The following is a 56,664-nucleotide window of genomic DNA, read 5'->3' as shown; positions in this document are numbered from 1 at the left end:
GCAGGACATCACCACCGACGCGACGGGCTTCTACACCGCCAACGAGGGCACCGGCGGGGGTGTGTTCGACGGCCGGATCGCGCTGAACCTCGACGACTTCGCCCAGCGCTGGCGGGACACCTGCCTGGGGGCGACGCAGGCCGTGCTCGTCCACGAGGGAGTGCTGTACAGCGGGAGTCACGCCCACGACTGCGCCAGCATGGGCGGGTTCCCGGACCAGCCGCGCAGACATCTGCTGGCCCAGTCCGTGAACGACCCGAAGCTGCTGCCCTGGTTCCCGGACACCAATGACGGCATCGGGGAGCCGGTCGGGCCGCGGGTCATGGCGCAGACCGACAAGGACGGCCACCACTACCTGTGGGTGGGCGGCGAGTTCACCACCGTCAACGGGGTCCGCCAGCAGGGCCTGACCCGGTTCGCCGACGGCCCGGACACCGGGGCGCCGTGGGTGCCCAACGTCAGCCTGTCCACGGTCGCCCCGGGGAAGATCGAGGTCAACTGGCAGACGAGCTTCGACGCCGACGACGGGGAGCTCACCTACCGGATCTACAAGGACGGCGCCGCCACCCCGGTGCACACCACGACGGGGTACTCGCTGTTCTGGGACCGCCCGCAACTGAGGTGGACCGACACGGACGTGGCCCCCGGCGAGACGCACTCCTACCGGATCAGCGCGAGCGACGGCACCAACACCAGCGCCAAGTCGCCGGCCCTGTCGGCGACCGTGACCGCCACCGCCCAGAAGTACCCCGCCAGGGTCCTGTCCGACGGCGCGTCGCTGTACTGGCGCTACGACGAGGGCACGTCGACCTTCGCCGCCGACACCGGCTCCGGGCGGAACAACGGCTTCCTGCGCAACTCCCCCGCCTATTGGCAGACGCCCGCCGCGGTCGCCGGACCCTCGACCGCGATCGGCTTCAACGGAACGAACCAGTACGCGTACAGCAACAAGCGCCACGCCCACCCGGCCAGGTTCTCGGTCGAGACCTGGATCAGGACGACGACCGCCAAGGGCGGGAGGATCATCGGCTTCGGCAATGTGACCATGCAGAACAGCACCCAGTTCGACAAGCACGTGTACATGCGCGACGACGGCCGCCTCGTCTTCGGCGTCTACAACGGCGGGGCCAAAACCATCACCACGCCCGCCGCCTACAACAACGGCGCCTGGCACCACGTCGTCGCCACCCAGGGGACCGGCGGCATGGCCCTGTACGTGGACGGCAAGCTCCGCGCCTCCAACACCTCCTACACCGTCAACCAGAACTACAGCGGCTACTGGCGCGTGGGCGGCGACAACCTGAACAACTGGCCGGGCAGACCGACGAGCAACTTCTTCGCCGGGCAGGTCGACGAGACCGCCGTCTACCCGACCGCGCTGAGCGCCTCGACGGTCGGTGCCCACTACGCGCTGAGGACGGGCTGATGGCGCATCCGTTCCGCGCCGGCGCCGCCGTCGTCGTCCTGGCGGCGGCGCTGGCCGCCTGCGGCTCGCCCTCCTCCGGACGGGACACGGCGGGCACCCCCGCACCGCCGGTGTCACGGCCCCCCGTCACCGCCCCGTCGGCCGGCCCCGCCGCCACCGCGGCCCCCGTTCCGCGGGCGGCGCCGGACGAGGAGCAGCCCAAGCTGCCCGCCGTCGAACTCACCCCGGTCACCGGTTCGTTCACCGAGAAGGAGAAGGAGTACCTGACCGACCGGGTGCCCCGGGGCATGGACCCGGCGGCCGTGCTGCAGACCGGCCAGGAGACCTGCGACCGGCTGACGTTCCTGGTGAAGGCCGACCGGGACACCGCCGTCGGCGCCATCGTGACCGGCGAGATCGCCGACGCCGAACCGGCCGTCGAGCACCTGTGCGTCCGCCACCGCGATCTGCTGCGGGAGGCCGGGCGCGGATACGCGGACGGCACGTACGAGGGCCGGCAGGTCCGGCCGGGCCGCTACCGGGGCGTCTCCCCCACCGACGCCTGCACCTGGCAGCTCACCGGCGACGACGGCAGGGCCCTGGCTTCGGGCTCCACCACCGCCGGGAAGCCGGCCCGGATCACCGTCCCGGCGGCGGCCCGAGCCTTCGTCTCCACCGGCTGCTACGCCTGGCTGCCCGAAGGAGGGGCCGGATGACGAAGCTGCCGATCGCCGTGGCGATCCCGACGAAGAACGAGGCGCTGAACGTCGCCGAGGCCGTGCGGTCGGTCATCGACCACTTCGAGGCGGTCGTCGTCGTCGACTCGCACAGCACCGACGACACGGGGAAGATCGCCGCCGGGAGCGGCGCCGAGGTGATCACGTACACCTGGGACGGCGGCCATCCGCGCAAGAAGCAGTGGTGCCTGGACCACGTCCGCACGGACCTCGACTGGATCCTGCTGCTCGACGGCGACGAGCGGATCAGCCCCGGTCTGCTGGCCGAACTGCGGCGGGAGTTCGCCGACCCGGGCGCGTCGAGACCGGCGGCGTACGACATCCCGTTGGGCTACTGGTTCTCCGGGAAGCGCCTGCGGCACGGCTACACCATCCGCAAACGCTCGCTGACCGACCGCACCCGCTGCCACTACCCGGAGGTCGGGGATCTCGACGCGCCGGGCATCGGCGAGGTGGAGGGCCACTACCAGCCGGTCGCCGAATCGGTCCGGGCGCTGCGCCATCCGATCGAGCACCAGGATCTCGACCCCGTCACCGCCTGGTTCGAGCGGCACAACCGATACTCCGACTGGGAGGCGTGGCTGGAGCACCACCCCGACGTCAAGGAGCAGGTGCGCAGGGTGAAGTCGCGCCAGGGTCAGCTGTTCCACAAGGCACCGTTCAAGCCGCTGGTGTCGTTCGCGTACATGTACGTCTACCGGCGGGGGTTCCTGGACGGGCGGGCGGGGTTCGACTTCGCGCTGGCGATGAGCTTCTACCGCTGGCAGATCGGGCTCAAGTCCCGTGAGGGGAAGGTGGTCTGACTACGTGTGCCCTCCGGCGGACCACGTCCTCGTAGGTCCGCCGGAGGGCACGGGTCACCGCCTCGATGGTGAAGTGCTCCTCGACCAGTCGCCGGGCGGCCCGGCCTGCCCGTTCGCCGGTCCCGGGTTCGAGGAGTTCCAGGATCGCGCCGGCGACCTTCGACGCGTTCTCCGCGTCCTCGCCGACCCGGCTGTCGATCACGCGGCCGGCCCCGGCTCGTGCCACGTCGGGGGCGAGGCCGCAGGTGCGGGTGATGACGACGGGGGTGCCCACCGACATCGCCTCCAGGACGGAGACCCCCAACGGCTCCTCGATCGACGGCAGTACGTAGACGTCGGCCCGCCGGTCCGCCGCCAGGACCTCCTCGTGGTCGAGCGGCCCGACGTGGTCGAGGGAGCCCGTCACCCCGAGTTCGCGGGCGAGTTCGAGGGTCTCGGGCAGTGCACCGGTGTCGGGCCCGGCCAGCACGAACCGGGCGTCCGGATGGACGGCCAGGACCTCCGGCATGGCGGCGACGAAGTCCCGCGGCCGTTTGCGCTGCTGGATCCGCGCCAGGAACAGGACCGTCGGCGGGCTGCCCGGCTCGCGGGCGGGCTTGTGCTCCTGCGGCCGGACGCCGTTGACCAGCCGCACGCTCCGGGCGGGCGGCACGGGCGCGGCCACCGCGTTCACGTCGAGGCGTTCCGCCTCGGTGAGATGGAGCACCGCGTCCGCCCGGCGCAGCACCCTGCGCACCCCCAGCAGGTCGGTCAGCCGGGCGACCCGGTTCTCGGTCGGGTCGACCATGCCGTGCGTCTGGACGACCAGGGGCGTGCCGGACGCGAGGGCGAGCAGGGCGACGGGCAGGGTCACCAGGTCACGCATCAGATGCACGTGGACGAGATCGGCGCCGCGCATCATGCGTCGGGCGGCGAGCAGCAGCGCACCGGAGGTGATCCCGCTGACCTCGTACCTCGGCAGCACGTGGCGGGCCCGGAAGAGGTGGACCGGCACGCCCTCGACCTCGCGCGGCAGGCGGCCCGTGAAGCCGTCGCCCAGGGCCATGACGCGGGCGTCGTCCCCCCGGGCCCGCTGGGTCTTCGAGAGGTTGAGCGCCACCCTGGTCGGCCCTCCGAAGGCGTGGTCCGGGGTGTGCAGCGTGACGACGTGCAGGATCCTCAACAGGGCCCCCAAGACCTCGGCCGACCCGTCACAGGTTAGTCGCCAGGACTTCCCAAGTGGGTTGATTCGTTAGAGTGTTCACAGGTCGGTGGAACGGGGAGCCCATGACGTCGGTGCGCGGGACGACGCCGTCGGCACCCGTGCCGGGGAGCGGTCCCCGGAACCGGCCTCGGGCGAGTCCCATGTCGTGGGCGATGCTGTCGCGCGCCCTGGCCGTCCCGCTCGTCCTCGCCCTGGTGTGCTTCCTGCCGGCGGTGGTCGCCGCCCAGCCGGGCAGCGGTGTCCGGGACACCGCGTACTGGTTGCAGCTCGTGCTGACGTGTTACGCGGGCACCCGGCTCGCCACCATGATCCTGTCCACCCGGCGGCGGCTGCTGCAGGGCGTGTTCTGGATGTTCGTGTACATCGCGATGGGGGTGGCACCGTTCGCGCAGGCGGTCATCGGGCAGACCCCCACGCCGCTGGTCGGCCCGCGCTCCGATCTGGTGACGGCCGTCGCCCTGGTCCTGGTCGGCTGTGCCGCGTTCGACCTCGGGGCACTGCTGGCGTCCCGGCGTCCGCTGCGCGAGCGGGCCCCGGGCCGTCCCGGCCGGGGCCCGTCCTCCCCGCACCGGGCGCGGCTCGGACTGCTGGTGCTGCTGGCCTTCGCGGCGAGCGGGTACTACGTCGTGAAGCTGGGCGGGCCCGCGATTTTCTTCACCAGCCGGCAGGAGATCAGCGCGTCGGTCGCGGTCAGCGGCGTCGGGTCCGAGGGATCCAACGTGGGTTCGGCGTTCCTCAAGGGCTTCGGCACGGTGCCCGCGCTGCTCGCGCTGCTCCTGTACACCCGTCGCCTGGTGACCTCGCGCCGGGCCCGGCGCACCCCGTCGACGGTACTGGTGTGGGGGGCGCTGGCGGCTCTCAACGTGATCGTCAACAACCCCGTGTCCAATGCCCGTTACTGGTTCCTGACCGTGCTGGTCTCACTGTTGTTCACCGCGTTCCCGAGGAGCGCCGCGATGTACCGGACGGTGCTGGCGCTGGGGGTGGCCGGGGCGCTGGTGCTGTTCCCGTACGCGGACCGGTTCCGCTACGAGGGCGCGGGGTACCGGCCGGTCGAGTCGTCGTCGGTGTTCGAGCCGCTGGCGACGAAGGACTACGACCAGACGGTGATGGTCGCCAACACCGTCACCTGGGTCGGTACCCGGGGCCACACCTACGGGCGGCAACTGGCGGGCTCCGCACTGTTCTTCGTGCCCCGATCGGTCTGGAGCGGCAAGCCCGAGGACACCGGGGTGCGGGTCGGTCAGTGGATGGGGATGAACATGACCAACCTGTCGGCGCCGCTCTGGGCCGAGCTCTGGGTCGATTTCGGCGCCCCGGGCATGGCCGGGGCGTTCGCGCTGATCGGGTACGCCGCGGCGCGCACCGACCGGCGATACGCGCGCGCGGTCTCCCGGGCCGGGCCCGGCAGTGTGACGGCCGTCGTCGTGCCGCTGGTCGCCGGGTACACGTTCATCCTGTTGCGCGGCCCGCTGCTGCAGGCCATGGGCAAACCGGCGATCGCGGTGCTCTGTCTGCTGCTGGTCACCGCCCTCGGTGGCCCGGCCGGGCGGCGTCCGCACTGAGGGTCACCGGGGGCGCGGCGGCACGGCGGCGCAGGCGCGCCACCCCGGTCCAGGTGGCCGTCGCCTTGCAGACGGATCCCAGGCACAGGCCCCAGGCCGCGCCCGGTGTCCCGCCGAGCGCGTAGCCGACGGCGAGGAGCACGACGGAGACGAGCGAGAACACCACCTGGACGGGGAGCGTGGTGCGGGGGTCGAGCGTCCGCAGGGCCAGCAGCCCGCAGGTGCCGACGGCCATCGCCGCGTACTGGCTGCCGGTCGCCGGGAGCAGCGCGGCCGCCGTGGGCCAGGTGTCGCCGAGCAGCGAGCGGCCTGCCCCTTCGGGCAGCAGGGCGAGCCCGGCGGCCCAGAGCGCGGCCGTCGCGGCGAGCACGGCGGCGAGCGTCGCCGTGGCGCGGACCCGGTGGCGCGCGGAGGGGAGCCGCCCGAGGAGGGGCGGGCCGAAACCGGTGGCGGAGGTGAACAGCACGTTCAACGGTCCGAAGAGGGTGGTGGCGCCGCGCAGGGCGCCGACGACCAGCGGGTCGCCGACCGCGCCGAGTCCGAGCACGGACAGCTGGCTCGTGGCGTTGCCCACCCCGAACTCCACCACGAAGCGCCGTCCTAGGTGGCCGCGCCGCAGCAGGTCGCCCGGGTGCAGCGGCGTTCCGGCCGTCGCGCGGTGCAGCAGCGCGGCCGAGAGCAGCAGGGCGGGCAGTGCGGACAGGCCCCAGACCAGGACGAGCCGACCGGCCGGGGTGCCGGGCGGCTGTACGGCCAGCGCGCCGAGCACCCCGGCCAGTCGGAGGGCGTCGCCGGCGAGCGCGAGATGTGGCAGGTGCAGGGTGGAGAAGGCGTAGCGCGTGGCGTCCTGTCCGAGCACCACCGGCAGGACCAGCCCCAGCACCGCCAGGGCCCGGGGGGTGGCGCCCGGCAGCGCCAGGCAGACGGCGGCGAGCGGAAGACCGAGCGCGGCGGCGGCGAGCAGGGTGAAGGCGACGGCCGACCGGCACGCGCCGCGCACCTCGTCGCCCTCGCCGCGCCGCAGCACCAGCGGCTGTCCGGTGTGGGCGCCGGACACGCCGAGCAGCACCGTGAAGACGAGGTAGACCGCCGAGAAGCGGGCGAACTCGGCGGCGGCGGAGAGCCGGGCGGCCGCGACCAGTACCAGGATGTTGGTGAGTGCCGCCACGCCCTGGTCCGCGACCGAGCAGACGATCGCGGTGCGTGCTTTCATCCCCGTCCCGCGGTGGGGTCGACGGCGCGCAGTCCGAGCGTCTCGGCCGGGTCGCCGGTGTGCTCGGGGCCGCCGCGGCCGTGGGGCTCGCCCCGGCCCGGTGAGGTGCCGTACCGTTCGCCCGTCGTGCGGCGCCGGGCGGCCTTCTCACGGGTCCGGCGTTCGCGGCGGCCCCGGGCGGGGTGCAGCAGGGCTCCGAGGACGGTTCCGCCGGCCGCTTCGACGATCTCGCGGATCCGTTCCAGGTCGCTGCGGTGGACCTCCCGCGCGTCGCAGACCGCCAGGACGCCCGGCACCCGGTCGATCAGGGCGACGGCGTCGGCGTACGACAGCACGGGCGGGGCCGACACGATGACGACGGCGCCCGGCCGGTCCGCCTCGTCGGCGATCCGGCCCACCGGCACGGAGGTCAGGGCGCGCGCCACATTGTCCGTGCGTCGGCCCGCCACCAGGGTGAAGGCGCCCGACCCCGGCACGTCCACGTTCATCCGGCTGTCCGACGGCCAGGGCAGCGGGCCCCGCGTCATCCGGCCGCCGCCCGATCCCCGCACGGCCGGTCCCAGGGCCGCGGCCAGGGAGGGGGTGCGCAGATCGGCTTCGAGCAGGATGACGTCCCGGCCCATCTCGGCGAAGGCGGCCGCCAGGTTGGCCGCGGCGGCCGCCGCCGCGCCGCCGTCCCCGCGCGGTGCCGTGACCAGGAGCCTGCGGCGCTGGGCGAACGAGGGGTCGTAGGCGAGCCGGAAGGCGACCGCCCGGTACTCCTCGGCGAGCCGGCTCCCGCCGCTGCCGATGGCGAGCAGGGTGCCCGACGAGGTCCGTTCCCTGGGCAGGGTGCCGAGCAGGGGGGCACCGAGGGAGCGGACGAGTTCCCGGGTGGAGCGCACGGCCGGGTCGAAGACCAGGCGCACCCAGGACAGCAGCAGTCCGAGGGCGAGCCCGACGACACCGCCGAGTCCGAGCAGCAGGGGCAGCCCGGCACCGCTGGGCCCGGTGGGCTCGGCGGGCTTCTTCGTCAGATAGCCGGGGGTGGTGTCCAGGGCGCGCAACTCGGAGATCTTCCGGTTGAGTTCGGAGATCGTCACCAGGAGGCCGGCCCGGGCGTTGGCCGCCTCGCCGCTGCCGCCGGCCTGCCCGGCGAGCTGGTCGCGCTGTTCGGTGAGCGGTTCGAGCTGGGCGCGGTAGCCGTCGACCATGTTGGCGATGCTGTTCTCGGTGCGCTGTCGGCGGATCTCCAGATAGGCGTCGGCGAGCGCCTGGGCCCGTGCCCGGGCCAGGGCGGGAGTGCGGCCGGTGTAGGCGAAGCGGAGCACGAGGGTGTTCGGCGGGTTGGTGACCTGGAGGCCCTTCAGCAGCGGCCCGACCTCGACCGGGTCGCCGCTCCGGGCGAGGGTCTTGGCGGCCAGGGTGCCCACGGTGTCGCTGACCGCGGTCTGCCGTTCGGAGCCGATGTTGATCCCCTTGTCGGCGGAGGCACCCGCCGCGAAGGGGTCCGAGGTGGCGGAGCGCACGACCACCTCGCCGGTCGAGGTGTAGCTCTTCTCGCCGCTCAGGGCGAGCCATCCGCCGCCGAGCAGTCCGGCGGCCACCCCGGTGGCCAGCAGTGCCCGGTAGCGCAGGAGCTGGCGGAACTGGTCCCTCAGCAGCGCGGGTTCGTCCTGGTCCTCCAGGGCGCGGATCGGATGGGTCATCGGTGCGGTCTCCCTTGTGCGTCCGCGAGGGCCTCGGTGAGCAGGGCGTCGAAGCGGGCCAGGGCGGCCTCCCGGCCCAGGTGCCGGGCGACGTACCGCGGCCCGTTCGCGCCGAGGGCGGCGGCCTCGGCGGGCGCCTCGACGAGTTTGCGTACGGCCGAGAGCAGCGCGCCGGGGTCCTCGGGGGCGACGAGGACGCCCGCGCCCGACCGCTGGATCTCCTGCGCGGTGCCTCCCCCGTCGGCCACCGAGGCGACGACCGGGCGACCGGAGACGAAGTAGGAGGTGAGCTTGGACGGGACGCTCATGTCGAGCACGGACGCCCGCTGGGTCACGGCGAGGACGTCGGCGGCGGCGAGGACGTCGGTGAACTCGCGGGCGTCGGCGGGCGGCAGGAAGTCGATGTTGCGCAGGCCCGCCGCGCGCCGTCGCAGCGCCTCGCGCCTGCTCCCGTCGCCCACGAGGACGACGCGGACGTCCGGGGCGATGCGCGCCGCGTCGACGAGGACCTCCAGGCCCTGTTTGAGCCCCATGTTGCCGGAGTGCAGGACGACGGGGGTGCCCTCGTCCCAGCCGAGCCGCGCCCGGGTGGCCCGGCGCTCGGCCGTGGGCACCGGTACGTGCGACCAGTTGGGGACGACGCGGATGCGTCCGGTGTCGACGCCGTACCCGGCGACGCGCGGGACGAAGCTCTCGTGGATGACCCCGACAAGGGCGGCGCGGCGCAGCGCGTGGCGTTCGGCCGCCGAGGCGACGGCCGCGGCCCGCCCCCCGCCCCTGATCCCGCTCTGTTCGGCCGCGGCCCCCATCAGGTCCTGCACGACCGGCAGGTACGGGACGCGGTGGCGGCGGGCCAGCCGGGCCCCGAGGACGCCGCCCGCGAGGCTGGGCATCTGGGAGACCACCGCGTCCGGCGGGCGCGGGACGGACGGCGGCAGCAGGCCGTGGACCAGCACCGACGCCTCGAAAGCACCTCTGCGCAGGGCGGTCTGACGGGGCGGCACATAGTGTCTGCGCCGATGGACGACGACCCCGGCCCGCCGCTCGGTGACCCGCCACACGCCGCGGTAGTCCTCCTCGGTCCGCCACGACGGATAGTGCGGCATCCCGGTCAGCACATGGGTCTCGGCGCCGGACGCGGCCCAGTGCTCGGCGAGCTGCGCGGCGTAGGGACCGATGCCCGTCACCTCCGGCGCGTAGTTCGTCGAGACGACCAACAGGGTGCGGCCCTCGAACGGATGGTGACGGCCGGCTTCGGACATGGTGGTTCGCCTCCCCCCGGGGAACAGTCCCCTGCGGAACAGCCCCAAAAGCGAGCTTATCCGTTCACGGGATGAGCAACTTGTCCTCGCAGTAAGGTCGTTGCACCATCAGCACCGACCGCCGGAGTCCCGTGGCACCGGACGCCTCGTCCGGACGACCACCGCGGGAACGGGGGATCACGTTCACCGTGGGGGGAGAGAACGGATGGTGTACAGGGTCGGCTACGCGCCGGGGGTCTACGACCTCTTCCACATAGGGCACCTCAACATCCTGCGGCACGCCCGCGACCGCTGCGACTACCTCGTCGCGGGCGTCGTCTCGGACGAGATGGCCGCGCTGGCCAAGGGCCACGCGCCGGTGATCCCGCTGCCGGAGCGGCTGGAGATCGTGCGCAGTGTCCGCTACGTGGACGCCGCGTTCGTCGAGACCGTGCCCGACAAGGTCGAGACCTGGCAGCAGGTCAGGTTCGACGTCATCTTCAAGGGGGACGACTGGCGGGACACGGAGCGGGGCAGACGGCTGGAGCGGGACTTCGCCGAGGTCGGCGTCGACGTCGTCTACTTCCCGTACACCGTGCACACGTCCAGCACCCAGCTGCGCCGGGTGCTGGACACGCTGGTCAGTCCGGAGTCCGGAACGCTCTCAGCTCCCTGAACCACTTGACGAGGAACAGCACCAGGAACAGCGCGTGCACGGCGGCGAGCGCCGCGTAGCCGAGACGGAACGCGGTCGGGTCGCCCAGCAGCAGGAACACCAGGCAGAACACTCCGTAGTCGGCGGGCAGGAGCGCGACGGCCCGCGCCCGGGAGGCCCGGGCCGGGGCGCCGCCGCCCGCCGCGGTCCGGCCGAACGCCGCAGCCCTGCCCAGTTGTTCGCGCAGCAGCCCGGCGCAGAAGGTCAGCACGGCGGCGAACAGGAAGCCCAGCGGAAGGAGCAGCCATCCCTCGGACGGCAGCTCGAAGAACCGCCGGAAGGAGATCAGCACCGCGGTGTGCGCCAGGATCATCTTGGCGCAGTCCACGACATGGTCCAGCCACTCGCCGTCCGGGCCGCCCCGCCCGGTCAGTCTGGCCAGCTGACCGTCGGCCGAGTCGAGTGCGAAGCCGGCCACGAGACCCGCGTACACCGCCACCGCCAGCCCCCACGAGGGCCGTACGAGCGCCACCGACGCGAGCGAACCGAAGGTGAACAGAGCACTGATCAAGGTGACTTGATTGGGTGTCAGTCCGATGTGGTACGCGCCTGCCGCGAACAGCCGGCCCAGCGGCCGGTTCACGTGACGCGAGTACAGCGACACCCCCTTGGCCGTCTTCTGCGCGCCTCGCAGCTCGCGAAGGACCGTACCCGTGCCTCCCATACGCCCCCCAGCGTGTCCGTGCCGGCACCGGCGGAGCGCCGCCGCCCCGCCACCCCGCCGCATCATGGCACGCGGGGCGCCGCTCGCGCGGGGTACTCGACGGGGCCGTCCGGGGGCGGGTGCTGGTGCTGGCAGGCGCGGCCCGCGTGCGGCGCCCGGTGGTGGTCGGCCGGCACCCCTGCCCGCCGAGGCCGCCCGGCGCCGCCCGCGCCGGACCCGGGCGCCGGACAGGCCCCGCGCGCCGGCGCCCGGCCGGGAGCGCCCGGTCCGTCGCGAACGACGCTCAGGAGGACGCGGTGCGGCACTCCGGGTGGCCCCAGCCGCTCGGGGACTTCGCGATCATCTCCTGTGCGGCGTACGGCTTTCCGCAGTGGCACCGGCCGGCATATCTGGCCCGGATGGTGCCGCCGGAACGCCCGGAGCGGGACGGGCCGGACGTCCTCCTCGCCGGGGCGCTTCCGCTCCGCCCCTCGGTCGCGCGCGAGGCGGCGGGAGTCGGGAACCCCGTGGCGCCGTGCTCCGTGCCGTCCGGTCGCTGGGTCGCCGCGGCCTCGCTCGCCGCCTGGTCGGCGAGGGCGTTCAGCGGGTCGCCGCCCACCCGGTGCGCGGCGACGTGGACGAACCTCACGGACCGGTCCTGGAGCAGGGCGTCGATGCGGACCACCAGCTCACGGTTGGCCACCGGCTTGCCGGCCGACGTCTTCCAGCCGTTGCGCTTCCATCCGGGAAGCCATTTGGTCACCGCGTTCATCGCGTACTGCGAATCCATCCGCACCTCGATCGCCGCGGACGGGTTCGTGGACTCCAACAGCTCTCGCAGCGCGGTGAGTTCGGCGACGTTGTTGGTGGCGGTCCCCAGCGGTCCCGCCTCCCAGCGCTGCGGCCGCCCCTGCGCATCGGCCACGACCCACGCCCAGGCCGCGGGTCCGGGATTGCCCTTCGATGCGCCGTCACACGCGGCGATGATGCTCTCGTTCATCCCTCGATCATGCCAGCGCCCCACCACCCCTCCCGCGCACCCCGGCGCCACCTCCCCGATAGGCCGTCACGCTGAGTGACCCTTCGAGGTGCGGTGGCCCGGCCGCACTGGTTCTCTGATGGAGCCCGCTCTTCCCCGACCGCACAAGGAGCGATGATGAGCGCTGCACGTGAATCCGGTGACCGTGCGCAGCAGCTGCGCGAGAAGGCCCGGCAAATGACCGAGGCCGCCGAGCGCACCACCGACCCTGAGCAGCGTCAGCGGCTCCAGGAGAAGGCCCGGAAGCTTCAGGAACAGTCCGAACAGCAGAGCGGCATGGGCGGTGGCAACCGCCCGCCCCAGCGGTAGTACCGCGTGAACGGCCGGCGCACGCCACTCCTCCCCGAGCGAGCGGCGGCGTCGGCCGCTCTCCCGCGCCCGCCCCGCACGCTCCTCCCTCATTCCCCCGCGTCTCTCTCGCGTCGCGCACCCTCCCCGTGTTGACGTCCCCCGCTTCAGCACCTAGGTTGCGGTAAGCGCTTTCCAGCCGAGCCGGGAGACTTCGGACATGAGCAGCCCTGCACTGCGCGTCACGCACGTCCTCGGAGACCGGATCACGGTCACCGAGGAGCACCGCGGCGTCGATCTGATCAGCTACGTCTACCGCCCGGAAGCGGCCTGGGAGGCCCCGAAGCCTTACGCCCATCCCCTGCGCACGCTCGCTGACAACGTTGTCACAGACTATCGGCCCAACGATCACCGCTGGCACAAGGGCCTCCAGATGACGGCCTCCCATCTGTCCGGACAGAACCTCTGGGGCGGCCACACCTATGTGCACGGCCAGGACTACCAGCCCCTGCCCGACCGCGTCGGGTCGATGGCGCATCTCGGCTTCGACGAGGTGGCGACGGACGCCGGACGCGCGGTCATCGCCGAGCGGCTGAGCTGGCACCACCACGACGGCACGCACTGGGCCGACGAACGGCGCCGCATCGAGCTGCACGACGTCGAGCACGCGGCTCCGGGAACCGACCAAGCGGACGGGGACGGGGCCGGTGCGGCGGACACCGGCGGCAGCTGGACACTGACCTGGTCGAGTGCGATCACCAACCGCCGCGCCGAGCCGTTGCGCTTCGGCAGCCCCACGACGCACGGCCGCGAGGCGGCGGGCTACACCGGCCTCTTCTGGCGCGGGCCGCGGGCCTTCCGCGGCGGCCGGATCCTCGGCCCGGACGGCGAGGGCCCCGGCCTGATGGGGACGCAGGCCCCCTGGCTGGCCTACAACGGTGAACTGGACGGCGTCGACGGCCATGCCACCCTGATCTTCCGGCACGCACCGGAGAACGACCACACGGGGGCGCGCGGCACGCACCCCGCCCACTGGTTCGTCCGCAACGAGCCGTTCGCGGCCGTCGCCCCCTCCTACGCGTTCCACGAGGAACTGGTGCTGGCCCCCGGCGACACCCTGTCCCGCCGCTACCGGGTCACCGTCGCGGACGGCGCCTGGGACCGGGAGCGGATCGCCGCGTACCTCGCGGAGCACCCGTGGTGAACGCGAGCAGCCACCGCCCGCGTCTGTACGTGGAGCTGCCGCTCGACGAGTCCGGCCGTGCCCGCCTGCGCGAACTCGGTTCCGGGCCCGTGTGGTTCGCCGAGCCGGGGACGGTCTCCGCGACCGACGCCCGTGCCCTGGCCGACGCCGACATCGCGCTCGGCAACCCCGGGGCGGCCCGGGTGGCCGAGGCCCCCCGGCTTCGATGGCTGCAGCTCGCCTCGGTCGGGATCGACGGCTATCTCGGCCTGGACTGGCCGGTACTCGGCCGTCGGCTGACCGTGACCAACCTGGGTGGGGTCTTCGCCGACCCGGTGGCCGAGTCGTGCCTGGCGGGCATACTCGCGCTGCACCGCGGCATCGACGAGCTCTCCGGGCTGCGCTCCCGCGGCACCTGGGCGAAGTCCGTCGTCCGACCGCGGCTGCGGCTGCTGTCCGGGGCCCGGGTCCTGGTGCTGGGCCGGGGGTCCATCGCCCGGAGGTTCGCCGAACTGCTCGGGCCGTTCGGCTGCCGGGTCTCGCACTTCGCGCGCGGCTCGGGCGACATCCGCACCCCGGCCGAGCTCGATGTGCAACTGCCGGACTTCGACGTGGTGGTGGGGCTGCTGCCCGGGACGCCCGGGACGAGCGGGCTGCTCGACGCGCGGCGGCTGGCCCGGATGCGGCCCGGAGCCGTCCTGGTGAACGCGGGCCGGGGGTCGCTGGTGGACGAGGAAGCGCTGGTGTCCGAGCTGTCCTCCGGACGGCTCGGCGGTGCGGTGCTGGACGTCACCGAACAGGAGCCGCTGCCCGCCGGACATCCCTTGTGGGCCTGCCCGAACGTCGTTCTCACCCAGCACACCGCGGGTGGTTCGACGGACGAGAGCGCGCGGGTGATCGACCTGTTCGCCGAAAACCTGCGGCGGTTCGAGGCCGGCGCCCCGCTGCGCAACCCCGTGCGGTGGACCAGAGGATTCTGAGGACGCGACGACATGCCCGAACACGCCTCCGCGCACATCGGTGCGCTCGTCGACGACGGGGCACGGATCGCGGCGATCCGGCCGGTTCTGCTCAGTGCCCCGTACGCCGACCCGGAGAATCTGGAGGTGCGCGTGGCGCTGCCCGCGGGGTGGCGCACGACGGGACTGGTCGAGGTGACCCTGGACGACGGGACGACCGGTCTGGGCGAGGGATATCTCGCCGTGTTCGCACCGCACGTCTTCGTGTCGACGGTCGAGCTGCTGACCCCCTACCTGGTCGGGCGCCCGGCCGGCGACCTGGCGGAACGGTACCGGGACATGGTGCTCGTCACGGGGTACTGGAGTCTTCAGGGCGCTGCCCGTCATGTCGTCTCCGCCGTGGAGGCGGCCCTGCTCGATGCCCTGGGGAAGCGGGCCGGTGTGCCCGCGTACGAGCTGCTGGGCGGCCGTCGTACGGACGGGATCCGGCTCTACGCCAGCGGGGGCGACTCGACCTCCCCGTCGGCGATGAGCGCCGAGATCGCCGCTGTCGCCGCGCTCGGGATCAGCATCTTCAAGATCAGGGCACGGGGCCACGAGGTGGACAAGACCGTGTGGACGCTGGAACACGCGGCCCCGTACGGGGTCGGTATCGCCGTCGACATGGCGCAGAACCTCGACGACCCCGGTCAGTCGGCGGCGGACGCGCTCGCGTTCCTCGACGCGGTCGGAGCGGGTACCCGGCAGCCGGTGCGCTTTCTGGAGGAACCTCTGGGCCCGGGCCGTGCGCACGAGTACCCCGCCCTGCGGCGGGCGGCCGGCTGCCCGGTGGCGGGCGGGGAGACCGTCACCACCGCGCGGGAGCTGCTGGAGCGCATGGCCGCGGGGTACTACGACATGGTCCAGCCGGATGCCACGGTCGTCGGCGGGCCACGGCAGACACTGGCCGTCTTCGCGGGGGCCCTGGAACACGGCGTCGACCCGGTGGTCCACTGCTGGGGCAGTGCGGTGTGCCAGGCGGCCAACTACCACGCCGCGTTCGCCGGCGGCGGTCGGCTGGCCGAGTGGCCGCTGCCCGCATACGCCCTGCGGTCCGAGCTGCTGGTCGAGCCGTTCCGTATCGATTCGGGCCGTCTGCTCGTTCCGCGTGCGCCGGGACTCGGTGTCCGGCTCACTCCGGAGACCGAACGGCGGTTCGCCTTCCGCGGTGATGCCGTCTACCGCTGCCTGGCCATGATGCCGCCGGCCGAGCCGGGCCGGTGGGGGGCGGAGTGAGCGAGGGACGGGAGGAGAGCACCGCCGAGCGCCGGATCCGCTTGCGCATGCAATGGGAAAACGCTTTCAGTACGGCTATCGTAGCCGTATGCAGAGCCAGGTCAATCGACGTTCCGCCCGCCCCCGCCCGTCGTCCGCCGTGACGCTCCAGCAGGTCGCGCAGGACGCCGGGGTCTCTCTCGCCACGGCTTCGCGCGTGCTCAGCGACAGCGACCGCAACGTCACCCGGGAGCTCCAGGAGCGCGTCCTGGAGGCCGCCGCCCGGCTTCGCTACGTGTCCAACGCGCCGGCCCGCGCTCTCGTGCAGTCCACGACGTCCATCGTCGGCCTGGTCGTGCACGACGTGAACGACGCCCACTACTCCGCGATCGCCTCCGGCGTCATGGAGGTCGCCCGCGACCACAAGCTTCTCGTGATGCTCGCGGGCACCTTCCACGAGCCCGGGCTCCAGGCGGAGTACGTGGCACGGCTGCGGGCACAGCGGGCCCGTGCCGTCGTCCTCGCGGGATCGGGTTTCACCGGTCCGGATCCGGCGCTCGTCCAGGAGGTGGAGGCGTTCGCGGCGCAGGGCGGCCGGGTGACCGCGGTCGCGCACCAGGACCTGCCGGTGGACACGATCGCGCCCGGGAACCGCGAGGGCGGCCGGGCCGTCGCCGAGCACCTCGCCCGGCTGGGACACACGGAGATCGGTGTCATCTGCGGACCGCTCACGCTGGTCTCGGTGCAGGAGCGGCTGCACGGCTTCCTGGAGCGCGCGGCCGAACTGGGGGTGGTGGTGGATGAACGCCACCGCGTCGAGGCCGACTTCACCCGGGACGGCGGACGGGCCGCCGCGGTCCGGCTGTTCCGCGCGGCCCCAGGGGTCACCGCGCTGTTCGCGCTCAACGACGCGATGGCGCTCGGCGCACTCGCGGCACTCCGCGACGATCTGGGCCGGATCGTGCCCACCGATGTCTCGGTGGTCGGCTTCGACGACCTTCCGGTGGCCGGTGACGTCACGCCCGCGCTGACCACCGTGCGGCTGCCGCTGGAGGAGATCGGCCGCCGGGCACTGCTGCTGGCCCTCGGCGACGCGACGCCCTCGCCGCGCACGCTCGCCGTGCCCTCGCGCCTGGTGGTACGGGCCAGCACGGCGCCCCCGCCCGCCTGACCGGCGGCGCGCCCCCCCACCCGAACGACCGCCACCGCCCGGACCGCCCCACGCCGTCCGGGCCCTTCCGGCTGCCCCGGCCCGCCCCCTGTCCACTTGACGCGTAGAACCGTCAGCCGTCCGGCTTGATGCATCAAGCACCCCATTCTTTCCCCGCAACCCCCTTGAAATAACGCGTTAATCACCGCCACACTGCACTCAACGCAGATTTGACGCGTCAAAGCCGAGAGGGTGGTGGCTGGATGGGCACGTCCGGACCCAAGTACCAGCGCATCAAGGACGAGTTGCGGGCCGAGGTGGCCCGGGACGAGTACGAGGCCGGCGCCCCGTTCATCACGCAGAACCAGCTGCGCGAGCGCTTCGGGGTCAGTTCCACCACCGCCGTCCGCGCGCTCAACGACCTCGTCGCGGAAGGACTGCTGGTACGCCGCCGGGGCCTGGGGACGTTCGTCGCCGGTCCGGAGGAACGGGCCGCCGCCGCGGCCTGCGCCGCCCCCAGGTCCGGGGTGGTCGCCTGCGTCATCAGCGGTCAGGGCCCCTACCAGTCCGAGGTGCTGCGCGGGATCGAGTCAGGCTGCTCGGAGCGCGGTCTGCGGCTGTTCTTCTCGGACTCCGCCGTCCACATGACGGACACGGGCCACGCCGACCACGCCGGGTCCCTGGCCCGCCAGGACCAGGCGCTGCGGCAGGCCATCGAGGACCGCGTGGACGGAATCATCCTGTATCCCGTCCAGGGGGTTCCCGACCTCGACGTACTGGAGGAGATCCGACGGCTGCGCATCCCCATGGTCCTGGTCGACCGGTACTTCCCCGGCCATGCCATCGACGCGGTCACCGCCGACAACTACGACGTCGGCTACCGGCTCACCGAGCACCTCCTGGCCGACGGTCACGAGCGCATCGCCACGCTCTGGGGCGAGACGCAGTGCACCAGCGTCCACGACCGGATGACCGGGCACAAACAGGCGCTGCGCGCCCACGGCCAGCCCCTGCTCCCGCAGTTGACCGCCCTGCGCTCGTACACGGCACTGCCCGAGAGCGACCGCCGACGGCTGCTGAGCGACCTGCTCGCCGCACCCGAGCCGCCGACCGCGCTGCTGTGCGCGCACGGTTTCGCGGTCGCCACCGCCGCCTCCGACCTGGCCGCGCTGGGCATCGCGGTGCCCGACGAGATCGTGCTGGCCGGCATGGACGACGCGGGCCCCTACGACCTGCTGCCGCTCACCAGTTTCGCCGCCCGGCTGCCCGCCAGGGAGATCGGCGGCCGCGCGGTCGAGCAGCTGGTCATCCGGATCGCGGAGCGCGCGGCGGGCGAGGACCCGTACCGCAGCGCCGAGCAGATCGTGCTCCCCGTCCGGATCAGGACGCGCGAGTCCGTGCCGGTCCGGCTCCGTACCGTCGCCGCCCGTCGGCCCTGAGGGAGGAGACTCCAGTGTCCGTCGCCCCCGCTCCCCGTACCCGCGAACTCGGGACCGACGTCCTGGTGGTCGGCGCAGGTCTCGGCGGCCTCGCCGCCGCGCTGACCGCCGCCCGGTTCGGCCACCGCGTCGTGCTCACCGAGGCGACCGACTGGCCCGGTGGTCTGCTCACCGCGCAGGCGGTGCCGCTCGCCGACGGCCACCGCATCGAACTGGACCCGGTCTCCCCCGGCTACCGCGATCTGCGGGAACGCATACGCGACTTCTACCGGCGCAACTACCCGCTGCGCCCCGAGCCGTTCGCCGACCCGCTGCTCGATCCCGGCCTGAGCACCACCGGCCACCTCAGCCACGAGCCGCGCGCCGCGCTCGCCGTCGTCCACGAACTCCTCGCCCCGCATCTCGCCTCGGGCCGGCTCACGCCGCTGCCCGGCCACCGGCCGGTCGCGGCCCGCACGGACGGCGACCGGGTGACCGCGGTGACGCTGGAGGCGCCGGACGGCGAGCCGGTGACGGTCGTGGCGCCGTACGTCGTCGACGCGACGGACCTGGGCGATCTGCTCGACCTGGCGGGCGTGGAGCACGTCATCGGCGCCGAGTCCCGCGAGGAGACCGGCGAGCCGCACGCCGCCGCCGTCGCCGATCCGCTGGACCAGCAGGCCTTCTCCTGGGTCTTCGCCCTCGACCACCGTCCCGGCGAGGACCACACCATCGACCGGCCGGCGGGTTACGCCCGGTGGGCCGACGCGTTCTCGTGGGAGACCGCGGAGCCCGGGGGCGGACCGGTCCGTCCGGTGCCGCTCTTCCTGCACGCGCCGGACGAGCTGCCGCCCTGGGCCGCACCGCCCAACGACCGCTGGCACCGGCGGAGGGCCCTGGCCCGCAGCCGCTACCTGCCCGGCACCTTCGACAGCGACATCACCCTGGTCGACTGGGAGCAGACGGCCTACACCCGTCTTCCGCTGGTCGGCGCCGGGGACGAGGCCCGGGCGCTCGCCGAGCGGGAGGCCCGGGAACAGGCACGGTCCTTCCTGTACTGGATGCAGACGCGGGCGCCCCGTCACGACGGCGGCCACGGATACCCCGAACTGCGCCCGCGCCCCGACGCGACGGGCACGCCCGACGGGTTCGCGAAGAGTCCGCACATCCGCGAATCCCGGCGCATCCGGGCCGAGTTCACCCTGCTGGAACACCATCTGACGGTGTCCGCGCGGGCCGGGACGGCGGGCGCCGAGACCTTCACGGACAGCGTGGGCACCCTGCGGTCCCGGATCACCCTGGGCCCCGGGACGGGTGGCGGTGCGGGGCTCGATCTGGAGTGCCTGCCCTTCCAGCTGCCGCTCGGCGCGCTGCTGCCCGTACGGGTGGAGAATCTGCTCCCGGCCGGGCGGAACATCGGCGCCACGCACGTCAGCGCGTCCGCCGTCGGCGGGCACGCCGGGCAGTGGAGCATCGGGGAGGCCGTCGGCGCCCTCGTCTCGTACTGCCTGGAACACCGGCTGCCGCCGCGCGCGGTCCGCGCGGACGAGCACCGGCTGGCCTCCTTCCAGGGCAGGCTCGGCGACACGCTCGGGCTCGCCCTCGACTGGCCGGACCGGCTCCGCACCGGCCCCGTGACCAGTGCCGGGCCGCTCTACGCCACGCTCTGACACCCTGCCCTGCCGAGGAGGGCGCCTCCCCGCCCCTCCCTCGGGAGGGCTCCTCCCCGCCCACGTGGAAAGCGTTTTCCGCCTTCTTCCCGACATCCGCTCCCTTCCGAAACACCCACTCAGCCTGGACGGCCCCCGTGACTGTGACCCCCTACCGTGTCCTGCTCGTCGGCGCGGGCAACATCGCCCGCGCCGTCCACCTGCCGGCATTCCTCGAACTGCCCGCGGACTTCCGTGTGGCCGGCGTCGTCGACACCGATCCGGCCGCGGCCCGCGCCCTCGCCGCCGACTTCTCGATCCCGCACCACTCCACCGACCTCCCCGCCTCGCTGGGCGAGGTCCGGCCCGATCTCGTCGTCGTCGCCTCACCGCCCGTCGCCCACCGGGAACAGGTCGTCGCCGCGCTGCGGGCCGGGGCCTGGGTCTGGTGCGAGAAGCCGCCCGCGCTCAGTCTCGCCGAGTACGACGCCATGACCGCGGCGGAGGGCGAACAGGGCCCGTACGCGCCGATCGTCTTCCAGCACCGGTTCGGATCGGGCGCCGAACACGCCAGGGCCCTCATCGCCTCCGGAGAGCTCGGGCCGCCGCTGGTCGCCCACTGCCAGACGACCTGGTACCGCGACGACGCGTACTACGCGGTGCCCTGGCGCGGGACGTGGGCGACGGAGGGCGCGGGCCCGGCCCTGGGGCTCGGCATCCACCAGATCGACCTGCTGCTCGACCTGCTCGGGGAATGGGCGGAGATCCGGGCCATGGCGGGCCGGCTGGCCCGCGACGTGGAGACCGACGACGTCACCACCGCCACCGTCCGGTTCGCCTCGGGCGCGCTGGCCACCGTCGTCAACAGCGCCCTTTCACCGCGCCAGTCCAGCCATCTGCGGATCGACCTGCGGGACGCGACGATCGAGCTGGACCATCTGTACGGCCACGGCAACGACGACTGGACCTACACCCCGGCGCCGGGGGTCGAAGCCGCACGGGCCGCGGCCTGGGCCCGCCCGGCCGAGGACGTCCCCAGCTCGCACGCCGCACAGCTCCGTTCGCTGCTGGCCGACATGCGGGCGGGCCGACGGCCCCGGGCGAGCGCCGGGGACGGCCGCCGCGCCCTGGAGCTGATCAGCGCGATGTACAAGTCCGCGCTCACCGGACGCCCCGTCCTGGCCGGCGAGATCGCCCCGGGTGATCCGTTCTACACGGCGCTGCACGGCTCCGTGCCCGGCTGGGCGCCCGAGAGGTCCGGGCGGTGACCGGCAAGGCGGACCGCCGGACCGACCGTGCTCTCCTGCTCACCTTCGACGACCGGCACGTGCGCGAATGGGCCGCCACCGCACCGCTGTTCGCGCGGTACGACGCCCGTGTCACGTTCTTCGTCTGCGAACCCGACCGGCTCGACCGGGACGAGACGCGGCTGCTGCGCCGCCTCGCGGACGACGGCCACACCGTCGGATGCCACGGTCTGCGGCACGAGCGGGCGCCGGACTTCGTCGCCGCGCACGGCGCGGGCGCCTACCTCGAACGGGAGGTGGTGCCCGCCCTGGAGTCGCTGCGCCGCCTGGGCTTCCCGGCCCTGAGCTTCGCCTACCCGTGCAGTGCCCGCGACGAGACCACCGACCGGCTGCTGCTCGCGCTGTTCGAACGGCTGCGCGGCGGTGTGCCGGTGGACCGCCGCGCCGATCCGTCCCTCGCCGACGAACTGCGCGTCCCGGCCGCCGAACTGTCCGCCCGGCGGGTGCTGCCGGGCTGCTCGGTGGACTCCGGACGCGGGGCCGTGGCGTACGAGGACGATCTGACCGGCGTGGTCGGGGCGCTGCGCCGGACCGCCGACGTCGGCGGCGTCACCACGCTCTACGCCCACTGCGTCGCCGAGGCCCACGAGGCCAACCATGTGACCCCGGCCCGGCTGGAGCGACTCCTGGCCCTGGCCGGGGAGCTGTCGCTGCCCTGCGTGGGCTTCGACGAACTGCCCTGAACCGCCTCCCCGCCGCACCCACCCATCAGAGAGACCCTGCCTTCATGCATGACGACCGCACACTGACCGAGGAACGCCTCGACCGCGTCCTGCGCGAGCGCGTCCGCCCCGCCGTCCACCCCCGCACCGTCCCCCTGCGCTTCGAGGTCTGGCACGCGCCCGGTGAGCCCGTGCCCTTCGACGAGGCCGTGGGCGCCGGCTACGGGCCGGGCGCGGTCGGCGACACCTGGGGGCCCGCCTGGGGCACCAGCTGGTTCCGGGTGACCGGCCGCGTCCCGAAGGACTGGGCGGGCGAGACCGTCGAGGCCGTGATCGACCTCGGCTTCGCCCGCGACCGGCCGGGGTTCTCCGCCGAGGCACTGGCCCACCGGCCGGACGGCAGTGTCGTCAAGGCGCTCAACCCGCGCAACACCTGGCTGCGGATCGACGAACGGGTCACGGGCGGCGAGGAGTTCACGTACTACCTGGAGGCGGCCGCCAATCCGGAGATCCTGGACGGCGTCAGCGCGCTCGGCGACCGGGAGACCGCGGGCGACGAGCCGCTGTACCGCGTCGAGCGGATGGACCTCGCCGTGTTCGACCGGCAGGTCTGGGAACTCGTCCAGGACCTGGAGGTGCTGGACCAGCTGATGCGGCAGCTGCCGGTCGGCTCGGCGCGCCGCTGGGAGATCCTGCGCGCGGTGGAACGCGCGCTGGACGCGTTGGACCTGGACGGAGTCGGCGCGAGCGCCCCGGCCGCCCGGGAGGCCCTGCGGCCGGTGCTCTCCTCCCCCGCGCACGCCTCCGCGCACCGGATCTCGGCGGTGGGCCACGCGCACATCGACTCGGCATGGCTGTGGCCGCTGCGCGAGACGGTCCGCAAGGTCGCCCGCACCACCTCCAACGTGCTGGCGCTGATGGACGACCATCCGGAGTTCGTCTTCGCGATGTCGCAGGCGCAGCAGCTGGACTGGCTGCGGGAGCACCACCCGGGGCTGTACGCGCGGGTGAAGGAGAAGGTCGCGTCCGGGCAGTTCGTCCCGGTGGGCGGGATGTGGGTGGAGTCGGACACCAACATGCCGGGGTCGGAGGCGCTGGCCCGGCAGTTCGTGCACGGCAAGCGGTTCTTCCTGGAGGAGTTCGGGATCGAGACCGAGGAGGTGTGGCTGCCCGACTCGTTCGGATACTCGGCGGCGCTGCCGCAGCTGGTTGCGCTCTCCGGTTCGCGCTGGTTCCTCACCCAGAAGATCTCGTGGAACACCACGAACCGGTTCCCCCACCACTCGTTCCTCTGGGAGGGGCTGGACGGCACGCGGGTGTTCACGCACTTCCCGCCGGTGGACACCTATGTGGCGGAGCTGTCCGGCGAGGAACTCGCGCACGCCGAGCGGAACTTCCGGGACAAGGGGCACGCCACCCGCTCGTTGGTGCCGTTCGGCTGGGGTGACGGGGGCGGCGGCCCCACCCGCGAGATGCTGGCGCGGGCGGACCGGCTGGCGGACCTGGAGGGTTCGCCCCGGGTGGCGGTCGAGAAGCCGGCGGCCTTCTTCACCGCGGCCGAGGCCGAGTACGAGCGTGTGCCGGTGTGGCTGGGCGAGCTGTACCTGGAGCTGCACCGGGGCACGTACACCTCGCAGGCGCGGACCAAGCAGGGCAACCGGCGCAGTGAGCACCTGCTGCGGGAGGCGGAGCTGTGGGCGGCGACCGCCGCGGTCAGGACCGCCTTCCGCTACCCGCACGAGGAGCTGGACCGGATCTGGAGGACGGTGCTGCTGCACCAGTTCCACGACATCCTGCCGGGTTCGTCCATCGCCTGGGTGCACCGCGAGGCGGAGGCCGCGTACGCCCGGATCGCCGAGGAGCTCGAAACCGTGATCGGGGCGGCGCAGCGGGCGCTCTCCGGTTCGCCGCACGGGGGTGGCGCGGTCGTCTTCAACGCGGCTCCGCACGAGCGGTCCGGGATCGCGGCGGGCGGCGCGGCGCTCGCCGAGAATCGGCCCGAGGGGCCGCGGGCGCCGGTCGTGGCCGAGGCGGTCGACGGGGGCTTCCTGCTGGACAACGGGCTGTTGCGGGTGACGGTGGACGCCCGGGGGCTGGTGGTCTCGGTGGTCGACCTGGTGGCCGGCCGCGAGACGATCGCACCGGGCTGTGCGGCGAATCTGCTCCAGGTCCATCCGGACCTGCCCAACCACTGGGACGCCTGGGACGTCGACGCGTTCTACCGGAACACGGTGACCGATCTGACCGGGGCGGAGGCGGTACGGCGGGCCGGTGACGGGGTCGAGGTGGTGCGCGCCTTCGGGTCGTCCCGCGTCACGCAGGTGCTGTCGCTGCGGCCGGGCGCCCGGCGACTGGACATCGACACCGAGGTCGACTGGCACGAGCGGGAGAAGTTCCTGAAGGCGGCGTTCCCGATCGACGTGCGGGCCGAACACTCCACGGCGGAGACCCAGTTCGGGCACGTGCGGCGGCCGACGCACACCAACACCAGCTGGGAGGCGGCGAAGTTCGAGATCTGTGCCCACCGCTTCCTGCACGTCGGTGAGCCGGGCTGGGGCGCGGCGCTGGTCAACGACTCGACGTACGGACACGATGTGACGCGCACGGTCCGGGAGGACGGCGGCACCACGACGACGGTGCGGCTGTCGCTGCTGCGGGCGCCCCGCTATCCCGACCCGGAGACCGACCAGGGGGTGCACCGCCTGCGGTACGCGTTGCTGCCGGGTGCGACGGTCGGTGACGCGGTGCGCGAGGGCTGGTGGTTCGGTCTGCCCGAACGCCGGGTGCCGGGGAGCTCCGCGGTCGTGCCGCTGGTCTCCGTCGACGACGACGCGGTGGTCGTCACGGCGGTGAAGCTCGCGGACGACGGGAGCGGGGACGTGGTGGTCCGGTTGCACGAGGCCCACGGCGGGCGTGCCTCGGCGCTTCTGACGACGGGCTTCGCCCTGGCCGGCGCGGCCGTCACGGATCTGCTGGAGCGTCCGCTCGCCGACGGGTCCGGGGCGGCCGCGGCGGAGGGCGACGGGGTGCGGCTGCGGCTGCGGCCGTTCCAGATCCTGACACTGCGGCTGACGCCGAACGACGCCGCGTGAAGACGCGGGGCGGGTGGGGGGCGCCGCGCACCCGCCCCGTAGGCTCTGTTCCATGAACGCTGGGGGGCCTGCGCGCCGTGTGATCGACGACCGCTTCGAACTGGTGAACAGGCTGGGCAGCGGCGGCATGGGCATGGTGTGGCGCGCGCATGACCTCGCGCTCCACCGCGACGTGGCGCTCAAGGAGGTACGGCCCCCGGACCCCGCGCTGGCGGAGAACGACCCGGAGTCGGCCCGGATGCTGCGCGAGCGGGTGCTGCGCGAGGCCCGGGCGCTGGCCCGCCTCGACCACCCGGGCGTGGTCACGGTCCATCACATCGTCGACGGCGGCGACCACGCCTACCCGTGGATCGTGATGGAACTGGTGCCGGGCATGTCGCTGGCCGAGCGTCTGGCCGAGGACACGCTCACCCCTGCCGAGGCCGCCCGACTGGGCCGCGGGGTGCTGTCCGCGCTGCGCGCCGCCCATGCCGCGGGCATCCACCACCGCGACGTCAAGCCCGCCAACGTCCTGCTGCGGCCGGACGGCAGCCCGGTGCTCACGGACTTCGGTATCGCGGCGATCCGTGAGTCCACGAGTCTGACGGCGACCGGCTCCATCATCGGCTCGCCCGACTACATGGCGCCCGAGCGGATCCGGGGCGAGGAGGGCGATCCCTCGTCGGACCTGTGGTCGCTCGGGATGATGCTGTACGTGGCCGTCGAGGGCCGGCATCCGCTGCGCAGGGCCACCACGCTGGCCACGCTGGCCGCCGTGCTCGACGAGGAGATCCCGCCGCCCCGGCGGGCCGGTACGCTGGCCCCGGTGCTGACAGCGTTGCTGACCCGCGACACGTCCGCGCGGCCGGGCCCGGAGGAACTGGACCGGATGCTGGAGGCGGTCGCCTCCCCGATGGACGCTCCGGTCTCCTCCCCGGCGGCCGGGCCGGTGGACGAGCCTCCCGCCCCGCCCCGCGACTCCGTGCCGCCGCAGGACGCGGCGCCGCCCGGTCACCGGCCGGGCGGCCCGACGACCGTGCTTCCGACCACCGTGTTGCGTCCGTCCGCCCCTCCCGGGCCGCCGCTTCCCGCGCCGCTGGGCGAGCACGAGGTCCGCCGCCGGGTCCGCCGGAGCCGGGCCGCCGCGCTCTCGACGGCTCTCGCGGGGACCGCCCTGACCGGTGCCCTGGTGTGGGCCCTGCTGCCCGCCCCGGACACCGGGGCCACCGGCGGCCCGGCGTCCGTCCGGCACCGCCCCTCCGACGGCCCTTCGGCCCCCGCGCCGGAACAGACGCGACCGGAGACGAAGGACGCGGCGGAGCCCGAAGAGGCGCGAAAGGGTGACCTGCTGACGCCGGACGGGGCCAGGTCCGTCATCGCCGCGCTCGAACGGACCACGGGCGACAGCCGGATCACCTCCTTCACGCTGTACGAGGAGTTCGCGAGGATCGAGGCCCCGGTGAAGGCCGACAAGAACCTGTACGACGTCTACACGTACCGGGACGGCAAGGTGACCCGTGACCGGGCCGGCGGCACGCTCATGCCGAACGACAAGGCGGTGGATCTGAGGAAGTACGACTGGGACGTGCTCCCGGCGCTGATCCGCCGTGCGGACAAGGAACTGGGGATCTCCAAGCCGACCAGCCACTACGTGGACGTCGATCCGGCCTCGCCGTTCGACGACTACCGGCCGACAGTCAGCGTCTACGTCTCCGACGAGTACGGCGGCGCGTATCTGCGGGCCGATATGCGCGGCAAGGTGCTCAAGCAGTACCCGCGCGGCGGCTGACCGCGCCGGGTGCGGCCCGCCCGCCCCGGCGCGCACCCGGCCCGCGCGGCGGGCGCAGTCAGCCCAGCACGCGTACCAGCACCAGCAGCACGGCCGCGAACGCCGCGCTCGCCACGAAGGTCCACAGGCCGGCCGGCGCCGCGCCGACGCTCTGCTTCACCTCCGCGGGCGGGGTGATGCCGTTCGCCCGGGCCAGCCATTCGCGCGGCGGATTGTCGGGGATGACGACCCGCCAGGGCTGCTCGGGGTCGTACTCGACGACCCCTCTGGACCGGTGCAGCAGTCCCTGCACGTCCAGCGGGTGCCGGACCTGGACCCGGTACGCGGGCAGCCCGTCGGGCACCACGGTCAGGTCGAAGGCGAACACGGACTCCAGCGACCGCCCGTCGCGCGCGAGCCGCCCGGTCCGTTTGTCGACCGCCCTCACCCCGTGGACCAGAGCGGGGGCGAAGGCGCGCGGGCCGCCGGAGCGCAGTCCGCGGACGAGGATGTCCGACTGCGACGGCTCGCCCACCTTGCCGAACACCACCAGGGCCACGGCCGTCGCGGGGAGACCGACCAGCAGGAGCCAGCGGGGTCCGTCGAGGGCACCGTGCACGAGCGCGGCGAACGCGAGCCCCGCGGCGACCACGGACAGCAGACTGAGCGCGGTGACGAACCGGCGGACGGAGGACAGCGGTCGGTTCATGCGGGGCTCGGCACCTTTCGGCGGGAGACGGCGACCCTGGTGCGGGCGGGGTCGTCCGGGTGGTCGACGTCGTACACGGCACGGACGTCGCGTTGCAGAGCGACGCGTTCCACCACCACGGGGACCCGGTGGCGCACCCCGGCGGCGTCGTCGAACACCACCACGACCTCGCCGTACTTGCCGCCCGCCGACCGCCAGCCCTCCAGCACCGCGTCGGCCGTGGCGCAGCGGCGGGCGAGGCGGCGCAGTCCCGCGGTGCGGCGCAGGCTCACGGCGGCACCCCACCAGGCGGCGAGGCAGCCCGCCCCGGCGACGGTCCACAGGAACGTGAGCCACGCGGAGACGGACAACTCCATGAACGGGAAGAAGATGTGGAAGGAGGTGGTGGAGTCGCGGTCGACGCGGCCCTCCGCCAGCGCGTCGTACCAGCCCGCGACGGCGGCGACCGCGCTGAGCGCGACCATCGCGCCGGGCGTGGCGCGGTGCAGGAACCGGGCGGAGATCAGGCCGAGGACGATGGCCGAGCCCAGCCCGACAATCGGGGCCGCCGACGCGAACTGGTCGCTGGCGCAGCCGCCCGTCCCGTCGCAGGTCCATCTCACACCGTCCGCCTCGTGGCTGGCGATGTACCAGACCATCCAGACCTGCCACGCCATCAGCAGGCAGGCGGTGGCCCGCATCACCTGCCCGTAGGCCCTCTGCCGCACTGTCCGCCCCTGGTCGTCGCCGGTCACGGGGCCGCGACGGGCCCCGATGGACCATACATGCGCCGTCCAGCACCTGTCCGTGATCCGCACCACCCCGACCGGACCGGAGGGGAGCCGAGAACTCCCTGACGGAGCCTGTCGGGGCGGCGCGTCGGCGGGCCCGGTCGGGCCCGTCTCATGGGATCAGTGGGTGCGGTAGGCGTCGACGAGGGTCTGGGTGAGCGTGTTCCCCGCGGTGTCGGTCAGCTCCACGCGCAGCGAGACGCCGGTGCCCGCACGGGGGTTGCGGATCCTCAGCGCGCCGTGCTCGACCGGGACGCGAGTCCAGGTCGTGCCGCCGTCCGTGGAGTACGCGTACACGGCGGAGCGGACGCGTCCGCGGCCGGCGGCGCCCAGGACGGTGACGGGGACCCGCAACGGGGCACCGGCCGCGGCCGTGCCGGTCGGGCTCAGCTCGGGCGAGAACCGCACGACGCTCACCGGCACCGGGACCGGGCCGGTCGTGGTGTCCGAGGTGAAGGTCCATGACGCGCTCGCGCGCGTGGCGGTGCCGGGTGCGCCGGCGCGCTTCACGGTGCTGGTGATCCGGTAGGCCGCGCGCCCCGGGGGCACGGTGAACGAGGCGCGCCGGGGGTCGCCGGTCCGCTTCCCGATCAGCACCCCGTCGCGGTGCAGGGTGGTGATGGCGGTCTCGTGCGGGGGCGCCGACGGGACGTGGCCGTCCCCGTCGGCCAGCATCGGGACGTCGAGGGTCAGTTCGTCGCCGTCGCGCACCACGCCGGGCCGGTCGGTGAGGGCGGGGCCGAAGACGGCGTTGTCGAAGGTGTGCGTGGTCGTCTTCCCGGCACGGACGGCGAAGCGGTCGGCGCTGTAGCGGTTGCTCTCGGCGCCGGGGGTGTCGGGGACGGTGTAGGTGAGGTCCCAGGTGCCGCGTTCGGGCGTCACGAGATAGGTGAGAGTGCCGGGGGTCGGAAAGGACTGGGACGTACCCATCGCCGGGCCGGTCGGCTTGATGTCCACCGAGGCGCTCTGCCGGGTGCCCGGCCGGGCACCGGCGTCGATCCGCACCGCGGCCAGTTCGGCGGCGGAGGGGTGGCGGACGAGTCCGGTCAGGGCGCGGCTGCCGGTGCCGGTGTGGCCGAGCGCGTAGCCGACGGTGCTGCCGGACCAGTAGGAGTCGTACCACTGCTTCACGGATCCCGGCTCGGCGTCGGGGCCCAGGTGGGCGACGCGCAGCGTCGGGGTGTACTTGACCAGGTTGATGTCCCGGGTGGCGCCGTCGTGCGTGACCTGGACGAACATGGCGCTGCCCTGGAAGGTCGCGGTGCTGTCGGGCGGGCTGACGTCGACGGGGGCGGCGGTCCGCGCGTCGACGGTGACGGTGGTGTCGTGGTCGAGGTCGAGGCGCGGCTGGACGATCCAGTCGGTGCTCCGGCCGTCGGCGTCGGTCAGCTCGCTGTCCAGCAGGTAGCGGCCGCGCGGCAGGCGCACGGTGGTCGTGCCGGAGGCGTCGTGCGGCCGGACGGACGTGTCGGCGCCCGGTCCAAAGACCCCGGTGACGGCGGTCTCGTAGTCGTCGGTCGGCCGGCCGTCGCGGCCGAGGTGAACGATGGTCAGGGCGTACGTGGTCGGCTGGGCGGCGAGGGCGGCGGTGTCCAGCACGGGGGTGGCGGCGCCGACCAGGACGACGGCGAGAGCCAGGTTCCGCAGGGCGCGGCGGCGGGGTACGGAAGAAGTGTTCACGATCTGCACTGCGCCGACAGAACCCGGAGTTCCCATGACCTGAGTCACATCGAACGGGGCGGCCCTTCAGCGCACATGTGGTACAGGTCACCGGAACCGCGGCAACGGAAGTGGCAGAGCAGAGTGTGGAAACACTCATGAGGAATCGCCTCCGCCACGGGGACCGCGATGCCCTGGGAGAGCTGTACGACGAACACGCCCAGGTGCTGTACCGCTATGCGCTGCGGGTGACGGGCGACTGGGCAGAGGCCGAGGACGTCGTCTCGGTGACCTTTCTGGAGGCGTGGCGCAGCCGGGAGGGACTGCGCCCCGACGGGGACGGCCTGAGACCGTGGCTGCTGGGCATCGCGACCAACGTCATGCGGCGCGACGCACGCGCGCGGCGGCGTCGTGACATCGCGCTCGCCCGGGTCCCGGAGCGCGGTTCGGTGCCGGACTTCGTGGACGATCTCGTCACGCACCTCGCGGACACCGAACAACTACGTGCCGCGCACGCCGCGCTGGCCCGGCTGCGCCCCCGTGACCGCGAGGTCTTCACCCTCGTCGTCTGGGCCGGGCTGGACTACGAATCGGCGGCCGAGGCGCTCGGTGTGCCGGTGGGCACCATCCGGTCGCGCCTGTCGCGCGCCCGCGCCCGGCTGCGCGAGCTGACCGACGCCGAGGCCCGCACCGCCCGCGCGCGGACGGTGCGGGGCATCGCCGGGCGGCTCCGCGCGCGCAGGAGCGGTCCTCTCCCCTCCGTCCCCGACCGGCTCTCTCCGGGCCGCCTTTCCGCGGCCCGCCCTCTGACCAAGGAGCAGCTCTGATGAACACCGCACCGTGGCGTCGTACTACCGACCACCGGTCCGAGGAGACCGACCGCCCGGACCTCACCGGTCCGCTGCCCCCTCCCCCGGTCCCCGGCCTGTCCCCGGACCGGGAACTCCTGCTGCGAGAGGCGCTGTTGCGCGAGGCCGCCCGGAACCCCGCGCCCGGTGGTGCCGGTGCCCGGGCCGCGCGCCCGCACCGGCATCCGGTCAGGTTCGCGGTACCGGCGCTCGCCTGCGCCCTGGCGGCCGTCGGCGTGGTGGCGCTGGACCTTCCGGACCGCGGCGCCGCGCCGGTCGCCGGACGGCACACCGCCGCGCCCGGGGCGGCCCGGCTCCTCGACCGGGTGGCCCTCGCCGCCGCCCGGACCCGGCGGCCCGCGGTCCGCGCCGATCAGTTCGTGTACGTCGAGAGCAGGGTCGCGTACGCCGCGCAGAGCGCCGGCGGCGGACCGGTGACGACGCCTCCGGCGCACCGGCGGCAGGTGTGGTCGTCCGCCGACGGAGGCCGCGCCGGTCTGCTGCGCGAGGAGGGCGGGCCCGACACCCGGCTCGGCGCCGACGCGCCGGTCCACGGCCTCGAACGCCGGGGCGCGGCGCCCGGACCCGGAGCCTCGCGCACGGCGGGCCCGTCGGTCACCGAGCCCACCCACCGGTTCGTCGCGTCGCTGCCCACGGACCCGGACGCGCTGCTGGAACTGATCCGGCACGAGACCCGGGGACAGGGCCGGGACCCGGACCAGCGGGCGTTCACCGCGATCGGCGAGCTGCTGGCCGAGACCTGGGCGCCGCCCGCGGTGGAGGCCGCGCTGTACCGGGCCGCCGCGCGGATCCCCGGTGTCACGGTGGTCCGGACGGCGGCCGACGCGGCGGGGCGCGAGGGCGTCGCCGTCGCGCGCACGGCGTACGGGCAGCAGACGCAGTGGGTCTTCGACCGGACGACGTACGCGTTCCTCGGCGAGCGCACGGTGCTCTCCCGGGCCGGGGACGCGGGCCCGGCCGGGACCGTCGTCGGCACCTCCGCGGTCCTGGTCAGGGCCGCCGTCGACCGCGCGGGCGAGCTCCCCGCGCCGGGGGCGGCGTAGGGCCCGGGGCGCCGCACCCGTCGGGGCACCTCAGCGGACCCGCCGGAGGATCCGCGGCACCCAGCGGAGCTGGGCTGCCTCCTGGAACATGGCCCCGCCCTCGTGTCCGTTGAACGGGTACACCTCGATCTCCTTCTCGCCCCGGTACGCGTTGTGCGCGGCGAAGACCGTGGAGGGCGGACAGGTCTGGTCCTGGAGCCCGACGGAGAACAGCGCGGGAGCACCGCTCCGTGCGGCGAACGACACCCCGTCGAAGTACGACAGGGTGCGCAGGACCCGCTCCTCCTTGCCCCGGTGCATCCGGAGGTACCGGGCTATCTCGGCGTACGGGTCGGCGTCGGTGAGCGTGACGGCCCGTTCGAAGTGGCAGAGGAACGGCACGTCGGCGGCGACCGCCGCCACGTCCGGGACCAGCGCGCCGACCGCGAGGGCGATGCCGCCGCCCTGGCTGCCGCCGAGCACGACCGTGCGGGCGGGGTCGGCGAGCGGGTGAGAGCGGGCCGCCTCCACGGCGCGCACGGCGTCGGCGTGGACACGACGGTAGTAGTACCGCTCCGGGTCCTCGATGCCGCGGGTCATGAACCCGGCGTGGGAGGGGCCGGAGCCGACCGGGTCGGGGGTGTCCCCGACGTTGCCGCCGCCGCCCTGGCCGCGTACGTCCATGACGAAGTGGGCGAAGCCCGCCAGCGGCCACAGGCCCCAGCAGTGCGGCAGGCTGCGCCCGCCGTTGTAGCCGTGGAACTGGACGACGAGCGGGAGCGGGCCCTCGGCGTGCGCGGGCGCGCTGAACCAGCCCCTGACCGGGTGGCCGCCGAAGCCCGCGAAGGTGGTGTCCCAGGTGCGCAGCCCGGTCAGCCCGGTCCCGACGGGCTCGAAGGAGACCGCGGGGTCGTGGGCGCGGGTCCCGGCCAGGGTCTTCGCCCAGAAGTCGTCGAAGTCGTCCGGCTCGTCGATCCGTGGCCGGTAGTCGCGCAGTTCGTTCAGCGGCAGGTCGAACAGGGCCATGGGGCTGGTCTCCTCACGGTGGGTCGGGAAGCGGTGGGGCGGCCGACGGTGGAGCGGGAGGTGTCGGGCATGGAGCGGCGGGGCCGGGCGCTGTCAGGTGCGCCCGGCCCCGCCCGTTCGGGGAAGGGATCAGTCGGTCAGCTGGACGGCCCGCAGGCCGGCGGCGCTCTTGGAGTTGTTGGCGATGGACCCGCCCCACTCGGTCCAGCCGCGGGCGCGTCCGTCGTCGTCGCTGTCGTTGACCACGAAGCCGAGCCCGATGGACTCGGTGGGCTTGCCGGTCAGGCCGAGCGATGCCCACGGCACCGTCACCGTGTAGCGGGTGGTGGTGCCGTCACGGGTGATCCGGGCGGTGGCGCCGGGGGTCGGACCTGCGGACTGGCCGGCCGGTGCGCGCCAGGTGTACACCTGCGGCCTGCCGCCGACCAGCGAGGCGCCGAACTCGACGTACTGCTTGCTGCGGCCCGGCGCCCGGGGGGTGACGGCGAACTGGATGCTGTCGCCCTGCCACATGTTCTCGGCGGTGGTGGCGGGCTGGGCGAGGGCGTTGTCCGTGATCACGCCCTTGAACACGAGTCCGGCGTCGGTGTACTGGGGGCGGACGGTGCCGGACAGGTCGGCCGCGCCGTTGTATCCGCCCTTGTAGCTCACGGAGCCGTCGGCGATGACGTCGACGGGGGTGGTGGTGTCGGTGCCGGCCGGCTGGACGGAACCCCAGCCGTTCCAGGCGCCCACGGCGGTCCTGGCTCCGTCGGGGGTGTTGAGGTGGGCGGCCGTCCAGTAGCGCTTCCACTGCTTGATGTTGCGCGCGTCCACGGTGTACGAGGTGCTGGACCCGGCGCCGACCTTGATCGGACCGTCGATGGTGCCCCGGTCCAGGTAGTTGGTGCCCTCGTTCACCTGCCAGTCCAGCTTGGTGAGTTCGAGCGGGCCGTGGGCGCGGTTGTTGGTGACGGTGACCTTGAGCGCGGCGGCGAACGGTGCCGCCTGCTTCACCACCGGGTCGAAGGTGACCTGGGTCGGTGGCACCACCTCGGTTTCGGAGGTCAGGCGGGCGAGGTTCACCGGCCCGAGCCCGGCCGTGCCGCTCACCGTGCGCGGGCCGGTGAGGGCCGAGGTGGGCAGCTGGATGTTCTCGCGGACGACCTTGCCGGGCTCGGCGGTCACCCGGTGCTTCTCCCCGGCGATCCGGAAGTCGTAGCGCAGCGGCAGCGTCCGGCCCTTGGTGCCGTCCACCTGGAGCACCGCGTCGACGCTCTCCTCGGTGTTGGAGTGCTGCGGCAGCCGGAGGGAGAACACGGGTCCGCTCGTGGCCTTGACCGCGCCGACCGCGCCCTTGACGTACAGCACCGTGCCGTCGATGCCGAGCTGCACCTTGCCGCCGACCGGGAGGTACGTCTTCTCGTGGCCCATCTGGTCGGTGACGGTGACCGGGCCACTGGCGGTCAGCTCCGCCGTTCCCGGCGTCGCGGCCGTGGTGTAGAGCGCCCGGACGGTGTCGGTTCCGGTGCCGAAGCGGTACGAGCGGACGTCGGCGGAACCCGCGTCGTCACGGCCCGCGTAGGCACGGCCCGCGAGCTGCCGGATCAGGACGCCCTCGGTGACCACGGACGGCTTGGGCTGCCAGGCCTTGACCTCGGCGGTGGGCCGCTTGAAGGCGCCGAAGTTGTGTTCCTTGTTGGTGGCGTCGGTGCCGTCGTTGGTGAGGTCGTACCAGTAGTAGCGGTTGACGCCCGAGGCGAAGGAGAAGATCTGGGCGCGCGGCACGTACGCGGCCTGCTGGGCGGGGGTGACGCCGTCGCTGTGGGTCGGGTAGCCGTTCTCGGTGATCCAGAGCGGGAAGTTCTTGCCGCCCGCCGCGTCGAGGTCGGCGCGTACCTGCGGCAGTTTCTCCAGTGCGGTCTCGGGCGGGTTCGGGTAGCCGTAGTGGTGAACGCTCAGGGCGTTCATGTAGTTCAGGCCACCGATCGCGTACAGCCGCTTCAGCCAGTCGGTCTGGAGGCCGGCCAGCCCGCCGCCGACGACGGTGGCGTCCGGGACCTTGGCGTGCACCTTGCCGTAGCTCGCCTTGAGCAGCTTGAGGTAGCAGTCGGCGGTGATGCCGCAGGTGCCGTTGTTGAAGCCGGTGGAGTTGTACTCGTTGTAGATCTCGATTTCCTTCGAGGACTGCTGGTACTTCTCCACCGCGGCGGCGGTGAACTTCCCGTAGGCCTCGAGCGCCTCGTCGGAGGCAGGGGTCCGGTTGCCGTCGTAATTGGGGTTCCGGTAGCCGGAGATGGGCAGGGCGGTCAGTCCCTGCGACTTGGCGTACGGGATGTGCTGGTCGGTGGAGTAGCTGCTCCAGGAGTACGTGCCGGGTGTCTTCTCGATGGCGCCCCAGTTGATGTCGGAGCGGATCCCGTGCATGCCCATCAGCCTGACCGAGCGCAGCAGCTTCTGGTCGTCGCCGTCGTTCCACCCGTAGTGGATGCCCGTGCCGAAGCGCACGTCCCGCTGTTCCGCGCCGGTCAGCGCGGTCAGCACGCCGAAGTTCGCGGTCCGGGTGGTGGTTCCGGCCGTGGCCTGGAGCGTGTAGTAGCCGCTGCCGAGTTGTGCGACGTCGACGGTGGCGGTGCCGCCCGACACCGGTGCGGTGCCGGAGGCGGCGGTCAGGCCCTGGTCGTCGACGGCCTTCCAGGCCACCGACGCCTGGTCGGAGGCGAGCGTGATCTTCGCCTGTCCCTTGACGAAGAGGAGGTCGGGCGAGGTGACGGTCAGGGTGCCGGCCGCGTGGGCGACCGGGGCCGTGCCGGGCAGGGGCGCGGCCACCAGCAGGCAGCCGAGCAGGGCGGCGGCCGTGCCCCATGCGGCGGGCCGCGCGACGCGGCCCCCTATTCTGGCCGGTGCCAGGGGACCTGGCCGGATCGTGCCGTTCTGTTCCATCGAGGCAACCTCTCGATCGGATCGGCGCGGTGCTTCCTTGGGGTTCCCGGGTGGTGTGCTCCGTCGGCCGTACTCCGGCGGAGCACACCGGTCCTGAGCCGTCGGCGCGCACCGCTGCCGCCGTCGGCCGGCGCGGACCCGGTCCGCGCCCGTTCCCGGGTGGTGCTCATCCCTTGAGGCCGGTGAAGCCTCCCCCGCCGCGTACGATCTGCCGCTGGAAGATCAGGAACAGCACGACCGGGGGCAGGATGGCGAGCAGCATCCCGGCGATGAGCAGCGACTGCTCCGCCGTTTCCGCGAGGCGCGGAAGGGCGGCGGAGATCGGCTGCTTCTCGGTGTCCGAGATGACGATCAGCGGCCAGAGGAAGTCCTTCCAGGAATTCATGACCGTCAACAGGGTCACCACCGCGAGGATCGGCCGCGACATGGGCAGCACGATCCGGCGGAAGATGATCAGCGGGCCCGCGCCGTCGACCTTGGCGGCCTCGAACAGCTCGCGCGGGATGCCGTCGAAGAACTTCATCACGATCAGCACGGTGAAGGCGCTGGCGGCGTGCGGCAGCCAGACACCCCACGGGCTGTTGGCGAGCGAGATGCCGAGGCCCGGCAGGTCGAGCACGGTGAGGTAGAGCGCGACCAGGGAGATGGATCCGGGGATGAAGAGGGTGGCGAGCACCATCCAGCGCACGGGCGCCGCCCACCTGGGGCGCAGCACGGACAGGACGTACCCGCCGGTGGTGGCGACGAGGAGGTGTGCGAGGACGGACCCGGTGACCAGGACCACGGTGTTCCAGAGGTACTGGCCGACCTGGAGTTCGTTCCAGGCGCGGGAGAGGTTCTCCCACCGCGCGTGATCGGGCCACAGGGCCAGCGGGTCGCGCAGCAGCTCCTGGGTCGGCGAGACGGCTCCCTTGAAGGTCCAGTACAGGGGCGCCGCGCCGAAGGCGAACAGCAGCAGGAAGGTGAGGCCCTGGACGGAGCCGAGCCAGACGCGCACGGAGGTCCGTCGCCGGTCGGCGCGGGAGACGAGTCCGCGTCCGCCTTCCTCGGGGCGGTTGCCGCGGCGGATGCGCAGGGGTGTCTGTACGGCCATCAGTCGCTCCAGCTCCTCGTCGCCCGCAGATAGATCGCCGAGAGCGCGCCGAGCACGAGGGCCAGCAGCACGCTGAGCGCGGTCGCGGCTCCGAAGTCGCCGTTCCGGAAGGCGTAGTTGTAGATCAGCATCAGGACGGTGACGGTGGAGTCCTCCGGGCCGCCGTCCGTCATCACGAAGGGTTCGGTGAAGACCTGGAGGGTGCCGATGATCTGGAGCAGCAACATGATCAGGACGACGCCGCGCAGGGACGGCAGGGTGATGTGCCAGACCCGGCGCCAGATGCCCGCGCCGTCGATCTCCGCGGCCTCGTACAGTTCGGTGGGCACGGAGCCCAGCGCCGCCAGGTAGATGATCACGGTGGAGCCGAACCCGGCCCAGGTGGACTCCAGGACGATGGACAGCATCGCGGTGTCGGTGGACTGGAGCCAGGGGTACGGGCCGAGGCCCGCATGGGCCAGCAGCTGGTTGAACAGGCCGCCGTCCGGGTCGTAGAACACCTTCCAGAGCAGGACGGAGACCACCGGGGGGATCGCCACCGGGAGGTAGGCGAGGATGCGGAACAGCGTGCCGCCGCGCCGCAGTTCGGCGATGAGCACCGCGAGGAAGAGCGGCAGCGGGAATCCGATCACCAGGGCGAGCACCGCGAACAGCGCGGTGTTCTCGACCGCCGTCCACAGCAGCGGGTCCTCCAGCACGTGCCGGAAGTTGTCCAGGCCCACCCAGGTGGCCGGGCCGATCAGGTTGGTCTGCTCGAAGCTGAGCCGGACGCTCTGGACGATCGGCCACCAGGAGAAGTAGGCGAAGCACAGCACCATGGGCAGGCCGAACAGGATGGTGGTGATCCCTCCCTGCCTGACCCAGCGGACGAAGCGCTCCACCGTGCGGGCGCGCCGCGAGGAGGCGGTGCGCGGCGGCTCCTGCGGAGTCCGTGCCCGCTCCGCGGGGTCGTCGTCACCACGCCGTTCGTTCGTCCGGTGCTTGCGGGTGCGGTTCCCGGCGGGCGCCGCAGGCACGTGCGACCTGCTCATGGACGTCTCCTCGCCTCTCCTCGTGCTGTGCTCGGGTCCGACGTGCCGGGCACGTCTCAGTGCTGCGCCCGTTCCACCTGGGACTTGACCTGTGCGGCGGCCTTCCTCAGCTGCTCGGCCGGGTCCGCGTCCTCGCGGGTCAGCACCGCCTGCACGGCGCTGTCGAGGGCCTTGTACACGTTCTGCGCCTCCACCGGCGGCTCGATGACCAGTTCGAACTCACCGAGGGCCTTGCTGTAGGGGGTGAAGTGCTCGACGGGCACGTTGGCCTGCCTGGCGACCGCCTCGTCGACCGGGCCGGCGACGGCGGGCTCGTAGAACGGGACGGCCGGCACGCCGATGACGGCGCCGTCCTTCTTCTTGGCGGCGGCGTCCCGCTCCGCGAGAGCGGGGTCGTACTTGGTGGAGAGGTAGTAGAAGTCGATGAACTTCGCGGCCGCCTCGCGCTGTCGGGAGGTGGCGCGGGGGCTGATCACGGCCATGGTGCCGCCTGCCAGGGTCCGCTTGGCGCTGCCGTCGGTGGGCATGGCGGCCAGTCCGACGGCCTCGGGGTCGCCCTTGTACTGCTGGACGTAGTGGTTGACGGAGCTGGGCCCGGCGATCGTCATGCCGATCTTCCCGGCCGAGAAGTCCTTCTCCACGTCGGTCATGTTGCGCAGTTGGTTCCTGCCCATCGAGTCGTCCGCCCAGCGCATCCGCTTGAGCGTGTCGAGAGACTTCTCGGCGCCGCTGCCGGAACGGTCGAAGGTGTTGGCCCACTTGCCGCCGGACTCCTCCTGCATGGAGTCGCCGAAGGAGTACGCCATGGCGGTGAGCATCCAGCCACCGGTGTTCTCCTTGGTCATCTGGGCGTAGCCGGTGGCGCCGGTCTTCTCGGAGATCGCCCTGGCTGCGGCACGGACCTCGGTCCACGTGGCGGGCGGCCTGTCGGGGTCGAGCCCGGCCTTCCGGAACAGGTCGCGGTTGTAGAGCAGTCCGAGGGCGTACTCCTCGGTGGGTATGCCGTAGATCTTGCCGTCCAGGCCCTTCGCGCTGCCGAGGGCGACCTGGTTGAAGTCCTCACTGTGCTTGAGCTTCTCGAAGTCCTCGGTGAGGTCGGCCACCTGCCTGCGCTTGATCAGGCCCGACATCTCCGTCAGCGGCACCCGGACGATCGTCTCCAGGCTGCCGCCGCCGACCTTGGTCTGGAAACTCTGCTGGTCGTACTGGTACTCGTTCGTCTTGATCCTGATCCCGGGATTGGCCTTCTCGAACTCCGCCACCCGCGCATTGAAGATCTTGACCGCGGCCGCGTCGGTGGCCGGTGGGCGCCCGGAGACGGTGATGGTCACCTTGCCGTCGGCGGCGGTGTCGTCGCCGGAACCGGAACACGAGGCAAGCGCACAGACGAGCGCGCCCGCGGTGACGCCCGTCATGGCGATGCGCAGGGAGGGTCTCATCGGGGACTCCATTCAGGACAGACCGGAACTGGCCGGAAAGCGTTTTCCAGCCGGGGTCACCTTGCACCGCCCGATATCGCCGCGTCAATGGGTCAGGACAGGTCTTCCACCCTCGATTTCACCACGCGGCCCTTGCCGGAGGGTGACCCTCGGCTTAGCCTCTGGAAAACGCTTCCCAAGCGTTGCCGGAGATCGTCGGACGGACGATCGCGAGCTGGAGGACATCCCGTGCACCCTGTCTGGTCGGCCGCCGAGTACGACCGCGCCCTGCTGCGAGCGGCCCTTTCCGGGGGCGACCGCCACTGGGACCCCGAGGCGAACCTGTTGCGGGTCGAAGCCCCCTACAACCCCATCCACACCCACCTCAAGGGCGGTCTCGCACACCCCACCCGCAACTCCCTGCAGTACGCGCTGCTCCTGCTGGAGCGGGGTGCGGCGGGCGACGCCGAGCGCGCCCACGCCGCGATCCTGCGGGTCGCGGAGCTCCAGGACCGGTCCGAGGAGAGCCCGACCTACGGCATCTGGGGCTACTACGCCGAGGAGCCGGCGGCGGAGATGGACCCGCCGGACTGGAACTGGGCGGATTTCCTCGGCATCCAGCTGCTGCTGATCCACGCCCGGCACGGCGACCTCCTGCCGGCACGCGTACGGGACGAACTGCGGGAGTCGGTGCGGCACGCGGCGGCCTCGATCGTCCGCAGGGACGTCCCCATGACGTACACCAATGTCGCCGTGATGGGCACCTTCGTCGCGCTCGCCGCCGGGAAGCTCCTCGACGACGAGGCCCTGTTCGCCTACGGCAGGGACCGCATGACGCGGCTGTGCGAGGCGATCGACACCACCGGGAGCTTCACCGAGTTCAACAGCCCGTCCTACTGGGGCGTCGTGCTGCAGACCTTGACGCTGATCCGGGAGCACGTGCGGGACGAACGGGTGCTGGAGCTCAACGACCGGCTGCACGACCGGCTCTGGCTGCACTTCCTGGCCCGCTGGCACCCGCCGACCCGCCAGCTCTCCGGTCCGATGGCCCGCTGCTACAGCAACGACCTCGGCGTACCGCCGTTCCTGGTGAAGGCGGTGCGCGGGGCGCTGGGCACACCGGAGATCGGCCCGGTCGGCGGGGAGATGTCGATCGGGGTGCACGCCTGTGTCGACTACCGCATGCCCGACTGGGCGGCGGCCCGGCTGGCGGCGCTGGGGGGCGAGCACGAACACCGGGAGCTGTTCGTCGGATCCGCTCATCCGGAGACCGGGACGACCTGGCTGGACGCGGTCACCACGCTGGGCAGCGTCAACCACCAGGACACCTGGCTGCAGCGGCGCGCGCTGTTCGGGCACTGGGTGCGGCCGGACGGCTCCGCCGGGCATCTGCACGTCCACCTGGTGAAGGACGACGGGGCGGAGGACTTCGACTTCGCCTCGGGGGTCCTCTCCACCGTGCAGAGCGGCCCGCACGTGGCCTGGCTGGCGGGCTTCGCCTGCCCGGCGGGCGACCGGCACCACCATCTCGACATGATCGGGCCGGGAGACCGGTTCCGGACCCGGTCGCTGCGGCTGGTGGTGGACCTGATCGGCGCGCCGCCCGTGCCCGAGGCGATCGAGGTGGAGCGCGGCATCGCACTCGACCTGGGGACGGCACGGCTGGAACTCCGACTGGCCGGGGGCTCCTTCGGCGGTCGTACGCCCACGGTCGGGCTGGTGCCGCGCGCGGACGGGGCGCGGCTCGAAGTCGTCCTCTTCGAGAGCGCGACCCCGGCCGAGCTGGACTGGGCGGCGGTCGGCGACGCCTTCGCGGCGGGTTCGCTGTCCCTGGTGCCGTCCGACGCGGAGCACGACGGGGGTCCGGGCCCCGAGGTGGCCACGGCCGGTGAACACGCCGAGGTGCGCTGGACGACTCCGCGCGGCAACCGGCTCACGCTGCGCGGCGGCCGGTCGGTGGTGTCCCGCGAGGAGCACGCCGCACTGCATTCGGCGACGCTCGACGGTGCGGCACCGCCCTCACCGCGTCTTTCGGATTCGAGGCTGGTGCCGTGAACGGGGCCGTGTCCGAAGAACCGTGCCCGCCCGGCCGCGCCCCGGTCCGCGGTCACGCCCACCCGAGAAAGGACCGGACGCGTCATGCGTGAGGAGACCGTGACGAGCGACATCACCGTCGTCGGCGGAGGGCTCGCCGGTGTCTGCGCGGCCATCGCCGCCGCCCGGCTGGGACGGCGGGTCTCCCTCGTCCACAACCGCCCCGTGCCGGGCGGGAATTCGAGCAGCGAGGTACGGGTGGCGGATCGTGGCGGTGCGCGCCTACTCCTGAACCCTGGCGGAGGTCAGTGGGCGGCACCCGGCCCGCCGTCGGCGGCGCGGCGTCGGCGGGCCGCCGCGACGAGGCCCACGCCGGTCAGGGCGGCCACGCCCGCCAGTCCGCCGAGACCGGCCAGGACCAGGGTGCCGGTGCTCATCGAGGCCAGGGCCGAGGTCTCGGGGGCCCGGCCCCCCGCGGCCTGCCGGATGAGGTCGGCGACGGCGTCCGGGCGCGACATCATCGCGCTGTGGGAGGCGTCGACCTCGACCGTGTGCGACTTGGCGCGCCGGGCCTCGAAGCGGGCGAGATCCGGCGCGACGGCCTTGTCCCCGGTGGCGACGAGCGCCCAGGACGGAATGGTCCGCCAGGCCGCGGCGGTCGCCCTGTCCGTGAACGCGTCTCCGCTGATGGGGCGTTGGGCGGCGGCCAGCCGCGCGGTGGTGTCCGACGGCAGGTCCGCCGCGAGGACTTCGCGGAACCTGTCGGGGTGGACGGACAGATCGGTGCCCTCGGTGCCGTCGGCCTTCTTGAACGGCTTCGGTCTCAGGGCCGAGTTCAGCCGGCCGCCGGTGAACCTCGCACCCAGGTCGCTCAGCGACTCGCCCTTGTCCGGCATGAACGCGGACACGAACACCAGCGACTTCACCTGCGCGTTCCCCGCGGCGGCGTTGCTGATCACCGCACCGCCGTAGGAGTGACCGACCAGCACGATGGGACCCCGGACGCCTTTCAGCTCGCCGGCCAGATGTGCGGAGTCACCGGCGAGACCGCGCATCGGATTGGCCGGGACCACGACCTGGTAGCCGTCGCTCCGCAGGCGCTGCGCCACGCCGTTCCAGCCCGAGGCGTCGGCGAACGCCCCGTGCACCAGCACCACCGTGGGCTTGCCGTCCGCCGGATCGGCGCCGTCGGCGGCCGCGGCGGGTACGGCCGGCGCGGCGACGGCGGCCGCGACCAGGGCCGCGGCGACGGTCCGTCCGCGGCGCCCGGTCGTCCGTGCGCGCGGGGCAGTGGGGGTTGAGGCGGTCATGCTGATCTCTCTTCGTCGGGGACCGGGTTCGTGAGCCCAGCGTTCCCGGGGTCCGGCCCGGTCGGCGCGACGCGGGAAGCAGCGGAGTGAAACCGGCCGACCGTCCGGGTGAGCGACGGCGGCGCGAGCCGCCGCCCGCCCCGCACCGGCCCGGCATCGGCCCCGCTTCGTCCCGGATCCGCGTGCCGCCCGCCCCGGTGCCGTCCGGATCGGGGCGGCACCGGATCCGGGCCCGCGGAGCCGGTCGGATCCGGATTCAGCGCCGCTCGGACTCGTCACCTCCGCCCCGCAGTCTGCGGGACACCGCGCGCAGCCAGGGGTGGCGTTCGTGCACTTGCGCCGAGCGCCGGTCGAGCTCCCTGCCGAGCCGTTCGGTGCGCTTGTCGATGTCCAGCTCGTCCAGGATCCGGTCGACCTCGGCGAGCAGGGCGCCGTGCAGCTGCCACTGCCGGGGGTGTTCCCGGACGTCCTCCAGGAGCAGCCCCGCCACCCGGTCCCTGGTGGTGCGGCTGACGGCGAGGGCGTGGGCCAGCCGTTCCTCCGCCGCCTCGGCGTTCTCCGCCAGCGGGGTGGTGATCAGCGCCGCGAACGCCTCGACGGCGTCGGCCATCTGCCCGAACAGCTCTCTGAGGGAGTCGGCCACATCGGCGGGGAACAGCGTCTCCCCGGTACGGGCCTTGGCGAGGTCGGTCAGGGTGCGGGACAGCACCCGCAGCACCACGGCGCAGATCTCCAGGGTGTCCAGACCGGTGCGCAGTACGACCCGGTACAGCAGCCCCTGCCGGACACGGGGGTTGAGCGTGAGTCCTTCCTCGGCCTGCCGCAGCGAGGCGTCCACCTCGACGATGTCGTGGTCCAGCCGGCGGGCCTCGTGCAGGCGGTCGGCCGCCCGGGCCACGGGGAGCCGGCCGTGGGCGTCCTCGCCGATCGCGCGGAACATCGCCCCCATCGACGTCGCCAGGCTCTCGATGGAGGCGCCCGCGCTCTGCACCCATACCGGCGGGGCGAAGAGCAGGTTGAACAGGAGGCCCACGCCCGCGCCGATCAGCGTCTCCAGCACCCGGTCCAGCGCTGTGGAGGCGACCTGTGCGACGCCCAGGACGAGCATCGCGCTGATCGCCACCTCGGGCACGAACTCGTCGACCCGCACCAGTCGTCCGATGATCAGCGAGACGAAGATCGTCAGCCCGAGGCTCCACCAGCTGAGGCCGACCAGGGAGCTGAACACGCTGGCGATGACCACGCCGACGACGACCGAGTTCACCCGTCTGATCCCGGTGGTGAGGGTGGCGTAGAGGGTGACCTGCACGACCAGGAGCGCGGTGAGCGGCGCGGTGAGGGGGGCCGGATGCGGCAGGGTCCACACCGCCACGACATAGGCGATGACGGACGCCGCCGTGGAACGCAGGGTCTGCGCCCCGACGGGCTCGGTCGTGCGCCGGACGAGCTTGATCACGGGCTCGGATACTGCTGGCATCTCATTCCCATGCCCGCTGGTGCGCCGCCGCACCGCACCCGGGTCGCGAACCCCACCGTACGGACGTGCCGGAGGCCGGTGGGGCCCGCGGGCCGTGGTGGCGGCGGTTCAGCCGCGCGGGTCGAGGAGGCCGAGCAGGTGCGCGCAGGTGGCCGTGGACCGTGTCTCGTCGGCCAGTTGCTCGGCCCGGGTCCGGTACGCCGGGTCCTTGAGCACCTGTTCGACGGCGGACCTGATGCGGGAGACGTCGTCGCCGCCGAACGTCACCGCCGCGCCGTCCGAGCCGTTCGCCGGGGTGACAACGAGACCGGCACCCGCCCCGCCGACCAGCCCCGCGTTGAACGGCTGGTCGGCGAAGAGCGGGACGCAGACCAGCGGGAGACCGGCCGCCAGCGCGCCGTAGACCGTGCCCGAGCCGCCGTGGCAGACGACGGCGGAGGCGCTGCCGAGGACGTCGTCCTGCGGTACCCACCTCTCCACCCGGACGCCGGGGGGCAGGGGCCCGAGGCTGGCCGGATCGGTGCCGCGCCCCACCGTGAGCAGCGCCCGCACCGGCAGTCCGTCCATCGCGTCGAGCAGCGCCCGGAACAGGTCGGGGGCGGTCGGCAGGGCGCCGACCTCGGAGCCGAGGGTGAGGTAGACCAGCGGTTCCTCGCCGCCGTGCCGCTCCTGCGACGGCGCGGCGTGCGGCCCCGGGACGTGGTAGCGGTGGGTCACGGGGTACGGCGAGGGGTCGAGGGAGGCCGGCAGCCGTGTCAGGTACGGGGAGGACCGGAGGCGGTCCGCGAGGCCGGGGCCGTAGCGGTCGAGCGCGGCGTCCAGCAGCGGCTCGCCCGCCCGCGCGAACCGGGCGGCGCAGATCGCGACCCGGGCGTGCCGGACACCGTGGCGTTCGGCGGCCACCACCGACGCCGGCTCGTACGTCTCGTGCAGCACGAGGTCGGGGCGCCACTCGCGGCAGGCCTCGTCGAGCGCGGGCAGCAGGGCATCGGGGTACAGCCGGCCGAACACCTCACCGGTCATCAAGGACACGCCCTCGTCCGGGGGCAGGCGGCGCAACCGGTCCAGCATCGGCTGCAGTTCGTCGTCCGGGGGGTTCGCGCCGATGCGGTACGGCTGGGGCCGGGACGCCAATATCGCTTCGAGGCCGGGCGGGGCGACGACGAGGACGTCGTCGCCCCGTGCCGTGCACGCGTCGATGAAGGGAACCAGAGGGTCGAAGTGGCCCGAGCCGCGGGTCGAGGCGAAGAGAACACGCATGGTGCGAGCGTAGGTAGACCCGGGCCGCTCACACAGGGCGCTTTCCGCCTCGTTCGGTGCCTTCGGGGCGTGCGCGATGGCGTGATCGGACCGGGCTCGCGCGACGGCGCGGGCCGTACCGCGCCGTGCGCGACGGCCCGTCAGGCCGGTGGGTCCTGCTCGGGGCGCCGGTCCTGCACCTTGGTCCGGTACAGCCAGAGCAGTACGGAGAACACCAGGACGGCGAGCGCCACGCCCAGTTCGGTGTAGCCGCCGTACCCGGTGATGGAGAAGCCGGTCGCGCCCACCACCAGCACCACGGTGAGGAACGCGGCCAGCGCCCAGGCCAGCGGCACGAAGAAGGCGGGCAGCCGGATGGGCCGCACGGCGTCGGGGCGGTCCTTGCGCAGCAGCGCGAAGCCCGAGACCGCCAGCACATGGGCGAGGATGTATCCCAGGTTGCCGGTGACGATGATGGCCAGCGGTGTCTGAAGCACCGTCAGCACGAAGACGTTCAGGATCAGGGCCACCAGCAGCGCGCGGGCCGGCACCCCGCGCCGGTTCAGCACCCCGACCTGTCTGACGGTGAGTCCGGCCCTGCCCATCTCGTACAGCACCCGGGAGCCGTCGGCGAGTCCGGTGATCATGATGAGCAGCAGCGAGGCGACGAGGAAGACCACCATCAGGTCGGAAGCGCCGCCCACCAGGTCCTGGAAGGCGTCGACGTAGAACGTGGTGGGGTCCTCACCGATGGCCTTCTCGCCGACGTAGCCGGACAGCGCCAGGGGCAGCAGGACGAAGACGCCGAGGCAGAACAGCACCCCGGCGCGCAGGGCGCGGGTGGTGTCGCGGACGGTGTCCTTGTACTCCGGCGCGAAGGTCGCGCACACCTCCACGCCGAACGACGTCCACGCCATCACGTACAGCCAGACCAGCGCCTCGCGCAGCCCGGCGGCTCCGTGCAGGTTCCAGTGCAGGCCCTGTGCGCTCCAGTCCCCGGAGAGCAGGGGCATGACGATGAAGACGACGAGGGGGATCAGCAGCGCGCCGCCGGTGACGTAGACGACCCACATGGCGACGTGCAGACCGATCATGGCGGCGCCGAACAGCAACAGCATCACGAGCAGGCCGACCGCGATGGGGAAGTCCACCTTCAGCGGCCCGTACTCCACGCTCCAGTCCTGGCCGGGGAACCACTGGGCCTGGACGAACGAGCCGATGATCCCGGAGTAGACGGCGAGGGCCGTCGTCCAGGGGAACCAGTAGCCGATGCTCGCGACCGGGCCGACCACGGGGGCGCGCTTCTTCCAGCCCTCGGTCGCGTAGTGGGCGATCCCTCCGGAGGAGTCGGGGAACATCGCGGCGAGTTCGGTGTAGATCCAGTTGGTGGCGGTCGCCAGCACCATGGAGACCGCCCACAGAGCGATGGCGCCCCAGGCGCCGAGGCCGCCGATGGAGGCGCCGAGCGAGGCGATGAGCGCGGCGGGCATGGTCAGCGACATCGCGAACCCGTCGAACCAGTTCATCTTCTTCGGCAGTGCCGGGGCGGCCCCGCCCGCCGTGGGATCCGGCGCGAAGGCACCGGACGACGCCCTGGGATCCGGCGCGAAGGCACCGGACGACGCCCTGGGGTCCGGTGCGGGCGACGGGGGCGGGGCGGGGGTCTTCGGCTGGGACGGCATGACGTTCCCCTCACGGTGGGCGCGACGGTCGGCGCGGCAGGAGTATCGATGGGCCCCGGTTATAGGCGAGCGAAAAATACCTGTCAATACTCACGAACAAGCAGTGATCAGATGCTGTGATTGCTGATCCAGCAGTCTTGACAGTTGCTGATTGCTGGGCGAGTCTCCAGACATCGCTTCGTACCGGACTCGGGCAGACGAGGCATTCGAGCCGACGCGCCCTTTCCCGGTCAGGACAGGACAGAGAGGCCATCGCATGACCACCCCGACCGCCGACCGGCACCTGCTCTTCATCAACGGCACCCGCACCGAGGGCACGTCGGGACGTGACCACGAGGTCGTCAGCCCCGCCACGGGCGAACTCGTCGGGACGTTCCCGGTGCCCTCGGCCGCCGATGTCGACGCTGCGGTGCGTGCCGCGAACGAGGCCCAGCCCGCCTGGGCGGCGACCAATGTGTGGGACCGCGCCGAGGTCTGTCACCGCATCGGCAGGGAGCTCGGCCGGCGCGTGGACGAACTCGCCCGCCTCCAGACCCTGGAGCAGGGCAAGCCGCTCGCCGAGTCGGTCGCCGACATCGAGGAGGCGGCCAAGCTGTTCCATCTGCACGCGGAGGACGCCGTACGACTGCACGGCGAGACACTGCTCTCCACCGACAACACCAAGCGGATGTTCACCTTCCACCGCCCGGTGGGCACCTGGGGCATCATCACGCCGTGGAACTTCCCGCTGCTGATGCTCGCGGAGTTCGTCGCCCCCGGGCTCGCCACCGGCAATGCCCACGTCGTCAAGCCGCCGGCCAACACCCCGCTGACCGTGCTCCGGGCGATGGAGGCGTTCACCGCCGCCGGACTGCCCGAGGGCCTGGTCAACATCGTGCCCGGCGAGGGCGACACCGGAGAGGCGCTGGTGCGCCACGACGGAGTCCACGCGATCGGCTTCATCGGCTCCTCCGCGACCGGGGCGAGGATCCAGTCCGCCGCCGGGCTCAAGCGCTCCGTCATGGAGTGCTCCGGCAACGGCCCCCTCGTCGTCCTCGCCGACGCCGACGTCGAGGCCGCGGCCAAGGCCGCGGTCGACGGCGCCTACCCGTGCGCCGGACAGGTCTGCTGCGCCACCGAACGCGTCGTCGTGCACGAGGGCGTCCACGACGCGTTCGTCGAGGCCGTGCTGCGCGAGGCCGGGCGCATCACCCTCGGCGACCCGTTCGACCCCGCGACGGTCCTGGGCCCGCTGAACAACGAGGGCGTCGCGGCCAAGATGGACCGGCACATGGCCGACGCGCGCGAGCGCGGCGCGGACGTCCTGCTCGGCGGCCGGCGCGCCCCGGGCCACCCCACCGACCTCTACTACGAGTTCACCGTGGTGGACGGGGTGCCGGAGGACAGCCTGCTGTCCCGCGAGGAGTCCTTCGGACCGGTCGTGCCGATCATCACCGGCCGGGACGAGGACGATCTGCTGCGGATCGCCAACGACGACCGGCTGGGCCTCCAGGGCGCCGTCTTCACCCGCAGCATGACCTCCGCCTTCCGGTTCATCGAGGAGATGGCCGTGGGCCAGGTCGTCGTGAACGAGAGCAACAACTGGTGGGACATCAACATGCCGTTCGGCGGCGCCGGCGGCCGCTCCACCGGCTGGGGCCGCATCGGCGGGAAGTGGACGCTCATGGACATGACCGACACCCGCACCGGCGTGATCAGTCTCTGACCGTCCCGCGCCACCCGACCGTCCGTCCGTCGGCCGGGACCCCGACCACACCCGTCGGGGCCCCGGCCCGCGCCGCCCACCACGCCGGCAACGAGGTACCCACCGCATGACCACCGCAGCCCCGCGCCCCAGCGACCACCGCAGCCGACTGCGCGACACGAAGACCGCCCCCTACTGGCTGGACCGTCCCGAGCACCCCGCGCCGCTGCCGCGGCTGACCGCCGACACCACCTGCGACCTCGCCGTCGTCGGCGGGGGGTACACCGGGCTGTGGACGGCGCTCCTCGCCAAGCGCGACCATCCCGAACGGGACGTCCTGGTCCTCGAACAGAACACCTGCGGCCACGCGGCCAGCGGCCGCAACGGCGGGTTCTGCTCCCCCAGCCTCACCCACGGCCTCGCCAACGGCGTCGAGCGCTGGCCCGCCGAGGCCCGGCTGCTGCACCGCCTCGGCATGGAGAACCTCGACGCCTTCCGCCGCGACCTGGACACCCATGGCATCGACTGCGGATTCACCCGCAGCGGAAAGGTCACCGTCGCCGCGACCCCCTGGCAGGCCGAGGGGCTCAAGGGCGCGCACGCCCTCGCCCACCGGTTCGGCGAGCACACCAGGCTGCTGGACGGCGCGCAGCTGCGCGAGTACGTCGACTCCCCCGTCTGGACCGCCGGACTGTGGTCCCCGGACTACGCGCTGCTCGACCCCGCCCGGCTGGTCTGGGGCCTGCGCGCCGCCTGCCTCGACCTGGGGGTCCGCATCGCCGAGCACACCGAGGTCACCGCGCTGACCGCCCGGCACACCGGCCGGGTGCGGCTCGCCACACCGTACGCCGCGGTCGGCGCCCGCCAGGTCGCGCTCGCCACCAACATCTACCGGCCCCTGCTCCGGCGCCTCTCCCTCAGCATGATCCCGGTCTACGACTACGCGCTCACCACCGAACCGCTCCGCGACGACCAGCTCGCCGCCATCGGCTGGAGCGGCGACCACGGGATCACCGACGCGGGCAACCAGTTCCACTACCTCCGCAAGACCGACGACAACCGCGTCCTCTTCGGCGGCTACGACGCCGTCTACCACTACGGCAGCCCGGTCGACGAGGCCCGCACCCAGCGCCCAGCCACCTTCGACACGCTCGCCGCGCAGTTCGCCGAGGCGTTCCCCGCCCTCGCCGACGTCCGCTTCTCGCACGCCTGGGGCGGGGTCATCGACTCCACCACCCGCTTCTGCATGTTCGCCGGCACCGCCGCGCGGGGCCGGGTCTCCTACGCCCTCGGCTTCACCGGGCTCGGCGTCGGCGCCACCCGCTACGGCGCCCAGGTCATGCTGGACCTGCTCACGGGCCGCCGCACGGAGCGGACCCGGCCCGCGATGATCCGCCGCCCGCCCGTGCCCTTCCCCCCGGAACCGGTCCGCTACCTGGGCGTCGAGGCCACCAGGCGGTCCATGGCCCGCGAGGACGCGGACGGCCGCCGCAATCTGTGGCTGCGCGCCCTGGACCGACTCGGCCTCGGCTTCGACTCCTGAGCCGGGCAGGATAGGCCCGTACGACGAAGAGCCAGGCCCGCCCGTGGTGGCGGGCCGCGCACGGGAGCCGGAGCAACAGCATGAGCACGCAGGGTGGCAGCCCCCTGGACGACACCGACCGCCGGATCATCGCCGCACTCCAGGCGGACGGCCGCCGCCCGTACAGCCAGATCGGCGAGGAACTGGACATCCCGGCCTCCTCCGTGCGCTACCGCGTCCAGCGCATGGAGGAGAACGGCACGCTGCAGATCGTCGGCATCGCCAACCCGCTGACCATCGGCTTCGACCGGTTCGCCATGGTCGGCATCCGGGTGCGGCCGGGCACCGCGCAGGAGGTCTGCCGACGGCTGCGGGAGCTGCCGGAGACCTCCTACGTGATCATGACGGCGGGCACCTACGACGTGATGGCGGAGGTGATCTGCCGCGACACCGACCATTTCACGGACCTGATGAACCGCAGACTGCATCTCATCGACGGCGTCGTCTCCACCGACTCGTTCTTCGTGCTGGAGGTGCACAAGCTGGCGTACGGCTGGGGCGTCGGCGAGGTGGACAGCTCGCTGCTCGACGCGCCCCGGCCGCCGCTCGGCGCCGGTCTCGACCAGCGCGCCTGAGCCGCGCCGCGGGCGTCAGCCCGCGAACCCCACGTGCACGTGGTCGTGGTGGGTGTCGTCCGTGAAGAACTGGTTGGGCGTCGCGCCCCCGGACACCCGCACCGGCCCGCCCACGTTGTACGAACCCGCCGCGGCGGCGTCCCGCATGAACGACTCGACCAGCCGCCGCGGGGTCGCCCGGTCGACGACCGGGTGCCCGTCGATGCGCCACACGTCGAAGGCGCGGCCCGGCGGGTGGTCGCTGCGCCGGTCGGTGCCGAACACGTACAGCGGGTGCCCGGAGCTGAACACGGTGACGTCGATCCGGTACGTGCCGGCCAGGTCCAGCAGGGCCCCGAGCGCGGCCGGACGGATGTGCCCGCTGCGGACATCGGCCGTCGCCGCCGGAGGAAGCCCGATCCGCGCGTGATCGAGGACCCGCCGTGCCTCGGCGGGCAGCCGGGGCGCGGCGGCGCGCAGCGGCCCCGGATGCAGCGCGGTGACCTCCCAGCGCGGACGCGCCCGCCTCAGCCGTACGTCGACGGTGGTGCCACCGGCCCGGCCCGGGGTCCACTGCCGGTACACCACCATCACGCTGGCGGTGTCCGCCAGGATCCCGCCGTACTGCGCGTCGATCACCTGGAGCGCGGCCTCGTCCGCGGCGGGCCGCATCGGGCCCGCCGCGTCCACCAGCGACGGCGTCGCCCCCAGCGCGGCCACCCGGCGCCTCGCCGCCGCCGCGCCGCCCTGTCCGGCGGGCCACGCGCCGATCGCCTCCACCACCTGGACGGCCCGCAGCTTCACGTCGGGGTCCACGTCGTCGCGGTTCGGGCGCCAGGCGGTGGTCGCGGGGAGCGACGCGTGCGGGGACGCGGGTCCGGACGGCCCCGACGCCGTCCCGGAAGTCCCCGAGCAGCCCGCGGCCCCGGCGAACAGCCCGCCGGCCGACAGCAGCAGGCCCCGCCGGCCGAGAGGTCGTGACATGCGATGCCCCATTCCCGTTCCGGGACCGGTCGCGCGCCGGGACCCGTACAGATTTCGATGGTCAGGCATGAATGGCTTCATCATCTTCCATTCCCCGGGGCCCGGCTGCCAGCATCGGCGCACCGCCACCCCGTTGAGGGAGAAATCAGATGAAACGTCACCGTTCTCTGCGCTGTCTGGCAGCCCTGGCCATGGTCGCCCTCGCGGCCACCGCCTGCGGCCGTTCCAATCAGGGCGACGCCCCGACCGGCAACGCCTCCCGGGCAGCCGACTCCCGGTCGGCGGCCGAGCTGCTCCCCGACACGTACCGGCAGAAGGGGGTGCTCAGGGTGGCCACCGCGGTGGGGTACCCGCCGATGGAGATGTACGAGCCGGGAACCACCCGGCTCACCGGTGTCGACCCCGATCTGGCCAAGGCCGTCGCCGGCCGGCTGAAGCTCAAGGTGGAGCTCACCAACGCCGCGTTCGACGGGCTGATCCCGGGGCTGGAGTCCGGCCGCTTCGACCTGGTCATGTCGTCCATGACGGACAGCGCCCAGCGGCGGCAGGCGGTCGACTTCGTCGACTACTTCCGCACCGGCGGCGTCATCATGACGAAGAAGGGGAACCCGCAGGGCATCAAGTCCCTCGCGGACCTGTGCGGGAAGAGCGTCGTCCTCGCCAAGGGCAGCTCCAACCTCCGCATCGGCGAGGAGCAGAACGCCAAGTGCGGCGAGAAGATGCGGATCTCGCAGAGCGAGGACGCGCCGACGGGGCTGCTGCAGCTGGACAGCGGGCGCGCCGTCGCGACCATCGTCGACTACCCCGTCGCCCGGATGTTCACCGAGAAGAAGAGCGGCGCGTACGAGGTGCTGCCGGAGCAGTACGGCACCGCCCCGTGGGGCATCGCGGTCTCGAAGAGCCAGGCCGGACTGCGCGACGCGGTGCACAAGGCCCTGCAGGAGCTGATCGACAGCGGTGAGTACCGCAAGATCCTCGACACCTGGAACGTCGGCGACAGCGCCGTCACCGAGGCAACGGTCAACGACGGGCAGTGAGAACGGACATGACGTACCAGAAAACGTCCGCGGCGCCCGTGGACGGCGCGACCGCGCCCGACGACGACCTCGCCCTCAGGCTGAGTCGCCGCCCCCGTCCGGCGCGCTGGCTGGCGGTGCTGGCCGCCGCGCTGTTCGCGGTGTGGATCGCGTACACCATCATCGTCAATCCCCACCTGCACTGGGACATCGTCGCCAAGTACCAGTTCGACACGGTGATCCTCCAGGGTCTGTGGGTGACGATCCAGCTCACCCTCGTCTCGATGGCCGTCGGCGTCGTCATCGGTGTGGTCGTCGCGGTGATGCAGCTCTCCGACAGCCCGGTGCTGCGGTTCACGGCCGGTGCGTACACCTGGTTCTTCCGGGGCACTCCGCTGCTGGTCCAGCTGATCTTCTGGTTCAACCTGGCCCTGCTGTTCCCGGTGATCAGCATCGGTGTGCCGTTCGACGGGCCGAAGCTGATCAGCTGGCAGTCGAACCAGGTCATCACCGGATTCGTGGCGGCCCTGCTCGGACTCTCCATCAACGAGGGCGCCTACATGGCCGAGATCGTCCGGGCGGGCATCGGGAGCGTGGATCCCGGCCAGCGCGAGGCGGGGGCGTCCCTCGGGATGTCGAACCGTCAGATCCTGTTCCGGGTCGTCCTCCCGCAGGCGATGCGGGTCATCGTCCCGCCGTTCGGCAACCAGTTCATCTCCATGCTCAAGACGACCTCGCTGGTGTCGGTCATCGCGGGTTCCGACCTGATGACCGTCTCCCAGCACCTCTACCTCGCCAACTTCGAGGTGGTGGCGCTGCTGCTGGTGGCGTCCTTCTGGTACCTGGCCCTCACCACGCTCGCCAGCATCGGACAGCACGCGGTCGAACGCCGCTACAGCCCGGGGGCCGCCCCGCCGCTGCGGCGCAGGATCCTGGCCGACCTGAGGCCCGGACGGAACGCCGGGAAGGGAGCGACGGCATGAGCGACGTGGTCCTCAGGGCCCGCAAGGTCCGCAAGCGGTTCGGTGACACCGAGGTGCTGAAGGGCATCGATCTCGACGTCCGCAGCGGTGAGGTGCTGTGCGTCATCGGCCCCTCCGGCTCCGGCAAGTCGACGCTGCTGCGCTGCTTCAACCATCTCGAAGGGATCGACGCGGGCCGGGTGTGGATGAACGGCGAGCTGATCGGTTACGAGCAGCACGGCACGTCCGGCCGGGTCCTGCGCGAGATGCGTCCGCGCGACGTGCGGCGCCAGCGTGAGCGGATCGGGATGGTGTTCCAGCGGTTCCACCTGTTCCCGCACCGCACGGCGGTGCAGAACGTGATGGAGGGTCCGGTCGCCGTGAAGGGCCGTTCCCGCGCCGAGGCGGCGAAGCGGGCCCTGGAGCTGCTGGCCGAGGTCGGTCTCGCGGACCGCGCGGACCACTACCCGGCGCAGCTGTCGGGCGGTCAGCAGCAGCGCGTGGCGATCGCCCGCGCGCTGGCCATGGAGCCCGACCTGATGCTCTTCGACGAGCCGACCTCCGCCCTCGACCCCGAACTCGTCGGCGAGGTGCTGGGCGTCATGCGAGACCTGGCCCGCCGGGGCATGACCATGATCGTGGTCACGCACGAGATGGGCTTCGCCCGCGAGGTGGCCGACCGGGTCGTGTTCATGGACCAGGGCGCCGTCGTCGAGTCCGGGAGCCCGGACCTCCTGTTCACCGCCCCGCGCCACGCGCGCACGCGGGCCTTCCTGTCGACGGTGCTGTGATGGGCCGCCCCCTGGATCTGCTGCTGCGCGGCGGCCTGCTCGTCGACGGCACCGGAGCGCCCGCCCGGGAGGCGGACGTCGCGGTGGCGGACGGACGGATCACCGTGCTCCCGGCGGGCACGCCGGCCGCGGCGGCCGAGGTCCTGGACGTGTCCGGCCGGGCCGTGGCCCCCGGCTTCATCGACGTGCACACCCATTCCGACGCCCTGGCCGCGCCCCTCGGCGACGGCGTGCCGCAACCGGCCGACGACCTGCGGCTCGCGCCGCTGCTCCAGGGCGTCACCACGGAGATCTGCGGCAACTGCGGGACCAGTCTGTTCCCCTCGCTGCCGGAGCGGCTGCCCGAGCTGGCCGAACACCTCCGGGTGACGTTCGGGATCGGTCCGGTCCGGCCCGCGGTGGACTTCGACGCGTTCGCCGCCGGCCAGGACCCCGCGCTGCGGCACAATCACATCGCCTCGCTGGTGGGCCACGGCACGCTGCGCGCCGGGGTGATGGGCTTCGAGGACCGTCCGCCCCGGCCCGACGAGCTGGACGCCATGTGCGCGCTGCTCGACCGGGCGCTGGGGCAGGGCGCGGCGGGCCTGTCCACCGGGCTGATCTACCCGCCCGGCACGTACGCCGCCACCGAGGAGATCGTCGCCCTGGCCCGGGTCGCGGCCCGTCACGGCAAGCCCTACGTCACCCATCTGCGCGACGAGATGTCGCAGGTGGAATCGGCGCTGGAGGAGGCGCTGGAGATCGCGGAGCGTTCCGGCGCCGCGCTCCAGGTCTCCCACCACAAGACCGCGGGTCGGCACGCCTGGGGTGCCACCCTGCGCACCCTGCCGCGGCTGGAGCGGGCCCGCGCCGACGGGGTGGACGTGCTGTGCGACGTGTACCCGTACACCGCGGGCAGCACCGTGCTGCACGCGATGCTGCCGCCGTGGGCGAGCGAGGGCGGCGTCGGCGCGCTGCTGGAACGACTGGGCCGGGAGGACGTCCGCGACCGGATCCGGGCGGACATCGCCACGGGCGTCGAGGGGTGGGAGAACACCGTGGGCAACGGCGGCTGGGACCTCATCGCGGTGGCCGCCGCGCGGTCCCGTCCGGACGCCGAGGGCCGCCGGGTCGCCGATCTCGCCGCGGAGCAGGGTGTCGACCCGGTCGACTACGTGTGCGACCTGCTGCTGGCGGAGCGGGGCGAGGTGACCATCATCAGCCACTCCATGCGCGAGGACGACGTCCGGCGGGTGCTGGCCGGTCCGCTGTCGATGATCGGCTCGGACGGCGTCCCCAAGCCCGGTCGGCCGCACCCCCGTTGGGCGGGGAGCTTCGCCCGCGTGCTCGGCCACTACGCCCGCGATCAGCGACTGCTGCCACTGGAGCGGGCGGTGCACAAGATGTCGGGACTGCCGGCCCGGCGGTTCGGGCTCACCGGCCGTGGTGTGGTCCGCGACGGCGCCGTGGCGGACCTGGTGGTGTTCGATCCGGGGACGGTGTGCGACCGTGCCACGTTCGAGCGTCCGCTGCTGGCGCCCGAGGGCATCGGTACCGTGGTGGTCGCCGGACGGGTCGCGGTCAGGGACGGCCGTCCGACCGCCGCGCGGGCGGGGGAAGTGGTGAGGGTCCGATGAGTCTGTCCCAGGTGACCGCGGCGGCACGGCGGTCGGCCGCGCTGCCGCTCACCCTGGCCGTCCGCGCCGTCGACGTCGACGGCGAGGGCGCGGTGGGGGTGGACGACGACGTGGTGCTGCCCGTCGCGTCCGCCTCGAAGCTGCTGCTGCTCGCCGAGGTGTCCCGGCGTCTGGACAGCGGGGAGCTGCCGCCCGGCCGGATCGTCGAGATCCTCGACGAGGACCGTGCGGACGGCACCGGGCTGCTGCGCC

Annotated in this window: 46 protein-coding genes and 1 pseudogene (2 of these 47 only partly in view); 28 read left to right on the top strand and 19 right to left on the bottom strand. The window is 73.0% G+C overall.

What is annotated here, in order from left to right; genetic code table 11:
* The 3 genes in view from AB0E67_RS21230 to AB0E67_RS21220 are tightly spaced (each overlapping or abutting the next) and all read left to right on the top strand, a layout consistent with a single transcriptional unit that may run on beyond the window.
* Positions 1–1,426, top strand: partial view of a LamG domain-containing protein gene (locus tag AB0E67_RS21230; RefSeq protein WP_362028956.1) — the 3' portion only. It extends 836 nt beyond the left edge of the window; only the last 1,426 of its 2,262 coding nucleotides appear in the window; its start codon lies off the left edge, out of view; it ends in the stop codon at positions 1,424–1,426.
* The gene (locus tag AB0E67_RS21225; protein WP_362028953.1) at positions 1,426–2,121 is read left to right on the top strand and encodes a hypothetical protein; all 696 of its coding nucleotides are present in this window, start codon (positions 1,426–1,428) and stop codon (positions 2,119–2,121) included. Before AB0E67_RS21230 ends, AB0E67_RS21225 begins: the two co-directional genes overlap by 1 nt.
* On the top strand, positions 2,118–2,945 hold the full coding sequence (locus AB0E67_RS21220; protein WP_362028951.1) for a glycosyltransferase family 2 protein: 828 nt from the start codon (positions 2,118–2,120) through the stop codon (positions 2,943–2,945). The genes AB0E67_RS21225 and AB0E67_RS21220 overlap by 4 nt, the downstream gene beginning before the upstream one ends.
* Here AB0E67_RS21220 and AB0E67_RS21215 read toward each other — a convergent pair.
* Positions 2,917–4,107, bottom strand: a complete 1,191-nt coding sequence (locus AB0E67_RS21215) for a glycosyltransferase (protein WP_362028948.1) — start codon at positions 4,105–4,107, stop codon at positions 2,917–2,919. The two genes, AB0E67_RS21220 and AB0E67_RS21215, sit on opposite strands and share 29 nt — an antisense overlap.
* Before the next feature lie 182 nt (positions 4,108–4,289).
* Here AB0E67_RS21215 and AB0E67_RS21210 point away from each other — a divergent pair, with 182 nt between their 5' ends.
* Positions 4,290–5,714, top strand: coding sequence for a hypothetical protein (locus AB0E67_RS21210; protein WP_362028945.1), 1,425 nt, complete (start codon positions 4,290–4,292; stop codon positions 5,712–5,714).
* On the opposite strand, the gene AB0E67_RS21205 is transcribed toward AB0E67_RS21210, so the two are convergent.
* Genes AB0E67_RS21205 through AB0E67_RS21195 form a run of 3 tightly spaced genes read right to left on the bottom strand, consistent with a single transcriptional unit; the run spans position 5,674 to position 9,877 of the window.
* Complete coding sequence (locus tag AB0E67_RS21205) at positions 5,674–6,927, bottom strand: hypothetical protein (protein ID WP_362028942.1); 1,254 nt, start codon at positions 6,925–6,927, stop codon at positions 5,674–5,676. The genes AB0E67_RS21210 and AB0E67_RS21205 overlap by 41 nt on opposite strands.
* Positions 6,924–8,615: a lipopolysaccharide biosynthesis protein gene (locus AB0E67_RS21200; RefSeq protein WP_362028939.1), complete on the bottom strand. Its 1,692-nt coding sequence runs from the start codon at positions 8,613–8,615 to the stop codon at positions 6,924–6,926. The genes AB0E67_RS21205 and AB0E67_RS21200 overlap by 4 nt, the downstream gene beginning before the upstream one ends.
* Positions 8,612–9,877: a glycosyltransferase gene (locus AB0E67_RS21195; RefSeq protein ID WP_362028936.1), complete on the bottom strand. Its 1,266-nt coding sequence runs from the start codon at positions 9,875–9,877 to the stop codon at positions 8,612–8,614. The genes AB0E67_RS21200 and AB0E67_RS21195 overlap by 4 nt, the downstream gene beginning before the upstream one ends.
* Before the next feature lie 205 nt (positions 9,878–10,082).
* Between AB0E67_RS21195 and AB0E67_RS21190 the strand changes: the two genes are divergently transcribed.
* The gene (locus AB0E67_RS21190) at positions 10,083–10,532 is read left to right on the top strand and encodes an adenylyltransferase/cytidyltransferase family protein (protein WP_360105198.1); all 450 of its coding nucleotides are present in this window, start codon (positions 10,083–10,085) and stop codon (positions 10,530–10,532) included.
* Here the strand turns inward: AB0E67_RS21190 and AB0E67_RS21185 are convergent.
* Entirely contained in the window at positions 10,498–11,235 is a 738-nt protein-coding gene (locus AB0E67_RS21185; protein WP_362028934.1) for a CDP-alcohol phosphatidyltransferase family protein, read from the bottom strand. The two genes, AB0E67_RS21190 and AB0E67_RS21185, sit on opposite strands and share 35 nt — an antisense overlap.
* Before the next feature lie 283 nt (positions 11,236–11,518).
* The gene (locus tag AB0E67_RS21180; RefSeq protein WP_362028930.1) at positions 11,519–12,214 is read right to left on the bottom strand and encodes a ribonuclease H; all 696 of its coding nucleotides are present in this window, start codon (positions 12,212–12,214) and stop codon (positions 11,519–11,521) included.
* A gap of 156 nt (positions 12,215–12,370) precedes the next feature.
* Here AB0E67_RS21180 and AB0E67_RS21175 point away from each other — a divergent pair, with 156 nt between their 5' ends.
* The 11 genes from AB0E67_RS21175 to AB0E67_RS21125 all read left to right on the top strand — a co-directional run bounded on the left by AB0E67_RS21175 (position 12,371) and on the right by AB0E67_RS21125 (position 26,983).
* A complete protein-coding gene (locus AB0E67_RS21175; protein ID WP_362028927.1) occupies positions 12,371–12,562 on the top strand; it encodes a DUF6381 family protein in 192 nt (63 codons plus the stop codon).
* A gap of 199 nt (positions 12,563–12,761) precedes the next feature.
* Positions 12,762–13,745, top strand: a complete 984-nt coding sequence (locus AB0E67_RS21170; protein ID WP_362028924.1) for a PmoA family protein — start codon at positions 12,762–12,764, stop codon at positions 13,743–13,745.
* Positions 13,742–14,704, top strand: a complete 963-nt coding sequence (locus tag AB0E67_RS21165) for a D-2-hydroxyacid dehydrogenase (RefSeq protein WP_362028921.1) — start codon at positions 13,742–13,744, stop codon at positions 14,702–14,704. The genes AB0E67_RS21170 and AB0E67_RS21165 overlap by 4 nt, the downstream gene beginning before the upstream one ends.
* A 12-nt stretch (positions 14,705–14,716) precedes the next feature.
* Positions 14,717–15,958, top strand: a complete 1,242-nt coding sequence (locus AB0E67_RS21160; RefSeq protein WP_362028918.1) for a mandelate racemase/muconate lactonizing enzyme family protein — start codon at positions 14,717–14,719, stop codon at positions 15,956–15,958.
* Between the two features lie 88 nt (positions 15,959–16,046).
* Positions 16,047–17,108 (top strand): LacI family DNA-binding transcriptional regulator, encoded by a 1,062-nt coding sequence (locus tag AB0E67_RS21155; RefSeq protein WP_351524863.1) that lies wholly within the window; start codon positions 16,047–16,049, stop codon positions 17,106–17,108.
* A 242-nt stretch (positions 17,109–17,350) separates the two neighbouring features.
* Entirely contained in the window at positions 17,351–18,526 is a 1,176-nt protein-coding gene (locus AB0E67_RS21150; RefSeq protein WP_362028915.1) for a GntR family transcriptional regulator, read from the top strand.
* A gap of 14 nt (positions 18,527–18,540) precedes the next feature.
* Positions 18,541–20,175 (top strand): FAD-dependent oxidoreductase, encoded by a 1,635-nt coding sequence (locus AB0E67_RS21145; protein ID WP_362028913.1) that lies wholly within the window; start codon positions 18,541–18,543, stop codon positions 20,173–20,175.
* Positions 20,176–20,312: 137 nt separating this feature from the next.
* Positions 20,313–21,422, top strand: a complete 1,110-nt coding sequence (locus AB0E67_RS21140) for a Gfo/Idh/MocA family oxidoreductase (RefSeq protein ID WP_362028910.1) — start codon at positions 20,313–20,315, stop codon at positions 21,420–21,422.
* Complete coding sequence (locus tag AB0E67_RS21135; protein ID WP_362028907.1) at positions 21,419–22,144, top strand: polysaccharide deacetylase family protein; 726 nt, start codon at positions 21,419–21,421, stop codon at positions 22,142–22,144. The genes AB0E67_RS21140 and AB0E67_RS21135 overlap by 4 nt, the downstream gene beginning before the upstream one ends.
* A gap of 44 nt (positions 22,145–22,188) precedes the next feature.
* A complete protein-coding gene (locus AB0E67_RS21130) occupies positions 22,189–25,215 on the top strand; it encodes a glycoside hydrolase family 38 C-terminal domain-containing protein (RefSeq protein ID WP_362028904.1) in 3,027 nt (1,008 codons plus the stop codon).
* Between the two features lie 52 nt (positions 25,216–25,267).
* Positions 25,268–26,983, top strand: a complete 1,716-nt coding sequence (locus tag AB0E67_RS21125; protein ID WP_362028901.1) for a protein kinase — start codon at positions 25,268–25,270, stop codon at positions 26,981–26,983.
* A 58-nt stretch (positions 26,984–27,041) separates the two neighbouring features.
* Here the strand turns inward: AB0E67_RS21125 and AB0E67_RS21120 are convergent, their stop codons facing one another.
* The 3 genes from AB0E67_RS21120 to AB0E67_RS21110 form a co-directional block, all read right to left on the bottom strand.
* Entirely contained in the window at positions 27,042–27,671 is a 630-nt protein-coding gene (locus tag AB0E67_RS21120) for a hypothetical protein (RefSeq protein WP_362028898.1), read from the bottom strand.
* Positions 27,668–28,378, bottom strand: a complete 711-nt coding sequence (locus AB0E67_RS21115; protein WP_362028895.1) for a hypothetical protein — start codon at positions 28,376–28,378, stop codon at positions 27,668–27,670. Before AB0E67_RS21115 ends, AB0E67_RS21120 begins: the two co-directional genes overlap by 4 nt.
* 183 nt (positions 28,379–28,561) lie before the next feature.
* Complete coding sequence (locus tag AB0E67_RS21110; protein WP_362028892.1) at positions 28,562–30,121, bottom strand: serine protease; 1,560 nt, start codon at positions 30,119–30,121, stop codon at positions 28,562–28,564.
* Positions 30,122–30,258: 137 nt separating this feature from the next.
* Between AB0E67_RS21110 and AB0E67_RS21105 the strand changes: the two genes are divergently transcribed.
* Together AB0E67_RS21105 and AB0E67_RS21100 are read left to right on the top strand one after the other, a co-directional pair.
* Positions 30,259–30,927 (top strand): RNA polymerase sigma factor, encoded by a 669-nt coding sequence (locus AB0E67_RS21105; protein WP_362028889.1) that lies wholly within the window; start codon positions 30,259–30,261, stop codon positions 30,925–30,927.
* Positions 30,927–32,012: a CU044_5270 family protein gene (locus AB0E67_RS21100; RefSeq protein ID WP_362028886.1), complete on the top strand. Its 1,086-nt coding sequence runs from the start codon at positions 30,927–30,929 to the stop codon at positions 32,010–32,012. The genes AB0E67_RS21105 and AB0E67_RS21100 overlap by 1 nt, the downstream gene beginning before the upstream one ends.
* A gap of 30 nt (positions 32,013–32,042) precedes the next feature.
* Here AB0E67_RS21100 and AB0E67_RS21095 read toward each other — a convergent pair whose 3' ends face one another.
* From AB0E67_RS21095 to AB0E67_RS21075, 5 genes are all read right to left on the bottom strand, one after another.
* Positions 32,043–33,017 carry an alpha/beta fold hydrolase gene (locus AB0E67_RS21095; RefSeq protein ID WP_362028884.1) on the bottom strand — a complete coding sequence of 325 codons (975 nt, stop codon included), beginning with the start codon at positions 33,015–33,017 and terminating at the stop codon, positions 32,043–32,045.
* Positions 33,018–33,146: 129 nt separating this feature from the next.
* Positions 33,147–35,939 carry a hypothetical protein gene (locus tag AB0E67_RS21090; protein WP_362028881.1) on the bottom strand — a complete coding sequence of 931 codons (2,793 nt, stop codon included), beginning with the start codon at positions 35,937–35,939 and terminating at the stop codon, positions 33,147–33,149.
* 166 nt (positions 35,940–36,105) lie between these two features.
* The gene (locus AB0E67_RS21085; RefSeq protein ID WP_362028878.1) at positions 36,106–37,032 is read right to left on the bottom strand and encodes a carbohydrate ABC transporter permease; all 927 of its coding nucleotides are present in this window, start codon (positions 37,030–37,032) and stop codon (positions 36,106–36,108) included.
* Positions 37,032–38,063, bottom strand: a complete 1,032-nt coding sequence (locus AB0E67_RS21080; RefSeq protein ID WP_362028875.1) for a sugar ABC transporter permease — start codon at positions 38,061–38,063, stop codon at positions 37,032–37,034. Before AB0E67_RS21080 ends, AB0E67_RS21085 begins: the two co-directional genes overlap by 1 nt.
* Positions 38,064–38,119: 56 nt before the next feature.
* Complete coding sequence (locus tag AB0E67_RS21075; RefSeq protein WP_362028872.1) at positions 38,120–39,502, bottom strand: extracellular solute-binding protein; 1,383 nt, start codon at positions 39,500–39,502, stop codon at positions 38,120–38,122.
* Positions 39,503–39,730: 228 nt separating this feature from the next.
* Here AB0E67_RS21075 and AB0E67_RS21070 point away from each other — a divergent pair, with 228 nt between their 5' ends.
* Positions 39,731–41,536, top strand: coding sequence for a hypothetical protein (locus tag AB0E67_RS21070; RefSeq protein ID WP_362028869.1), 1,806 nt, complete (start codon positions 39,731–39,733; stop codon positions 41,534–41,536).
* Between the two features lie 84 nt (positions 41,537–41,620).
* Positions 41,621–41,776: pseudogene (locus tag AB0E67_RS21065) on the top strand (FAD-dependent oxidoreductase); the annotation flags it as partial.
* A 44-nt stretch (positions 41,777–41,820) separates the two neighbouring features.
* Here the strand turns inward: AB0E67_RS21065 and AB0E67_RS21060 are convergent.
* The 4 genes from AB0E67_RS21060 to AB0E67_RS21045 form a co-directional block, all read right to left on the bottom strand.
* Positions 41,821–42,825 (bottom strand): alpha/beta hydrolase, encoded by a 1,005-nt coding sequence (locus AB0E67_RS21060; protein WP_362028866.1) that lies wholly within the window; start codon positions 42,823–42,825, stop codon positions 41,821–41,823.
* Positions 42,826–43,081: 256 nt separating this feature from the next.
* Positions 43,082–44,302 (bottom strand): aromatic acid exporter family protein, encoded by a 1,221-nt coding sequence (locus AB0E67_RS21055; RefSeq protein WP_362028863.1) that lies wholly within the window; start codon positions 44,300–44,302, stop codon positions 43,082–43,084.
* Between the two features lie 108 nt (positions 44,303–44,410).
* The gene (locus AB0E67_RS21050) at positions 44,411–45,562 is read right to left on the bottom strand and encodes a glycosyltransferase (protein ID WP_362028855.1); all 1,152 of its coding nucleotides are present in this window, start codon (positions 45,560–45,562) and stop codon (positions 44,411–44,413) included.
* 140 nt (positions 45,563–45,702) lie between these two features.
* A complete protein-coding gene (locus AB0E67_RS21045; protein WP_362028853.1) occupies positions 45,703–47,223 on the bottom strand; it encodes an APC family permease in 1,521 nt (506 codons plus the stop codon).
* Positions 47,224–47,479: 256 nt separating this feature from the next.
* Here AB0E67_RS21045 and AB0E67_RS21040 point away from each other — a divergent pair, with 256 nt between their 5' ends.
* The 3 genes from AB0E67_RS21040 (at position 47,480) to AB0E67_RS21030 (ending at position 51,064) form a co-directional block, all read left to right on the top strand.
* Positions 47,480–48,928 carry an aldehyde dehydrogenase family protein gene (locus AB0E67_RS21040; protein ID WP_362028850.1) on the top strand — a complete coding sequence of 483 codons (1,449 nt, stop codon included), beginning with the start codon at positions 47,480–47,482 and terminating at the stop codon, positions 48,926–48,928.
* Between the two features lie 106 nt (positions 48,929–49,034).
* On the top strand, positions 49,035–50,450 hold the full coding sequence (locus AB0E67_RS21035) for an FAD-dependent oxidoreductase (protein WP_362028847.1): 1,416 nt from the start codon (positions 49,035–49,037) through the stop codon (positions 50,448–50,450).
* 80 nt (positions 50,451–50,530) lie between these two features.
* On the top strand, positions 50,531–51,064 hold the full coding sequence (locus AB0E67_RS21030) for an Lrp/AsnC family transcriptional regulator (RefSeq protein WP_073785833.1): 534 nt from the start codon (positions 50,531–50,533) through the stop codon (positions 51,062–51,064).
* A gap of 15 nt (positions 51,065–51,079) precedes the next feature.
* On the opposite strand, the gene AB0E67_RS21025 is transcribed toward AB0E67_RS21030, so the two are convergent.
* The gene (locus AB0E67_RS21025) at positions 51,080–52,027 is read right to left on the bottom strand and encodes a hypothetical protein (RefSeq protein ID WP_362028844.1); all 948 of its coding nucleotides are present in this window, start codon (positions 52,025–52,027) and stop codon (positions 51,080–51,082) included.
* A 149-nt stretch (positions 52,028–52,176) separates the two neighbouring features.
* On the opposite strand from AB0E67_RS21025, the gene AB0E67_RS21020 reads away from it, so the two are divergent.
* The 5 genes in view from AB0E67_RS21020 to AB0E67_RS21000 are tightly spaced (at most 8 nt apart) and all read left to right on the top strand, a layout consistent with a single transcriptional unit that may run on beyond the window.
* The gene (locus tag AB0E67_RS21020; protein ID WP_362028842.1) at positions 52,177–53,064 is read left to right on the top strand and encodes an ABC transporter substrate-binding protein; all 888 of its coding nucleotides are present in this window, start codon (positions 52,177–52,179) and stop codon (positions 53,062–53,064) included.
* A gap of 8 nt (positions 53,065–53,072) precedes the next feature.
* A complete protein-coding gene (locus tag AB0E67_RS21015) occupies positions 53,073–54,026 on the top strand; it encodes an amino acid ABC transporter permease (RefSeq protein WP_351524967.1) in 954 nt (317 codons plus the stop codon).
* Complete coding sequence (locus tag AB0E67_RS21010; protein WP_362028839.1) at positions 54,023–54,796, top strand: amino acid ABC transporter ATP-binding protein; 774 nt, start codon at positions 54,023–54,025, stop codon at positions 54,794–54,796. Before AB0E67_RS21015 ends, AB0E67_RS21010 begins: the two co-directional genes overlap by 4 nt.
* The gene (locus AB0E67_RS21005; RefSeq protein WP_362028837.1) at positions 54,796–56,412 is read left to right on the top strand and encodes a D-aminoacylase; all 1,617 of its coding nucleotides are present in this window, start codon (positions 54,796–54,798) and stop codon (positions 56,410–56,412) included. The genes AB0E67_RS21010 and AB0E67_RS21005 overlap by 1 nt, the downstream gene beginning before the upstream one ends.
* Positions 56,409–56,664, top strand: partial view of a serine hydrolase gene (locus AB0E67_RS21000; protein ID WP_362028834.1) — the beginning only. 587 nt of this gene lie beyond the right edge of the window; 256 of the gene's 843 nt are visible here — the first part of the coding sequence; the start codon lies at positions 56,409–56,411; its stop codon lies off the right edge, out of view. The genes AB0E67_RS21005 and AB0E67_RS21000 overlap by 4 nt, the downstream gene beginning before the upstream one ends.

The sequence above is a fragment of the Streptomyces sp. NPDC032161 genome (assembly GCF_040636995.1).
Taxonomy (GTDB): Bacteria; Actinomycetota; Actinomycetes; order Streptomycetales; family Streptomycetaceae; genus Streptomyces.
This window is presented reverse-complemented; position numbering and strand designations above follow the sequence as displayed.

Excerpts from the sequence above, each read along its gene's own strand:
- AB0E67_RS21225 (WP_362028953.1), top strand. The coding sequence starts at position 1,426 with ATGGCGCATCCGTTCCGCGCCGGCGCCGCCGTCGTCGTCCTGGCGGCG.
- AB0E67_RS21220 (WP_362028951.1), top strand. The coding sequence starts at position 2,118 with ATGACGAAGCTGCCGATCGCCGTGGCGATCCCGACGAAGAACGAGGCG.
- AB0E67_RS21210 (WP_362028945.1), top strand. The coding sequence starts at position 4,290 with ATGTCGTGGGCGATGCTGTCGCGCGCCCTGGCCGTCCCGCTCGTCCTC.
- AB0E67_RS21205 (WP_362028942.1), bottom strand. The coding sequence starts at position 6,927 with ATGAAAGCACGCACCGCGATCGTCTGCTCGGTCGCGGACCAGGGCGTG.
- AB0E67_RS21200 (WP_362028939.1), bottom strand. The coding sequence starts at position 8,615 with ATGACCCATCCGATCCGCGCCCTGGAGGACCAGGACGAACCCGCGCTG.
- AB0E67_RS21195 (WP_362028936.1), bottom strand. The coding sequence starts at position 9,877 with ATGTCCGAAGCCGGCCGTCACCATCCGTTCGAGGGCCGCACCCTGTTG.
- AB0E67_RS21190 (WP_360105198.1), top strand. The coding sequence starts at position 10,083 with ATGGTGTACAGGGTCGGCTACGCGCCGGGGGTCTACGACCTCTTCCAC.
- AB0E67_RS21185 (WP_362028934.1), bottom strand. The coding sequence starts at position 11,235 with ATGGGAGGCACGGGTACGGTCCTTCGCGAGCTGCGAGGCGCGCAGAAG.
- AB0E67_RS21180 (WP_362028930.1), bottom strand. The coding sequence starts at position 12,214 with ATGAACGAGAGCATCATCGCCGCGTGTGACGGCGCATCGAAGGGCAAT.
- AB0E67_RS21175 (WP_362028927.1), top strand. The coding sequence starts at position 12,371 with ATGAGCGCTGCACGTGAATCCGGTGACCGTGCGCAGCAGCTGCGCGAG.
- AB0E67_RS21170 (WP_362028924.1), top strand. The coding sequence starts at position 12,762 with ATGAGCAGCCCTGCACTGCGCGTCACGCACGTCCTCGGAGACCGGATC.
- AB0E67_RS21160 (WP_362028918.1), top strand. The coding sequence starts at position 14,717 with ATGCCCGAACACGCCTCCGCGCACATCGGTGCGCTCGTCGACGACGGG.
- AB0E67_RS21155 (WP_351524863.1), top strand. The coding sequence starts at position 16,047 with ATGCAGAGCCAGGTCAATCGACGTTCCGCCCGCCCCCGCCCGTCGTCC.
- AB0E67_RS21150 (WP_362028915.1), top strand. The coding sequence starts at position 17,351 with ATGGGCACGTCCGGACCCAAGTACCAGCGCATCAAGGACGAGTTGCGG.
- AB0E67_RS21130 (WP_362028904.1), top strand. The coding sequence starts at position 22,189 with ATGCATGACGACCGCACACTGACCGAGGAACGCCTCGACCGCGTCCTG.
- AB0E67_RS21125 (WP_362028901.1), top strand. The coding sequence starts at position 25,268 with ATGAACGCTGGGGGGCCTGCGCGCCGTGTGATCGACGACCGCTTCGAA.
- AB0E67_RS21120 (WP_362028898.1), bottom strand. The coding sequence starts at position 27,671 with ATGAACCGACCGCTGTCCTCCGTCCGCCGGTTCGTCACCGCGCTCAGT.
- AB0E67_RS21105 (WP_362028889.1), top strand. The coding sequence starts at position 30,259 with ATGAGGAATCGCCTCCGCCACGGGGACCGCGATGCCCTGGGAGAGCTG.
- AB0E67_RS21100 (WP_362028886.1), top strand. The coding sequence starts at position 30,927 with ATGAACACCGCACCGTGGCGTCGTACTACCGACCACCGGTCCGAGGAG.
- AB0E67_RS21095 (WP_362028884.1), bottom strand. The coding sequence starts at position 33,017 with ATGGCCCTGTTCGACCTGCCGCTGAACGAACTGCGCGACTACCGGCCA.
- AB0E67_RS21090 (WP_362028881.1), bottom strand. The coding sequence starts at position 35,939 with ATGGAACAGAACGGCACGATCCGGCCAGGTCCCCTGGCACCGGCCAGA.
- AB0E67_RS21085 (WP_362028878.1), bottom strand. The coding sequence starts at position 37,032 with ATGGCCGTACAGACACCCCTGCGCATCCGCCGCGGCAACCGCCCCGAG.
- AB0E67_RS21080 (WP_362028875.1), bottom strand. The coding sequence starts at position 38,063 with ATGAGCAGGTCGCACGTGCCTGCGGCGCCCGCCGGGAACCGCACCCGC.
- AB0E67_RS21075 (WP_362028872.1), bottom strand. The coding sequence starts at position 39,502 with ATGAGACCCTCCCTGCGCATCGCCATGACGGGCGTCACCGCGGGCGCG.
- AB0E67_RS21060 (WP_362028866.1), bottom strand. The coding sequence starts at position 42,825 with ATGACCGCCTCAACCCCCACTGCCCCGCGCGCACGGACGACCGGGCGC.
- AB0E67_RS21055 (WP_362028863.1), bottom strand. The coding sequence starts at position 44,302 with ATGCCAGCAGTATCCGAGCCCGTGATCAAGCTCGTCCGGCGCACGACC.
- AB0E67_RS21050 (WP_362028855.1), bottom strand. The coding sequence starts at position 45,562 with ATGCGTGTTCTCTTCGCCTCGACCCGCGGCTCGGGCCACTTCGACCCT.
- AB0E67_RS21045 (WP_362028853.1), bottom strand. The coding sequence starts at position 47,223 with ATGCCGTCCCAGCCGAAGACCCCCGCCCCGCCCCCGTCGCCCGCACCG.
- AB0E67_RS21040 (WP_362028850.1), top strand. The coding sequence starts at position 47,480 with ATGACCACCCCGACCGCCGACCGGCACCTGCTCTTCATCAACGGCACC.
- AB0E67_RS21035 (WP_362028847.1), top strand. The coding sequence starts at position 49,035 with ATGACCACCGCAGCCCCGCGCCCCAGCGACCACCGCAGCCGACTGCGC.
- AB0E67_RS21030 (WP_073785833.1), top strand. The coding sequence starts at position 50,531 with ATGAGCACGCAGGGTGGCAGCCCCCTGGACGACACCGACCGCCGGATC.
- AB0E67_RS21025 (WP_362028844.1), bottom strand. The coding sequence starts at position 52,027 with ATGTCACGACCTCTCGGCCGGCGGGGCCTGCTGCTGTCGGCCGGCGGG.
- AB0E67_RS21020 (WP_362028842.1), top strand. The coding sequence starts at position 52,177 with ATGAAACGTCACCGTTCTCTGCGCTGTCTGGCAGCCCTGGCCATGGTC.
- AB0E67_RS21015 (WP_351524967.1), top strand. The coding sequence starts at position 53,073 with ATGACGTACCAGAAAACGTCCGCGGCGCCCGTGGACGGCGCGACCGCG.
- AB0E67_RS21010 (WP_362028839.1), top strand. The coding sequence starts at position 54,023 with ATGAGCGACGTGGTCCTCAGGGCCCGCAAGGTCCGCAAGCGGTTCGGT.
- AB0E67_RS21005 (WP_362028837.1), top strand. The coding sequence starts at position 54,796 with ATGGGCCGCCCCCTGGATCTGCTGCTGCGCGGCGGCCTGCTCGTCGAC.